Origin of the sequence: Paenibacillus sp. FSL W8-0187 (genome assembly GCF_037969755.1) — a bacterium.
In the GTDB taxonomy this organism is placed as follows: domain Bacteria; phylum Bacillota; class Bacilli; order Paenibacillales; family Paenibacillaceae; genus Paenibacillus_AQ.
On the sequence record NZ_CP150206.1, the window covers coordinates 5,238,072 to 5,295,742 of the forward strand.

General features: G+C 49.7%; 44 protein-coding genes and 1 tRNA gene (2 of these 45 cut by a window edge). 21 read left to right on the forward strand and 24 right to left on the reverse strand.

Translation table 11 applies throughout. The features are described from left to right. Nucleotides 1-307, forward strand: partial view of a hypothetical protein gene (locus MKY48_RS23660; protein WP_339291202.1) — the end only. The gene continues 515 nt to the left of window position 1, outside the view; only the last 307 of its 822 coding nucleotides appear in the window; its start codon lies beyond the left edge, outside the window; the stop codon is at nt 305-307. Between the two features lie 176 nt (nt 308-483). On the opposite strand, the gene MKY48_RS23665 is transcribed toward MKY48_RS23660, so the two are convergent. Beyond that, nucleotides 484-1,689, reverse strand: a complete 1,206-nt coding sequence (locus MKY48_RS23665) for a macrolide family glycosyltransferase (RefSeq protein ID WP_339291203.1) — start codon at nt 1,687-1,689, stop codon at nt 484-486. A gap of 794 nt (nt 1,690-2,483) precedes the next feature. On the opposite strand from MKY48_RS23665, the gene MKY48_RS23670 reads away from it, so the two are divergent. Genes MKY48_RS23670 through MKY48_RS23685 form a run of 4 tightly spaced genes read left to right on the forward strand, consistent with a single transcriptional unit; the run spans nt 2,484 to nt 5,978 of the window. Continuing rightward, on the forward strand, nt 2,484-3,647 hold the full coding sequence (locus MKY48_RS23670; RefSeq protein WP_339291205.1) for a betaine/proline/choline family ABC transporter ATP-binding protein: 1,164 nt from the start codon (nt 2,484-2,486) through the stop codon (nt 3,645-3,647). Between the two features lies 1 nt (nt 3,648). Further along, a complete protein-coding gene (locus MKY48_RS23675; RefSeq protein WP_339266726.1) occupies nt 3,649-4,314 on the forward strand; it encodes an ABC transporter permease in 666 nt (221 codons plus the stop codon). Further along, the gene (locus MKY48_RS23680; RefSeq protein ID WP_339291207.1) at nt 4,311-5,264 is read left to right on the forward strand and encodes a glycine betaine ABC transporter substrate-binding protein; all 954 of its coding nucleotides are present in this window, start codon (nt 4,311-4,313) and stop codon (nt 5,262-5,264) included. Before MKY48_RS23675 ends, MKY48_RS23680 begins: the two co-directional genes overlap by 4 nt. A 12-nt stretch (nt 5,265-5,276) precedes the next feature. After that, entirely contained in the window at nt 5,277-5,978 is a 702-nt protein-coding gene (locus tag MKY48_RS23685; RefSeq protein ID WP_339266730.1) for an ABC transporter permease, read from the forward strand. A gap of 161 nt (nt 5,979-6,139) precedes the next feature. Here the strand turns inward: MKY48_RS23685 and MKY48_RS23690 are convergent, their stop codons facing one another. Further along, complete coding sequence (locus MKY48_RS23690; protein WP_339266732.1) at nt 6,140-6,757, reverse strand: alpha/beta hydrolase; 618 nt, start codon at nt 6,755-6,757, stop codon at nt 6,140-6,142. A 658-nt stretch (nt 6,758-7,415) separates the two neighbouring features. Here MKY48_RS23690 and MKY48_RS23695 point away from each other — a divergent pair. From MKY48_RS23695 to MKY48_RS23710, 4 genes are all read left to right on the forward strand, one after another. After that, entirely contained in the window at nt 7,416-9,011 is a 1,596-nt protein-coding gene (locus tag MKY48_RS23695; protein WP_339291208.1) for an extracellular solute-binding protein, read from the forward strand. A 70-nt stretch (nt 9,012-9,081) separates the two neighbouring features. Further along, entirely contained in the window at nt 9,082-10,044 is a 963-nt protein-coding gene (locus MKY48_RS23700) for an ABC transporter permease subunit (protein ID WP_076325791.1), read from the forward strand. Between the two features lie 12 nt (nt 10,045-10,056). After that, a complete protein-coding gene (locus MKY48_RS23705) occupies nt 10,057-10,938 on the forward strand; it encodes a carbohydrate ABC transporter permease (RefSeq protein WP_076325790.1) in 882 nt (293 codons plus the stop codon). Between the two features lie 94 nt (nt 10,939-11,032). Next, the gene (locus tag MKY48_RS23710) at nt 11,033-13,405 is read left to right on the forward strand and encodes an AraC family transcriptional regulator (protein ID WP_339291209.1); all 2,373 of its coding nucleotides are present in this window, start codon (nt 11,033-11,035) and stop codon (nt 13,403-13,405) included. A gap of 287 nt (nt 13,406-13,692) precedes the next feature. Here the strand turns inward: MKY48_RS23710 and MKY48_RS23715 are convergent, their stop codons facing one another. From MKY48_RS23715 to MKY48_RS23725, 3 genes are all read right to left on the reverse strand, one after another. Next, the gene (locus tag MKY48_RS23715) at nt 13,693-14,046 is read right to left on the reverse strand and encodes a hypothetical protein (RefSeq protein WP_339266741.1); all 354 of its coding nucleotides are present in this window, start codon (nt 14,044-14,046) and stop codon (nt 13,693-13,695) included. 342 nt (nt 14,047-14,388) lie between these two features. Continuing rightward, on the reverse strand, nt 14,389-15,987 hold the full coding sequence (locus tag MKY48_RS23720) for a hypothetical protein (protein ID WP_339291210.1): 1,599 nt from the start codon (nt 15,985-15,987) through the stop codon (nt 14,389-14,391). 21 nt (nt 15,988-16,008) lie between these two features. Further along, nucleotides 16,009-16,326, reverse strand: a complete 318-nt coding sequence (locus tag MKY48_RS23725) for a hypothetical protein (RefSeq protein ID WP_339291212.1) — start codon at nt 16,324-16,326, stop codon at nt 16,009-16,011. A gap of 163 nt (nt 16,327-16,489) precedes the next feature. Here MKY48_RS23725 and MKY48_RS23730 point away from each other — a divergent pair, with 163 nt between their 5' ends. Next, nucleotides 16,490-16,996 (forward strand): MarR family winged helix-turn-helix transcriptional regulator, encoded by a 507-nt coding sequence (locus tag MKY48_RS23730; RefSeq protein ID WP_076325786.1) that lies wholly within the window; start codon nt 16,490-16,492, stop codon nt 16,994-16,996. Between the two features lie 356 nt (nt 16,997-17,352). On the opposite strand, the gene MKY48_RS23735 is transcribed toward MKY48_RS23730, so the two are convergent. After that, nucleotides 17,353-20,007 carry an adenosylcobalamin-dependent ribonucleoside-diphosphate reductase gene (locus MKY48_RS23735; RefSeq protein WP_339291213.1) on the reverse strand — a complete coding sequence of 885 codons (2,655 nt, stop codon included), beginning with the start codon at nt 20,005-20,007 and terminating at the stop codon, nt 17,353-17,355. 412 nt (nt 20,008-20,419) lie between these two features. Between MKY48_RS23735 and MKY48_RS23740 the strand changes: the two genes are divergently transcribed. The 3 genes from MKY48_RS23740 (at nt 20,420) to MKY48_RS23750 (ending at nt 24,428) form a co-directional block, all read left to right on the forward strand. Beyond that, complete coding sequence (locus MKY48_RS23740; RefSeq protein ID WP_339266747.1) at nt 20,420-22,177, forward strand: SNF2-related protein; 1,758 nt, start codon at nt 20,420-20,422, stop codon at nt 22,175-22,177. A 1-nt stretch (nt 22,178) separates the two neighbouring features. Next, entirely contained in the window at nt 22,179-23,141 is a 963-nt protein-coding gene (locus MKY48_RS23745) for a YqhG family protein (protein WP_339291215.1), read from the forward strand. A gap of 144 nt (nt 23,142-23,285) precedes the next feature. Further along, nucleotides 23,286-24,428, forward strand: coding sequence for a hypothetical protein (locus MKY48_RS23750; RefSeq protein WP_339291216.1), 1,143 nt, complete (start codon nt 23,286-23,288; stop codon nt 24,426-24,428). A gap of 235 nt (nt 24,429-24,663) precedes the next feature. On the opposite strand, the gene MKY48_RS23755 is transcribed toward MKY48_RS23750, so the two are convergent. Beyond that, a complete protein-coding gene (locus MKY48_RS23755; protein WP_076325781.1) occupies nt 24,664-24,855 on the reverse strand; it encodes a YqzE family protein in 192 nt (63 codons plus the stop codon). Between the two features lie 150 nt (nt 24,856-25,005). On the opposite strand from MKY48_RS23755, the gene MKY48_RS23760 reads away from it, so the two are divergent. Next, nucleotides 25,006-25,809 carry an N-acetylmuramoyl-L-alanine amidase gene (locus MKY48_RS23760; RefSeq protein WP_339291218.1) on the forward strand — a complete coding sequence of 268 codons (804 nt, stop codon included), beginning with the start codon at nt 25,006-25,008 and terminating at the stop codon, nt 25,807-25,809. A gap of 328 nt (nt 25,810-26,137) precedes the next feature. Here MKY48_RS23760 and MKY48_RS23765 read toward each other — a convergent pair whose 3' ends face one another. Together MKY48_RS23765 and MKY48_RS23770 are read right to left on the reverse strand one after the other, a co-directional pair. Beyond that, entirely contained in the window at nt 26,138-27,019 is an 882-nt protein-coding gene (locus MKY48_RS23765; protein WP_339291219.1) for a divergent polysaccharide deacetylase family protein, read from the reverse strand. Between the two features lie 168 nt (nt 27,020-27,187). Continuing rightward, nucleotides 27,188-27,271, reverse strand: a tRNA-Leu gene (locus MKY48_RS23770). Nucleotides 27,272-27,452: 181 nt separating this feature from the next. Here MKY48_RS23770 and MKY48_RS23775 point away from each other — a divergent pair. Then, complete coding sequence (locus tag MKY48_RS23775; protein ID WP_339291220.1) at nt 27,453-27,872, forward strand: hypothetical protein; 420 nt, start codon at nt 27,453-27,455, stop codon at nt 27,870-27,872. An 84-nt stretch (nt 27,873-27,956) separates the two neighbouring features. On the opposite strand, the gene MKY48_RS23780 is transcribed toward MKY48_RS23775, so the two are convergent. From MKY48_RS23780 to MKY48_RS23795, 4 genes are all read right to left on the reverse strand, one after another. Continuing rightward, nucleotides 27,957-28,286: a carboxymuconolactone decarboxylase family protein gene (locus MKY48_RS23780; RefSeq protein ID WP_071221734.1), complete on the reverse strand. Its 330-nt coding sequence runs from the start codon at nt 28,284-28,286 to the stop codon at nt 27,957-27,959. A gap of 75 nt (nt 28,287-28,361) precedes the next feature. Further along, the gene (locus MKY48_RS23785; protein ID WP_076325776.1) at nt 28,362-28,580 is read right to left on the reverse strand and encodes a hypothetical protein; all 219 of its coding nucleotides are present in this window, start codon (nt 28,578-28,580) and stop codon (nt 28,362-28,364) included. A gap of 119 nt (nt 28,581-28,699) precedes the next feature. Further along, the gene (locus MKY48_RS23790; RefSeq protein ID WP_071221736.1) at nt 28,700-29,029 is read right to left on the reverse strand and encodes a hypothetical protein; all 330 of its coding nucleotides are present in this window, start codon (nt 29,027-29,029) and stop codon (nt 28,700-28,702) included. 211 nt (nt 29,030-29,240) lie between these two features. Then, nucleotides 29,241-29,810 (reverse strand): xanthine phosphoribosyltransferase, encoded by a 570-nt coding sequence (locus MKY48_RS23795; RefSeq protein ID WP_076325774.1) that lies wholly within the window; start codon nt 29,808-29,810, stop codon nt 29,241-29,243. A gap of 250 nt (nt 29,811-30,060) precedes the next feature. Here MKY48_RS23795 and MKY48_RS23800 point away from each other — a divergent pair, with 250 nt between their 5' ends. Next, nucleotides 30,061-31,107 (forward strand): hypothetical protein, encoded by a 1,047-nt coding sequence (locus MKY48_RS23800; protein WP_339266762.1) that lies wholly within the window; start codon nt 30,061-30,063, stop codon nt 31,105-31,107. A 55-nt stretch (nt 31,108-31,162) separates the two neighbouring features. On the opposite strand, the gene MKY48_RS23805 is transcribed toward MKY48_RS23800, so the two are convergent. Genes MKY48_RS23805 through MKY48_RS23815 form a run of 3 tightly spaced genes read right to left on the reverse strand, consistent with a single transcriptional unit; the run spans nt 31,163 to nt 36,819 of the window. Then, the gene (locus MKY48_RS23805; RefSeq protein WP_339291223.1) at nt 31,163-34,369 is read right to left on the reverse strand and encodes an AAA family ATPase; all 3,207 of its coding nucleotides are present in this window, start codon (nt 34,367-34,369) and stop codon (nt 31,163-31,165) included. Beyond that, nucleotides 34,366-35,673 (reverse strand): DNA repair exonuclease, encoded by a 1,308-nt coding sequence (locus tag MKY48_RS23810; RefSeq protein ID WP_339291224.1) that lies wholly within the window; start codon nt 35,671-35,673, stop codon nt 34,366-34,368. Before MKY48_RS23810 ends, MKY48_RS23805 begins: the two co-directional genes overlap by 4 nt. A gap of 9 nt (nt 35,674-35,682) precedes the next feature. After that, complete coding sequence (locus MKY48_RS23815) at nt 35,683-36,819, reverse strand: glycosyltransferase family 4 protein (RefSeq protein ID WP_339291226.1); 1,137 nt, start codon at nt 36,817-36,819, stop codon at nt 35,683-35,685. A gap of 112 nt (nt 36,820-36,931) precedes the next feature. Here MKY48_RS23815 and MKY48_RS23820 point away from each other — a divergent pair, with 112 nt between their 5' ends. Together MKY48_RS23820 and MKY48_RS23825 are read left to right on the forward strand one after the other, a co-directional pair. Then, entirely contained in the window at nt 36,932-38,095 is a 1,164-nt protein-coding gene (locus tag MKY48_RS23820) for a GGDEF domain-containing protein (protein WP_339291228.1), read from the forward strand. Between the two features lie 193 nt (nt 38,096-38,288). Next, entirely contained in the window at nt 38,289-39,677 is a 1,389-nt protein-coding gene (locus tag MKY48_RS23825; RefSeq protein ID WP_339291230.1) for an RsmB/NOP family class I SAM-dependent RNA methyltransferase, read from the forward strand. An 887-nt stretch (nt 39,678-40,564) separates the two neighbouring features. On the opposite strand, the gene MKY48_RS23830 is transcribed toward MKY48_RS23825, so the two are convergent. Then, nucleotides 40,565-41,368: a substrate-binding domain-containing protein gene (locus tag MKY48_RS23830; RefSeq protein WP_339291232.1), complete on the reverse strand. Its 804-nt coding sequence runs from the start codon at nt 41,366-41,368 to the stop codon at nt 40,565-40,567. A gap of 332 nt (nt 41,369-41,700) precedes the next feature. On the opposite strand from MKY48_RS23830, the gene MKY48_RS23835 reads away from it, so the two are divergent. The 3 genes from MKY48_RS23835 (at nt 41,701) to MKY48_RS23845 (ending at nt 44,662) form a co-directional block, all read left to right on the forward strand. Continuing rightward, nucleotides 41,701-43,077, forward strand: coding sequence for a hypothetical protein (locus MKY48_RS23835; protein ID WP_339291234.1), 1,377 nt, complete (start codon nt 41,701-41,703; stop codon nt 43,075-43,077). Nucleotides 43,078-43,318: 241 nt separating this feature from the next. Next, nucleotides 43,319-43,888 carry a sigma-70 family RNA polymerase sigma factor gene (locus MKY48_RS23840; RefSeq protein ID WP_339291236.1) on the forward strand — a complete coding sequence of 190 codons (570 nt, stop codon included), beginning with the start codon at nt 43,319-43,321 and terminating at the stop codon, nt 43,886-43,888. A gap of 3 nt (nt 43,889-43,891) precedes the next feature. Next, nucleotides 43,892-44,662 carry an anti-sigma factor gene (locus tag MKY48_RS23845; protein ID WP_339291238.1) on the forward strand — a complete coding sequence of 257 codons (771 nt, stop codon included), beginning with the start codon at nt 43,892-43,894 and terminating at the stop codon, nt 44,660-44,662. Between the two features lie 131 nt (nt 44,663-44,793). On the opposite strand, the gene MKY48_RS23850 is transcribed toward MKY48_RS23845, so the two are convergent. The 7 genes from MKY48_RS23850 to MKY48_RS23880 form a co-directional block, all read right to left on the reverse strand. Then, nucleotides 44,794-45,018 carry an MbtH family protein gene (locus tag MKY48_RS23850; RefSeq protein ID WP_339291240.1) on the reverse strand — a complete coding sequence of 75 codons (225 nt, stop codon included), beginning with the start codon at nt 45,016-45,018 and terminating at the stop codon, nt 44,794-44,796. Continuing rightward, a complete protein-coding gene (locus MKY48_RS23855) occupies nt 45,002-52,243 on the reverse strand; it encodes an amino acid adenylation domain-containing protein (RefSeq protein ID WP_339291242.1) in 7,242 nt (2,413 codons plus the stop codon). The genes MKY48_RS23850 and MKY48_RS23855 overlap by 17 nt, the downstream gene beginning before the upstream one ends. Nucleotides 52,244-52,255: 12 nt before the next feature. Next, entirely contained in the window at nt 52,256-53,227 is a 972-nt protein-coding gene (locus tag MKY48_RS23860) for an isochorismatase family protein (RefSeq protein ID WP_339291244.1), read from the reverse strand. A gap of 45 nt (nt 53,228-53,272) precedes the next feature. Next, nucleotides 53,273-54,913: a (2,3-dihydroxybenzoyl)adenylate synthase gene (locus tag MKY48_RS23865; RefSeq protein WP_339291246.1), complete on the reverse strand. Its 1,641-nt coding sequence runs from the start codon at nt 54,911-54,913 to the stop codon at nt 53,273-53,275. Beyond that, nucleotides 54,910-56,154, reverse strand: a complete 1,245-nt coding sequence (gene dhbC, locus MKY48_RS23870; RefSeq protein WP_339291248.1) for an isochorismate synthase DhbC — start codon at nt 56,152-56,154, stop codon at nt 54,910-54,912. Before dhbC ends, MKY48_RS23865 begins: the two co-directional genes overlap by 4 nt. A gap of 69 nt (nt 56,155-56,223) precedes the next feature. After that, nucleotides 56,224-57,009 carry a 2,3-dihydro-2,3-dihydroxybenzoate dehydrogenase gene (locus MKY48_RS23875; protein WP_339291249.1) on the reverse strand — a complete coding sequence of 262 codons (786 nt, stop codon included), beginning with the start codon at nt 57,007-57,009 and terminating at the stop codon, nt 56,224-56,226. Nucleotides 57,010-57,022: 13 nt separating this feature from the next. After that, nucleotides 57,023-57,671: the 3' portion of an alpha/beta hydrolase-fold protein gene (locus tag MKY48_RS23880; protein ID WP_339291251.1), read on the reverse strand. 194 nt of this gene lie beyond the right edge of the window; 649 of the gene's 843 nt are visible here — the last part of the coding sequence; its start codon lies beyond the right edge, outside the window; the stop codon is at nt 57,023-57,025.

A 57,671-nucleotide genomic window follows, 5' to 3' on the forward strand; every position in this document is an offset into this window, starting at 1 on the left:
GGAAATGAGGAAGAATCTAGAATTGACAGTTAATAAATCAAAAACCGATGAAGCGCTAAACATCGAGATGAAAATTACTGAATTGGATCGTAAAATGAGTGAAAAGATCGAAGCCACTAAAGAAGAGATTCAAAGCGATAACAAGAAGATCGTCACCAGAGAGGTTGATCATAAGGAAGATGTATCCGTATCTGCACAAACTGTAAATGCTGCTGATACGCTAAGGCAGAATCAGGATGCCGCCGATAAGAATAAGCATAATAACCTTGAAACACAACGGAATATTGGTATTGACATTCGCGTTTAGAAGAGAACTAAACTTCAAAATATACATATATTTATCATAAGATAGAACCCGTCGGGTCAAGGATTGACTTGAAAATGAATAGCACCGTATGAACAGTTATTGACTGTTTGTAACGGTGCTATAGTTATATGCTCATGATCTTGTCGGTCCCGTGTTTTTTTTCCAGTGCACACTCATTATTCAGATCTATATTGACTTTTATATTCAAAAATCTCATCAACAGCTTGATGGTAACCACCCGATTGTCGAAAAGATCCACTAATATTAGCAGCTGCTTTCTTGAAAGATGAGAGGCTTAACACATGATCTGCAGCTTCACGCAATTGATTTGCAGTCAAGCTTTGCATTTGTAATGTTATGCCTGCTCCGATATTGGCGACTTGCCCCGCTATGATTGGCTGATCTGCGCTTTGTGGGATTACAATGAGCGGAACCCCATAATAAAGACCTTCATGGGTACTGTTCATTCCACCATGTGTAATAAATAATTTAGCATGTTGCAGTACATCGGTTTGTGGAACGTAATTCTTTACGATGAAGTTTGTAGGAATTTCACCTAAATCAGAAATTTGGACTTTACTTCCACTCGACATGACAATCGTATGATCGGTGTTCCCAAATGCCTCAATACAAAGCTTATAAAAATCCATCACATGATTAAACACGGTACCCAGTGATATATAAATGGGGTTTTTCCCCTGGATTGCAGTAAAGTCGAAGCTTTCTTGGGTTAATCGTGAAGAGATGGATGGACCTACAAATTTATACGTTTGGTCGAATGCTTCTTCTTCAGGTTGAAACTCCCTTGTTGTATAAACAATCGTAAGCGGCGCAGGATTGCACAGCACTTCATAAGGCGAATCGATCTCCACATTATATTTTTCCTGCACCATTGCCGTCAGGCTTTGGAATTTATCGTGTATAGGTTTAACGATGTCTGCAGGGACATTATTAAAAAATGGTTCAAGCACCTTATCGAACGATTCTTTTGTCTGCGCAAAAGTAGTACAAGAGTTGATTGCAGGAAGCTTAAGAATTTGAGCAAGTAAACGACCGCAACCAAACATGGAATCATGAATGATATAATCAAAATGCTCTCCATTGATCTGTTCAAGAACGCTTGGTATGACGATATCTGCCGTAAGTAAAAGACCGTTGGCTCTTTCGAGCAAATAATCTCTCCCACCTGAGATAAAGGCTTTAATAAATTTTTGATCGTCAAATGTTCGAACGGTTGCCCCCGCCTTCTCGATACGCTCCCGAAAAGCTTCTATACAAAAGTACACGACCTCTTCTCCACGCGAAATAAGCTCTTGCACAACGCCAATCGTTGGATTGATATGTCCTTCAGATCCACCATTAATAAATAACACACGCGCCATATCTACCACTCCTTAAAAGGGACTGTCTCCTACCATCGTTCAATCAATGGAATCAAGTTTATCATAGTACAATATTCAAAAATCTCAAAACTTGGATCGCCCATACTTTCCGGTTGAGCAATGTCCTTACAGAGCGGGTCTGCTTCATGGACAGTTCTGGACCCGAAGTACTAAAAATTCAAAATCGTTCTGTATACATGTTTCAAACTAATGCTAACTGGGTAATAGTATTAAACATATTAATGCATTAGGCAGTTATACGGTCCTTCTCGAAGGGGACTCGTTGCCTGCTTACGCATTTTGCATATATCCATTTGGGCCGAGGGAAGCAGTGGCACCATGACATAGCTGCTTGATTCTCGCAGGTATAACTGGGATTCATGTATGAGATCGCATATTTTCCCGAATACGAACAGGGGCATACAGGCTTGGAATACTTCTTCGGATGGATGTAACAAGGGATTGCACAGTTTGGAAAGCTACAATGCATATAAAGGTGGAATTTTGGGTATGTAAGTCAATACCATAACGATGATTTTTAACTTAAATTGTTAGTACCCTCAGGGCTTCCTCTTAGATCTTTCTCCACCCCTTAATCATGCGCTTAATCCTATTCCATTTTGATTTCTTTTAAAGCTAACTTGCTTAGCTTCATTTTCCATTTCTACATAACAAGGCTGAAGCCTTCCCTTATCTCTGGCACCACACTTTTCCTTCAACAATTTTTGGGTCCCGATGGATGATATGCCAAATGCTCCGCATAATATGGATACTGCTTGCAAAGGGGCGATTGAATGATAGTACTGGAGCATGTGAACAAGGTTTACGATAATGGCTTTCACGCGCTGAAAGACATTAATCTGGAATTCAAAAAAGGGGAAATTACCGTCCTCATCGGACCGAGTGGCTGTGGCAAATCGACTACCATGAAGCTGATCAACGCGCTTAATACGCCATCATCGGGTAAAATTCTGATTGATGGTAAAGATATCTCGAGATTGAATCCGGTTGAACTGCGGCGCAATATCGGCTATGTCATTCAAAGCGTTGGTTTATTTCCACATATGAATATCTCCAAGAACGCGGGCGTGGTTCCACGTCTGAAGAAGTGGGATAAAGACAAAACAGAACAAAAAGTAAATGAATTGTTGGACATGGTCGGACTGGACCACACCATTTATGGTACGCGCTATCCATCCGAGCTTAGCGGCGGACAACAGCAGCGTGTAGGCGTAGTGCGAGCGCTTGCCGCTGAACCCGATATCATCCTGATGGACGAGCCGTTCTCCGCACTGGATCCGATCAGCCGTGAGCAGCTTCAGGATGAGCTGATCCGGCTTCAGCAGGAACTCAATAAAACCATTATTTTTGTGACGCATGATATGGATGAAGCTATTAAAATCGCGGATACCATCGTTCTGATGAAAGATGGGGAAGTGGTTCAAACGGGTAGACCGGACAGTATTTTACGGCATCCCGCAAACGATTTTGTACGTGACTTTATCGGTTCGAAACGTCTGCAAAATGAAAATGAAAGCGCCTATGAAATTCCGCTTGTTGATGAAGTGATGATTACGAATCCGGTCACGGCATTCCCGAGCCGGGGATTAGCTGAAGCCATCAAGATGATGGAAATGAAGCGGGTCGATTCACTGCTGATCGTGGACCGTAACCGTCAGCTTCAAGGAGCGGTTTCAATCTACCGGGTTCTCGACCAATACGGCGAGGAAGGCAAAACGGTGGCTGACGTTATGCATCCAGTCCGTTTTTCTGTGGCTTCGGGAAGCACGCTTCCACAGGCCATCGAGATCATGGACAGCCATCAGCTCAGTAATCTTCCTGTCATAGACAGTAATAACCGGTTCCTCGGATTAATCACAAGAGGCAGTGTGGTTAAACATTTGGCCGAAGTCTATCCAACGATGGTTCCTCCGGTGCTGAACGGAGAGGGTGAGTGATATGAACGCATTCTGGAGTTTTATCACGGAACGTTATCCGGATATTCTAAATGCATTGCAGGAGCATCTGGTCCTCTCATTCTCTGCCGTGCTTTTGGGGACTGTTGTTGCCGTACCGATCGGAATCCTGTTGGTATACAACCGGATAGGCTGGATCAACAGCATCGTATTTTTCATTACGAACCTGTTTCAGACGGTTCCAAGCCTGGCGCTTCTGGCTATTCTGATTCCGCTGCTCGGCATCGGCATGAAGCCGGCCATACTCGCGCTATTTTTATACTCCCTCATGCCCATCCTGCGGAATACCTATGACGGTTTTCACTCCGTGGATAAAGGGGTGCTCAATTCGGCCAGGGGGATGGGATACAGCACCGCCCAAACGATTTTGAGGATTCAGCTTCCCTTATCGCTTCCTTACATCATGTCCGGTATCCGCATTACGACCGTGTACATCATCAGCTGGGCAACACTGGCTTCCCTGATTGGTGCTGGCGGTTTAGGCCAGCTTATTGTATCTGGACTTGGTGTCAACAAGCCCGAGATGATCTTCATCGGTGGCATTGGTGCCATTCTCCTGGCACTTGTAGCTGACGGTCTGCTTGGGCTGCTTGAGGGCTGGCTAAGCAAACACTACCATCAGACTCACACCCGGGACGCTGCGATATGAGTCACATCAACCGTAGACAGCGAGGCGGACGGAACAAGGAAGGCGTGATGAAACTGAAAAAGCTTAAATGGGCTCCGTTGTTAATCTGCATGATGGCTCTTGCCGCTTTAACCTCCGCATGCGGAATTCAAAGCGAGATTACGATCGGGACTCAAACCTATACCGAAACCAAGATTATAGCTGAAATGTATAAAGCTCTGATTGAAGACCAAACCGATCTGAAGGTGGATATTATCCCGGATCTGGCATCGAGTTCATTGGTCATCAATGCGATGAAAAGAAACGACGTTCAGATGGCAACATTATATACCGGTGAGATTTTCAACAACCATTTTCCGATCAGCGGTACCAAAGACCGCGCCAAAGTCTTGAAGGAAGCTCAAGATGGATTTCAGGAACACTTCGGGTTCACCTGGATGAACCCTTTGGGTTTTGAGAACACCTACGCGTTCACGGTAAGAAAGGATCTGGCCGAAGCCAATGGATATACCAAAATTTCCGATGTCAAAAAAGACATGGATCGTATGAAACTTGGGGTAGATACCACATGGCTGGAGAGAAACACGGATGGATATCCGGCGTTCTCCAAAGCATATGACATTAAATTCGGTCAGGTGTTCCCCATGGAAATCAGCCTGGTATACAGTGCGGTAGCCAATGAGCAGGTGGATATCGTGTTGGCCTATTCTACGGATTCCCGGCTGAAAGCCTACCAATTGCAGACGCTTCAGGATGACCAGCAATTCTTCCCTCCATATGATGCAAGTCCGGTATTGCGTTCGGACCTTTTAAAGAAGCATCCTGAAATCCAGGATACGATAGCGCCTTTAATCGGTCATTTGGATGCAGATACGATGATATCGCTTAATTATCAGGTGGACATTGAGAAGAAAAGCGAACGAGAGGTGGCAATCGCGTACTTGAAAGAGCAGGGCCTCTTGAAAAGCTAAAGGAGGGTAAGCATGGAAAATGAACATTTAACATTTGCCGACTTTTTGTCGTATATATCACGAAATCAGGGGTTGCTCTGGGAGTATTTCATCCAGCATATTACGATGGTGGTTATCGGTCTGGGACTGGCATTCATCGTCGGAGTACCGCTTGGCATTCTCTGCTCTAAGAGCAAATGGGCTGCCAAGATCATTTTGTTTATCACCAACATCTTGCAGGTGGTACCGAGCTTGGCCATGCTCGTGGTTCTCATGTTATGGATGGGACTCGGAACGAAAACGGTCATGGTGGGACTCTTCCTGTATTCACTGAATCCAATTGCACGTAATACGTACGTTGGATTAAAACAGGTGGATCCGAGCTATCTAGAATCCGGAAAAGGAATCGGGATGAGCCCCTTCCAAATGCTCGTTAAAGTGCGTTTTCCGCTTGCGCTGACTTACATCTTGTCAGGTTTGCGCATTGCCGCCGTCATCGCCATCGGCGTGGTAACGATTGCTCCACTCGTAGGAGGAGGAGGGTTGGGACGGGAAATCTATGCCGGACTCAACAGCAATAACTCCCTTCGGATCTTTGCAGGCGCCATTCCTGCCGCGGTGCTGGCAATCGTTGCGGATCTTGTGCTTGGCATGCTGCAGCGTAAAATGGATCTGGCTAAACGAAAGTCAGCCAGTGCGGCTCCATCGCCTGTGAAAATGCAAAATATCAACTGACGCTTGTAAAGCGTATATTTGACTCAAACGGGGCATCCCAAAAGATCTAAGATCTTGCGGATGCCCCTTTTCTATGAGTTGTTAGCACCAGCGACTTAAGGTGCGTACGCCTATGTGTGATAAGGCGTTAGACGAAGTCACTTTGTTTAACCTACAACTGATTACTTGCTTAGATATTCCATATATATCCTTACGAGTTTACTTAGAATCTCAATACTTTCCTCAACATTTTCGGTCTCTAAAGAATGATTGGCATTAGGAATTTCAATGACCTCTCTAACTTTGTCTATGTTAATTTGATTTGCAAGTTCATTATTAAACACTTCATCCTTTGTTCCATAAACCACAAGTCCGTTAAACTTGTTGATATAGTGAATTGTATCTTTGATTGGTGTCAAAAATAAGTGTTTGATTGGAATTTCAAGTTTCCCATGAACTTCACCAGCAACTATTGTCCCTATGCTCTTACTAATAAAAACAACTTGCTTGTACTTGCCAATGATTCGTTGAACCGATTCGTGGCTATCTTCTATGACTCTTTGCAGTTCATTAACATCCAAATTCGTTCTCGCAGCTTGATATCCATATTCCAGTACCAATAAATCAAAACCACTTTGAAGTGCGGAGGTTCCAGCAAAATGTAGAATTGGTTTATCACAAGGATAGTTTTTTCCGGGAAACAAAACAACCAACTTGCTGTTTTCCTCATAAAGTTGAATATATTTTTGTTTCATTTCAGTTTTCCAATACGAGGGAACACTTAAAACCTCTAATTTCATTGTCTCCCATCCTTCCCTGTTTCAAATGATTTCGTCTAACGTTTGGATACTCGCGAACCCGAGAACCTTAAAGTCCAAACAAATAATAATTCCATTATTGTTTAAATGCCCCCATTTCGCTAGTAAATAATTATTTTCTTCGTTGGCCAGCTTTAGCGTCCTTATTTCAAATGATTTGCACCCCGATGCAATAAATGGGTCAGAATTTAATAAACAAATGTCATCTATTTCCCCTCCTCACACATTCTTATCTATCCCCATTCGCTTCCCCATTTCAACAGATTCTCCTCTTCCGTCCAAACATCTAACACGAGATCGCGTGGAGCATCAAACACGGCTGTTCACAATCTAGCGTCCACTCTTTTTGTTTGTTGCAGTTCATGCACGTCTCCGACTTTAACTTGTTGAAACTATGCGAAGATTTTTTCGCAGCTTGCAGCTTGCGGCTTGCGGCTCGCTGCTTAACCCCAATGATTTGCAATCTCTCCCCACTTATAAGGGCCAATCTTTAATATGGTCGATTCAGTTTTATATTCGCCAGTGCTTGATCTTAATAATGGCAACCCTTTCCTGATTTTATATGATTCCGGAAAAAACAACCATCCTTTATGCTGAATATGTCAAAAGCACATCAAATATGGAGGAGGAACTACGGTTTATGCAGATGAGCAGGAACATCATCAAAAAGCTTATACCTGTTATAACATCTCTGGGACTGGTTGCCACAGCGATGGCCGGCTGCAGTAGTGAGAAGATGCCAAAGGGGCGTACGGAATCCACAAAGTCAACCCAACCTTTGAGCAACTTATCGTATTGGAAACAGATGCATCCCGACGCAGCCGCTATTATGAAAAGCTATGGTGAGATTACCGCTATTCAAGAAATCGAAAATAAAACCGGTGTCAAAATCGATTACCAACACCCGGCCCAAGGCCAAGCTGGCGAACAATTCAACTTGATGATGGCCTCGAAATCGCTGCCCGATGTCGTTGAATATTCGTGGAATAATTATCCGGGAGGCGCTCAAAAAGCGATTAAGGATGGAAAGATCATTCCATTAAATGACTATTTGGACCAAGCGCCTAACTTCAAAAAGCTGCTGGACGAAAACCCGGAATGGAGAAGACAGGCGTCAACGGACGATGGCGATCTTATCGGTTTTCCGTTCATCCGCCCCGTGAGAAAACTGCAAACCCACTCCGGCCCGGTTATACGTAAAGATTGGTTGGACAAGTTGGATTTGCCTATTCCCAGAACCATCGACGAATGGTATACCGTTTTGAAAGCGTTTAAGGAACAAGATCCCAACGGCAACGGAAAGGCGGATGAAATTCCGATCATGATGGGAGCAGGCGAACTTGCCTTTACTGGCGCTTTTGGCATCCCGAACGGCTTCTATCACGAAGGAAATACGGTTAAATATGGCCCCGTTCAACCCGAATATAAGCAATACCTGGAGGCTATGAACCGTTGGTACAATGAAGGCTTGCTGGACAAAGACTTTGCAGCCAATGACAGCAAAATGTACGATGCCAAAATAACCGGCAATCAGGTCGGTGCGGCTGTTATGGCTGTAGGCGGAGGCATGGGCAGGTTTATGGATTTAATGGAGTCCAAGGAACCGCAATTCAAGCTTATTGCCACACCCTATCCGACGTCACAATCTGGCGGTAAACCGATATTCGGTCAAATGGACAATCAGATTGTCGGCATATTCACTGCTATAACTGAAAGCAACAAGCACATCGCTGAAACCGTAAAATTCTTCGATTATTTCTATAGTGAAGAAGGACGAATGATCATGAACTTCGGTAAAGAAGGCACATCCTATACGATGGTTGACGGTTATCCGAAATATATGGATTCCGTCATGAACAATCCGGAAGGATTGCCGCTTGCCCAATCCCTGAAACAGCATGTCTTGTCCGCTGATGCGGGTCCTTTCTTGCAGGATGTACGCTATATGGAGCAATATGCGGCCAGACCGGAGCAGCAAGAGGCTTTGACGGTCTGGGCAGAACCTTCGAATGAAAAAAGAATGCCTCCGATCACCATCGCCCGGGAAAATAATAGCCGATATGCCTCGATCATGAACGATATCGATACGTATAAAAATGAAATGATCGTTAAATTCATTATGGGCGCAGAATCGCTGGATAAGTTCGATGAGTATGTCGCTACCATGAAAAGCATGGGTATCGACGAGGCAATTCAAATGCAGCAATCCGGATTGGAACGCTATAACAACCGATAACATGCCTACTACACTGGAGACGGAAAGCTTGCGGCTTGCCGTTCTCCGGTATTCAAAGAAGGAGTAAACCATGCCTAATGTACAGAGAAACATTGTGAAGACGGCAACGGGGAACCGGGCAGAGAAGAAATGGAGCATGATAAAAAAGGACATAATACGGAACCGCTACATTTATCTTATCCTGCTGCCCGTCGTTGCCTACTACATCGTTTTTCATTACGGACCCATGTATGGTCTGCAAATTGCTTTTAAAGATTACGGACTTGCCGACGGAATTTGGGGAAGTCCATGGATGGGTTTCGATCATTTTGAAAGTTTTTTTGGAAACTACTATTTTTGGAGACTGATTCGGAACACCTTGCTGATCAATATCTATGAATTGCTGTTCGCGTTCCCCGCTTCGATCATACTTGCCTTATTGCTTAATGAGATTCGCAGGAGTTTTTTTAAACGGATCGTCCAGACGATAAGCTATCTCCCGCACTTTATCTCCATCGTCGTTGTGGTCGGGATGATGATCGATTTCTTTGCCCGCGACGGTCTGGTGAATCAACTTCTTGGCATGATCGGACTTGAACCGATTGCCTTCATGCAGGAGCCGGGGTGGTTTCGGTTCATGTACGTCTCTTCCGGCGTCTGGCAGGGAATCGGATGGGGCTCTATTATCTATCTCGCCGCCATAGCCAACATTGATCCGACTCTCTATGATGCGGCCCGGATTGACGGAGCAGGACGATGGAAACAGACCTTGCATATTACCCTGCCCGGGATCATGCCGACCATTGTGATATTGCTCATTCTCAACATGGGATCCATGCTTTCCGTCGGGAGCGAGAAAATTATTTTGATGTACAATCCGATGACCTATGAGACGGCCGATGTCATCTCTACCTATGTATTCAGGAAAGGTATCCTGGGAGCCGATTTCGGTTATACCGCTGCCGTTGGGTTATTCAATTCGGTCATCAGCTTCATTCTGATCGTACTCGCCAATTCCATTAGCAAACGAGTGAGCGAACATAAATTGTGGTAAGGGAGGACCGGTATGTTTCACAAACGCAGCCTGGGCGAATCGATATTTTCCGTCGTCAATACATGTTTCATGCTCCTGCTTTGCTTCGTCACGCTTTATCCGTTCCTATACGTATTATTCGCATCTTTAAGCGATCCTGCAGAAATCGCCCGATTTCGCGGCATGCTGTTTTTCCCGACCGGGTTTAATCTGGATGCGTATAAAGCCGTTATAGATAATCCCATGATTCTGACCGGCTACCGGAACACCCTCTTCTATGTTGCTGGCGGCACAATCATTAACCTATTCATGACAACGCTCGGTGCCTATGCCCTTTCTCGCCGCAACGTCTATTTCAACAATTCCATCATGCTCATCATCGTGATTACGATGGTGTTCAATGGGGGGCTGATTCCAACCTTTCTGCTGGTGAACAGTCTCGGCATGCTGGATACGCCTTGGGCTCTTCTCTTGCCCGGGGCTATCAGTTCATTTAACTTGATCATTATGCGAACCGCCTTTCAAGCGGTACCCGTTAGTTTGGAGGAATCCGCGCGGATCGACGGGGCCAATGATTGGATTATTATGAGCAGAATCATTGTGCCTCTTTCGATGCCCGTTATTGCCGTCATGGTGCTGTGGTATGCAGTGGGACATTGGAATTCATACTTTAGCGCATTGATTTATTTGCGTGATCGGGAGTTATTTCCTCTACAGCTAGTGCTCCGTGAAATTCTGATCTCGAATAGTACGGACAGTATGACGACCGATGCAGCAGCCACAGATCGGTTGGACATCGGGATCACGATCAAATATGCGACGATTATCATATCTACACTTCCAATATTATGCCTGTACCCGTTTCTGCAAAAGTATTTTGTGCACGGTGTCCTGATTGGTGCGTTAAAAGAATGATCATCACACGAATCGGTCATCCAACGAAGGGAGCAAGCTTGCTCTTCCCGAATTATAGGGATTGAGCAAGCTTTTCTATACTAGGAGGATCGCCATGTTTTCAATCATTCGAAGAAAGAATGCCGGAAGCAAAAGAAGGAGCCTATTCATCAGGATGCTCGTATCCAATTGTCTTCTGCTCCTGGTTCCCATCCTGATTTGGTTTGTGTTCTATACCAATATTGAACATATCATGAAATCCAATGCGGAACGGTCCAATCTCGGCATGCTGGAGCAGATGCGTCTCAATATAGACAGCAATTTTAAAGAAATTGAACAATTATCCCATCAAATTATACTCAATCCGAAGCTGCGTTATTTATTGGATACGGAACACAAAGACTTGTCAGAACGGTATCATTTGGTCCAGTTTACAAGAGATTATTTAAACATGCATTCGAGAATTACCAAGGATTTTGTGTACGATTTCTATATTTTTTTGGACCGAAGCGATTCTGTAATCAAACCGAATCTCGTAACCGATTCTCACAACTTTTATGATAAATATTATCGCTTTGAACATCTGACCCATGAAGAATGGCGTAAGCAGATGACTAGCTATCATAGTCAAACATACCTGCCGTCCTCCACCTTACAACGAAACGGCTACCTGAAGGATGACCCCATGCAAGTGATTACCTTTATGCAATCGTTGCCGGTCGAAGACACATCCAATATTAAAGGGAATCTTACGGTTCTGATCGATGAAACCAAGATTCACGAAATGACACGACAAATCGAGTCCGCAAACGGGAGTTCCGTTTATATCGTGAACCAAAATCATGAACTCATCAGCAGTACCCCTGGTGCAAGTCCGTTATCACACTCGATATTGAATGAACTGAAGTCGAACTCCGGTTTACGCAATTACAATCTGAACGGTCAAGATGTAACGGTATCATTCACAACCTCGGGACAAGTCGGATGGTACTATATTGCTGTGATGCCTTTGAATATATATCTACAGAAAGTGAAACAAATGGAGCATCTTGCGCTGTGGCTTCTCTTGCTATGTATCCTTGCGGGGAGTGCAGCTGCATATGGAATCGCGTACAGAAACTATTTTCCAATCAAGAGAATGATAGAGGCGATTCAGGCCGGAAAGTCTCATCCACGTAAACCTGCTGTGAATGAATTTGACTACATCCTGGAAATGATGAAGATTTCCTGGGATGAAGAAAGGCATATTAAAAACAAACTGACTCAACAACTGCCCATTCTTCGTTCTAACTATTTGCATCGTGTGCTTCAAGGCTACTTTGAACCTCCAGAGCAAATGAAACAGTCGCTGGAATTTATGGGCATCCATTTTCCATTTCCTCATTTTGCCGTCATTCTCGTTCAAGTGGACGACATGTCCCGGTTCGCACCGAACCAAAGTGAAAAACAATGGGCATTGGTGCGATTTATCATCTCCAATCTGGCTGAAGATTCAATCTACGAAGGCCATACGATACATACGATCGACTTGGAGAAAGACCGGCTGGCCCTGCTCGCTAATCTAATGCCGGATCAGATGGATCATCCGGCTTGCCGGGTGAAGGACATCGTATCCGAATTGCATCGCATGCTGGAGACTAGGTTCAAGCTGGAGATCAGCATAGCCGTAAGCGGCGTTCATAAGGGCCAGCATCAGATTGGGGAAGCCTATTTGGAAGCGGCTGCCGCCTTAGAGTACAGGATGGTCAATGGGCAGCTGTCGACCTTTTACTATCATGATATTCGCCAGAAAAAGCTGCAATATTATTACCCCGTCGAAACCGAGCTGCAGTTAATTAACTGTATTCGAAGCGGCGATACAGAGCAAGTTATCCAACTGCTCACACAGCTGTTCGATCGAAATTTTCGCGACGAATCCATCACTCCGGAGCTTGGGAGGTGCTTATTATTCAGTCTTGCCGGTACCCTGTTGCGTATCATGGCATCGGATTCGGATACGCTGGCCTACCGGAAGCTTACAGAAGGTGACATCCACCCTGTGCGATTCCTGGTTTCCTGTAAAACAACCGACGAAATGTTTGAAAAAGCGAAGGACCTGTATGTATCGGCCGCCGAATCGTTCAAACTGGAACGAAGCGATCACAATGAACAGCTCCTTCTGCAAATTCAAACCTTCATTCAAGCGAATTACGCCGATCCAAACATGAGCTTGAATATAGTGTCTGAGCATTTGCAGATCACGCCGCAATATATTTCACAATTTTTTAAAAGAGTGAGTGGACAGAACTTCAACGACTATCTGACTGTCGTACGCATGGATCACGCTAAGAAACTGATGTCGGATCCTGGGCTGACCAACGCACAGATTGCCAAGATGGTCGGTTATACAAGCGATACTGTTTTCATTCGGGTTTTTAAGAAGATCGAAGGCATTACTCCCGGTAAATATAGAGAAAGTATTACGAAATGTGCCGGATTAAATCAATAGGAATATATACCGCATTATTTTATATCGGCAGCACATCTCTCATTAAAAGACAGGATGTGCTGCATGATTACGGTCGCTTTTCTTGACGCGCTATCCGCCATTTTTCAATCCATGGGAGGGTTACTGCCAGGGATAGGCTACTTGATTAGTCCCCTCGCTACAGCCCCCATTGTGTTATAATTCTTCTAAAACTCCATTGTCAATTTTTTTGAACCGAGCCTTTTTCAATTAAAAAAATAAAACGGCCATACGATTGAGCTTGGCCGTTTTAATCTCTATGTCTTTTATTAATTGGCTTGATTCAAACTAACAGGTCCTAAACTACCATAAGACCCTTGGAATTGTCCTTTGAGGACATAAGTTCCAGGGCTAAGATAACCTACTGAATACTCGACAGGACTTGAAGAAGTTGGCCCAATATTCACGGTAGTCGTGAAGACTGTACTAAGTTGACCAGATGGTCCTTTCGAATAAAGCGTTAGATCAACGGTTTCATTCGTAGAACTCCATAGGCCAACACTTAATTTATATTGAGCTGGTTGGCTAACTGTCAAATCATGAGATGTTGCAGTATAGGCAGCAAATGCACTAGTAGAGAAAGAGAAGCACGCTAATAATAAGATTAGTACTACTTTTTTCATTTATTCACCTCCTTTCTTTTCTTCTTGATATAGAATGTCAGTAGAGAAAATATATGTAATGGTTAGATCATAAAGTAATATTTTAACTATTATACTAAAATAAATATTATATGCATATATATCGAAATTCTGAACAAAAAACGTTTGGTGTTGGTGGTACGGTTAATATATTGCAAAAAAAAAGCACCGATTCCATCTGCAGTGCAGAGGAACTGGTACTTTCCCCCCTGAATTTCATCGGATAAATTAAGGTTTATTCCAAAGTCCATTCTAAGGGGTGCACTTCAGGTACACCTGATCTATTTCGAGATTTGATTGGGGGTGTATTGCTTTTTAGATCTTTTAAGTTTGAAAAGGAACCAAGGTAGCCGTGTTAGCAACTCCAATCATCGTTATGATCAATGTATTCACCATTGCACCGAGCCAAATGTTTCCTGTCAGTTTGTATAGGCTTCGACTAATCATTGCCGCTGCAAATAATAAGAAAATAAAGGGAAGTAAAACCATGGGATAAAGTCTCGTCTCTTGCCAGAATGAGTTGCCCGTCATAAATAAAACAGCATACTGGATTCCATTGATCATCATGATTCCAAGCACATTTCCGAATCCAGCGACAATCATGTTTACTTTTTCAGACTTGATATTGCTGAAACTCAATTTGTTTATAAACAACGAGTTCGTCAGATAAAAAATGAAGAAGAATGGCAGGTAGTTCATCCACACCAAGAACTTATCTGAATGGAATGTAAATACCCCCAGTATCCATAATTTAAAATCAGCATTTAAGATGTATTCTGCCAAAAATACAACCGTAAAAAAGATTCCAAAGATACATAGAGCAAGAATAAAAGTCTTCATCAAGGGGTTCAGACCGATTTTTAATCCTAGATGTTGAATAGAAAGCTCAGCACTATTTCTTTTCTTCTGTCTATATTTCCAAATAACCAGGGCCAATCCAACAAGGCTATTAAAGATCGCCCATATCATAATATAGTTTGTAATCGGCTGGGGAAACCATTTTACAGACATGAAACTGGACGTGCTCTTAAAAATAAACCGGTCTAGTTTTAAGGCTACAATGACTCCAACTGCAGAAAACAGCCAACTAAGCAGCCAGCTTATCCAAAAAAGTCTGGTTTTCATTGTACTCTTTTCCGTTTGCATCGTACCCGTTAACGAACTTTTTTGTTCTTTTGTTAATTTTAACTGTCGGAAGTACGGAATTTTTAATAAGTAATAGGATGCCGGGTAAATCAATAGAAAGATGCCCAATAATCCGATAAAACTAAAAAGCTCTTTCCAGATCCATAGCTGATCGGTATTTTTTATTTTTGGCGAGAGCCCGAACGAATGGTTGAAAAAATCGACCGTTTCAGCAACTGTTTTTTGGGAAAAATGTGCCCACTCATGCGTTTGCTTAGGATTATGAACGACTCTCAGCGTCTGGCTTTCCGCATCCCCATAATATTGACCTACCTCAAAGCTTGACTGCTGTTCCTCTTTTGGAAAAATCGAGTTAATTGCGACTAAACCTTCAAGAGCATTGTTGGATAGATCACCATTTCCTTGGGACAAATCATAATTCCCCTCATCCAATTGACCATAAATAATTCCTAAGTTAGCGTGAATTTGGCTAAAAGCTTCTTCACTTGATAAACGGATATTTCCTATTGGCAGTCCTGCTGATACTTTATTCAAAGAATTTGCATATTCCAGTTCACGATCCGTAATGTCTTCTCCGCCTTCCGATTCCGGTGTTTTCGCTTTTTCCATTGCAGTATAATACTGTGAACCATAATGCATTAACGTCATCCATGTTGACATCCCCCCCATAGAATGTCCCATAACACCGATCCGATGGTTATCGATGTAATTCAGATTATGGTAGGCAAATTCCACTAGAGGTATCATTCCCTCCCCATTTGCAACAACTGCCTCCATTACCGGTTCACTCGCCGAGCTTTATTTTCCATGATAGTATGCATCGAATGTCATGACAGCAATTCCTCTTCGTGATAATTCAATGGCATTTACATTTTGCATATGTTTATTGTTTAGATAACCATGCTCGGTAATAACCAAAGGAACCTTGTTCTCTGCGCTCGATTGTTTAGGTTTATATATTTGTCCAGACAACCACTGTCCATGTTCAGTTGGAACCTTAAAATTAATAATTTCTGTCTTTCCAAAGGAAGTTTGCAAAAAACCAGATAAACAAACGCTTACAATAATCATAACGACAGACACAACAAATAACCTTCGTGTGCTCTTCTTCTCCATAAAACTCCTCCTCAAAATTAAAACAATATAGTTTCCTAAGTAAACTATATTGTTTTTATACTACACATAATAAGTGAAAGCAATATAGAATATATCCCTTTGTTGAATTTATTTTTTTTGATATAATTTTAAGAGCTAAATGAACAGGAAAAGAGTGATGTCTATGTCACTAGAATGGATGGGGAGAAATAGAATATTTGTCGAGAGGCTTGTAAAATTTGGTAATGCTTATGCGGACTCTTACAAAAAAGAGTATCCGTATAATACTCCTTTTTTATTTTCTGCTGCTCAAATTCAAGTACTAGAATATATATTGGAGAATGAAGATAAAAACCAAAATATGCTTGAAATTTCTAATCGGTTGGGAATATCTAAAAGCGCATTCTCAAAAAATGTTACAAAAATGGTGGAGAAAGGGTTTCTCGAAAAATACCATACCTCTGACAATAAGAAAAACATTATTATAAAGGCTACCCAAACAGGCAAAGAAGTATATGATCAATACGTACAATACGCTTATGAAAAATCCTTCAAGAAAATCTTTTCCCTGCTAGATGAAATCCCGGAGCAGTATATTCAGAAAATGGAAGCTATCTTAGATATCGCAGCTACGGCTACATCAGAAAAAACAAAGCAAAAGAAAGAGGTTAAACTCATTCGAATAGAGTAATAAGCGAAAACTTGGGATACAGCATATTAATTAATAGAAAGACATAAAAGTCAGCCTTTATTGGCTGACTTTTTTAATGAATGATATAGCATTCACTAATTGAGATATCATGTGTTCCAAGTCTAGGCAAATGACCGGTCTGTTCCACCATCATACAGAGCAACATAGGGGAGCTCCAACTGCTCCTCTCCCCTCCTATAACAACCGAGTAGGTAGGGCAGCTCCCCCTTCCACTCACACCACCGTACATGCTGGCCGTACGAAAAAAAGGAGATCCCCGCCTTCGCGGAAATCTCCAATGCCTTTAAAATGATCATTCATTATCTAATGTTTTCTAAACAAAGAGTTCAACTTCCTCACGAACACTTACTATACCCGCAATTCCCGCAAGTCTTGCATCCTTCGATGTTAATCAGAGACGCCCCGCCACAAGATGGGCATAGATCCAGCGACATGGAACTGCCGCCTGCGTGCGAACCATGTCCACCATATCCCGCGGCTATGGTCTCACTCCCGGCATCTGCATCAGCAGGCGCCATCGTGGCTGCGACCGGTGCCGGATCATGGTCATGATCCGCCTCGGCGTTGTTGGCCACATGCGTTTCGAGCGCCTTCGCCACGGCGTCGGCGATAGATTCCACGCGGTTGGCGCCGAAGCCGATCGCGCCGGTGCCGCCGATGCCCTTGAGGTGCTTGATCAGCAGCTCTACCTTATTACCGTGGTCCCCGTAACGGAGGAACAAGGAGCAGACGCGGCCCAAGGCTTCCGCCATCGCGAACACATCCGATCCGGCCTTGCCGACGTTCAGGAAGATTTCGCTTGGAATGCCGTCCAGATCGTTGATCGTAATGTACGCCATGCCAAACGGCGTGTTCATTTTATAGGTTGCGCCGCGCAGCACTTGCGGACGCTTCTTGTATTGTTTATCCAGCCCGCTCTTGCTCGGTGAGGCTGTCACTGCCACGCTTGCAGCCGCCGGCTCAACGCTCGCCGCATCCTCTGCCGCTTGGCCTGTCGCGCTTTGCTCCAGCGCCGTGCCCGCAGTAGAAGCTGTTGTCGCTTCGGCGGCCTTATCTTCTTTTTTCTCCGTCTGCAGCACCTGCACGTCACGGCTGCCGTCGCGGTAGATCGTTACACCTTTGCATCCAAGGTCGAATGCCAGCTCATACAAACGCTTTGTATCTTCAACCGTGAAGTCCGACGGGCAGTTTGCCGTCTTCGAGATGGAGCTGTCTACCCAGCGCTGAATCGCCGCCTGCACGCGGATGTGATCCTCGGCAGAGAGGCTCATCGCCGTGACGTAATAATCCGGAAGCTCTTCGCCCGGATGGCTGTCCAGCCAATCCTGGGCAATCGGCACGAACTGCTCGTCGAAGCCGAGTCGGCTTTGACGGAAGTATTTGAAGGCAAAGTACGGCTCGATCCCCGTCGACGTTCCGACCATGGTACCCGTGCTGCCCGTTGGCGCTTGGGTAATGACGGTTACGTTGCGCGCACCTTTTTTGCGTACCGCTTCAGCAACCTCAGGATATACCTCAGTCATATTTTTCATGAAACCGCTTTGCAGGTACAGTTCGGCATCGAATGCTTGGAACGAACCCTTCTCCTCGGCAATATCCGCGGAAGCGAGGTACGCTTCGCGAGCAATGAAGCCATACAGCTTATCCAGAAACTCCAGCGATTCCGGGCTGCCGTAACGGATGTTCAGCTTGATCATCAGCTCGGCCAGGCCCATCGTTCCGAGACCCACGCGGCGCTCTTTTTTCTGGTTCAATTCGTTTTCTTCAAAATGGTACGGCGTCCGGTCAATGACATTATCCAGGAAACGCACAGAGTAACGCGTCGTTGTCGCCAGCTCATCCCAGGCAACGTCATGATTCGCTTCATCATAGAACTTCGACAGGTTCATCGCGGACAGATTACATACGCCCCAGCCCGGAAGTCCCTGCTCACCGCAAGGGTTCGTACAGATAATTGGATTGAAATACCAGCTGTTGGACATCTGGTTATAGTATTCCATGAATACGACGCCCGGCTCTGCCGATTTCCATGCGGATTCGATAATCGTGTGCCAGACCTCGCGTGCTTTTACGGTTTTATATGGAATGATACGGTGTCCGGCTTTCTTCCATTTATCCAGATCCCCGTCCCACAGCTCATCATAATCAGGATCAGTAGTATCCGGGAACACCAGCTCCCAGTCCAGATCTTCCTTCACGGCCTTCATGAAATCATTGCTGACGCATACCGACAGGTTCGCATTCGTAACTTGTCCCATCGTCTGCTTCACGGTAATGAAATCCTCCACGTCCGGATGCCAATCGTTAATCATCAGCATGAGCGCACCCCGGCGGCTTCCTCCCTGCTCGATCAATCCCGTTGTATAACTGAACAATCCGCCCCACGATACCGCGCCGCTGGAAGAACCATTCACGCCTCTTACGATCGCACGCCGAGGACGCAGGGAAGACAAGTTAATGCCGACACCGCCGCCGCGAGCCATGATCTCGGTCATCTCGCTCAGGGTTTCCATGATGCCGCCCCGGCTGTCCTTCGGCGAAGGAATCACGTAACAGTTGAACAGCGTCAATTCATCGCTCGCACCAGCTCCAGCTGCAATCCGTCCGCCCGGTACCAGCTTCCAATCATCCAGAATCTCGCGGAACTTTCCGCGCCACTCTTCCTGCAGTTCCGGCGTTGCCTCAACCGATGACATGGCAGCCGCGAGTCGATCCCACATTTCTTCCGGCGTTTTCTCGATGGTTAACGTCAGTTTCTCCACATCCGATTCCACAAGCTCGCCCTTCCGTGTCTTCACCGTGACCTTGCGGCCTTCGCGATTCACGATTTCGCCAACTTCCTTGGTCGGAAATTTAGGATCATCCTTCGTCAAAACGAGCACCACATCGCCTACCTTCGCGTTGTTGGTGTCCGCATCCTTCCAGGCATACCGGTCCAAAAAGATCTTCTCGCTTAAACCTTCCAGCCGCTGATTCTGCATCGTACTCAAGAGCAACTACCTCCTATATAAGATATAAAATTAAAAAGTTCCGCAGTTATGCGCTCACCAACAACATAACCTGTTATGTAGTCGGTCAAACATCTAAAACCACTATATACACCATATATAGTGCTACCAATTCATTATACTACACTATATATAGGTTAACTATGCCGATAATGTGAAAATTAAGCCAACAGATCCAAGCTCCCGCTCGCAAGCTTCCGCTTTCTTCCTCTCGCTCTCTTTTTCACCCTTCCCTATGAAAAAAAAGGATGAAAATATCCAATTCCAGCAGCCGTGCGCCCTATAGAGTATTCCACGCCTCCCGAATTCGTGCAAGGTTATGAAGACTTCTTTTTTCGTCCATACTACATATACACCGCTGGCCCGGAATCTTTCACAACAGGAGGAGATCGACATGAACCATCAGCCATCTGCCGAATCAGGCATGATTACCGACCCACGCCTTCCCGTTCCACTGCAGATCGACCGTTCCTGGTTTGACGATCTCGCCGGTCGACTGGACAAGGGTGGACCTTGGGGTGACTATCGTCTGGCCCAACTTGCCGTTGAGGGCGAGAAATCCCGCTTGGTTACAAGCTTTGAAGAATTACAATGCCTTAAGCATCTTGGCGCCTTATCCCCGCTCCCCCATCAGACTGATACCGCCAGACGCGTATTGTTCGAGATGTCGGGCAGAGCGATTCTCGCCGATGAGGTGGGACTAGGAAAGACGATTGAAGCCGGTCTTATTTTAAAAGAATACATCGTGCGCGGTCTGGTATCCAAAGTGTTGATTCTCGTTCCGGCTTCCCTTGTGCTGCAATGGGTTCGCGAGCTGAACTCCAAGTTTGGCATTCCCGCGATTGCGCAGAAAAAAGCGTACTCTTGGGGGAATGATATCGTCGTCGCCTCCATGGACACGGCCAAACGCGATCCGCATCAGGAGATTCTGCTGAACGAGGAATACGATATGCTCATCATCGATGAGGCGCACAAACTCAAGAACAAGAAAACATCCAATTATCAATTCATTCAAAAGCTGCGCAAAAAATACTGCCTCTTGCTGACGGCCACGCCGGTGCAGAACGATCTCAGCGAGCTCTTCAATCTGATCACTCTGCTGAAGCCGGGCCAGCTCGGAGGCCAAGGGCAGTTTGCCGCTAATTTTGTTGTCGATAAACGAAGACCCAAGAACCAGGATCAGCTCAAGGATGAGCTGTCCAAGGTCATGATCCGTAACCGCCGCGGCGAGGGCGAAGTGAAATTCACCAAGCGATCCGTCCGCAATGTAGGGCTTAGCCTTTCGCCCGAAGAACAGTCATTATACGACGGCGTTACGTCCTTCGTCAAAGATCAGTATCAGGCAGCAGGGGGAAATTTAAGCAGTATGCTGTCACTCGTTACGCTCCAGCGTGAAGTGTGCAGCAGTCGCGATGCCGTCTTCGTGACTCTTGTTAATCTGTCCAAGAAGCTGCCCGAGGACTCTCCGCTGCGCGATAAAATCTGGGAGCTCGTCTATCTCATCAAGGCCATCAAAGCCAACACCAAGGCGGAAAAAACCATCGAGCTCATCCAGCAAATGAACGAGAAGGTCATCGTATTTACGGAGTACCGCGCCACGCAGGAATACTTGCTGAATTACTTCCGCGATCACGGACTGATCTCCGTACCGTACCGAGGCGGAATGAACCGCGGCAAGAAGGACTGGATGATGGATCTCTTCCGTGGCAAGGCGCAGGTCATGATCGCGACGGAAGCTGGCGGCGAAGGCATCAATCTGCAATTCTGCCACCATATGATCAACTTTGATCTGCCCTGGAATCCCATGCGGGTTGAGCAGCGGATTGGACGCGTGCATCGTCTCGGCCAGACCAATGACGTGAAGATCTACAACCTGTCCACGTCGGGAACCATTGAAGAGCACATCCTGAACCTGCTGCACGAGAAGATCAACATGTTTGAGATGGTTATCGGCGGACTGGATGTCATTCTGGAGCGGTTCGAGAAGAAGGAATCCATCGAGAAGAGTCTGTACAAAATCATGCTGGAGTCCGGCAACGACGATGAGCTCCGCCAGCGCATCAGCACATTGGGCGACTCGATTCACCATATTAAACAGGATATCGAGCAGGGAAGCACCGTCGAAGAAAATCTAAGAGAGGAAGAAGCCTAATATGACCATGACGCCGCAGGAGGTGCAGCAGCACTTCATGGCCTATTTGGAAGCCACCGAATGCACCGTCATTGAAAAATCGCCTGAGCATGTCACCGTGAAACTGTCACCGCAAGCCGACAAAATGCTCACCAACCGCCCGTATTACTGGGGCTTCGTGGAACGTACCGGCGCTCCCGCCGAAACGTTGTCCTTCAATTTCGTGTTTGATCCGGAGAAATACGACGAACGGCTTGCAAAGACCCAAGCAGCCGAGGCCAAAGCGCAGCTCGCGGCACCCGCGCAGGATCCCCTCCTGGCCCGCTTTTATGGGAATGCCCCAGTTCTGCCTATCCTCGGTCCCGGCCGCATTCAGCGGGAGAACATTGGCTACGGAAGCAGCCGGCTGGCCCAAATCTGGAATGCTTCCCGGGAGGAAGGCAAATGCGTCTACCTGTTCCAGCAGCGCGATACCGAGCCGCGTCCGAGAGCCCGTTCCACTCCGTATGAGCAGTGGCTGGGCGTCTGCTTCAAGGTGGAGTTCAGCTGTGATCTGAAGCGGGAGGAATTGTTTTTTCTCGGAATCTCATTATCTAGTCGTACGATTGCCCAAGACTTCCCGGCGATCCTGATTGGACGCGAACTGACGCCCCGCTTGCCCGAGAGCGTTCACGTCCGACCGGCGGCTCTTACGCTCGAACAGGCCGTAGATGCGCTGGAGAACCATCTTATCGACAAGATAAGCAAGCTGGACTATGACTGGGCCACCAAAGCAAGAGAACGTCTTGAAGAAGAACTGCTGGTGATCGACAGCTATTACGAGGACCTGCTCAAGGAGCAGGATGAAGAGAAAAAAGCGCTCATTGAGGAGCAATATAAGAACCGTCGGTCGGAAATGCAGTGGCAGTACGAGCCGAAAGTGAGCTTGTCCGTCATAACCTGCGGTCTATTTCATCTGTGTTCGCCTGTGGGTGCGTCATCATGACGCCCCTCTACAAAAGCAGGCAAAAAAAGAACCATTCTCCCTTCTCCTACCGCGACAGCTTGCAACAGCCTTTGCAGAGCTTGTCCGATATGATGATTTCAATACATCCACGGCGCGTAGGGCCAAGGAAAGGCGGTTAATGATTTGAAACAGTGGAACATGAAACTTCATAACCATGATGACAAGGATTGCAAGAATTCCCAGCCAAAATCACCCGATAACAAACAGACCAGCCGATATCGAGTGCTGTCTGTCTCTATGATCGTAACAACTATCCTGTGGTTCAGCTCGTTCCAGCCGCAGGCAAGCTTGGCTGCTTCTAGCCAAGCCGACGTTTCCAATTCTGCGAACAGCCCTAGTCTGACCAGCACCAGCACTCAGCTTACAGCGGATCATCATAGATCAGGCGTTTCAGATGTTAATCAGAACAAAGCCGTGGCTCAGGTACCCGGGAGTTTGATGGACTTTGCGGAGGAGACTGTCGCTCAATTATCGGCCCATGCGCCATTTACGACCTGGGATGAAGCCAAGCTCGAATTCACCCCGCTTGGTCCGGGAACGCACGGCTGGTTGGTCACGATTTCCGATGAAGGACTGCCGCAAGGATACATGATTATCAGTGCAGAAGAAGACGGTGGATATATCCTGAGTGAATACGGAATCGGCTCGACTCTTCCCTACAGCCAAGCGCCGTTGAAAGAACGGCTCTCTGCGGAAGGACTTGTGAAGGCCGGAGGATCATTGCCTCAAGGAAGCATCGTGCGCAAGCTGTATGACGTGTCCCCCGTCTGGCAGGTCCAGCTGCCCGGCAAGAAGCCGATTTATTTTAATGCACTAAATAGTGAAGCTCTCCCGGATGAGCCCCAGCAGACCCATTCAACGACGAAGCTGGTATCCGTATCTCTGCCTGCAACAGCCAAAGGACTCGTGGCTTCATCCACGTCCAATCATTGGTTTGCCGGCACTCCCTCCATCGCAACCGGCGACTCCATGGATCCTTACAATAATCTGCTGTGGCTGACCTCAAGCGAACTAACGACCCGAAGCAGCGCCGATCTGCGGAATTTACTACAAGAGCACTCCACCCTGATATTCAAGTCCAAAAAAGGCAATGCTGCTTACGGTGCACCTTTTAACTTAACCGGCTGGCATCGCTGGTCCCCGGCGAATCAGGAGAACCCGGCTGCGCTTTATGTGTCGGTTCCCTTACGGAATACAGACACTCTCCGTTTCTTGCCGGCATCCCGGTTAATCGGACAAGGTCAATTTTATGCTCAGCCGAAATGACACGGGTTAAAGCAAGCAGCCCTCATCCATGCAATATGCCATGACTGACAAAAGGACGCGGCCCTTTAACGGGCAGCGTCCTTTATATTTTCAAAACGGTTTATGGTTGTGCACTCAGCACTCACAAGGGTCTACTAGCCATTCAAAGCATGTTTCGAACCTGACATCGTGCGTAACAGGGAGCAATACGCACGATGTACAAAATGCGACTTCATGAAGGAACGTGCAGCAGCTGCTACTTTGCCCTTTTTTTGCGCTTGGTGGTTACATCTTCTTTCCATAGCGACATGGAGAACGGAATCATGCCGAACCACCTTGTGGTCCAGGATTCCTTCACCTTCGCCTTGCGCCGAACGTCCTTGGGTGTATCTATATAATGAACTACGCGCTCGGTAATGTACTTGATTAAATCATCGCCGCTAGCCATATGAATCAACTCCTTATGGTTTATCCACATCCCAATATCAGTTTGCTCCATTTCGATCGATTCTAGACGCACGTATTTGAACGGCATGATTTTTCCGCTAAATGCACATTCTAATAAAGCCGAAATTTTACGTGAAAGAAGGAATCCATCATGGTTAAGGCAGCAGGGGTGTGGATGCTTCTCTTTACGCTGGCATTCCCGGGTTCTGTCACCGAAGCCTGTCCAGTGAGGAAGCATGCCATGACGCATCCCGCAAGAACCGTTCATCAGACATCGATACAGACAGTCCGGCTTACGTCCGAAACGCCGGAATCCACCCACTCCTCAGGTCAGGAAATCGACCAGTCCGGGCTCCGGCACCTGCACCCTTTTGCACATGATGTCGTTCTGATCGATGTGGGTCATGGCGGTATTGACGGCGGTACGTCGTATGGGGACATTCTTGAAAAAGATATTAACCTGGCCATTTCACGCAGACTGTTCATGCTGCTTCGCAAGGAGGGTTATCATGCCGTGATGAATCGTGATGCCGATTACGCCCTTAGCGACGACAACCGCTGGCACCGAAGCTCCTCCAGACACCGCCGGGATCTGTCGCATCGTAAACAACTCAGCAGCGAGATTCCGACCAAGCTTGTAGTCAGCATTCATGTGAATTGGGGAAAGAACTCCTCCAAGCGCGGAGGCATCGTCCTGCATCAATCCGAGGGACGGAGCACCTTACTTGCGGACACCATCCAAGAGCAGTTGAATCTGGTTTACCGCAACAACAATGGCATCATGATAGGCAAGCCGTATTATCTGCTGAATCAAACCCAAGTACCCGCCGTCATCGTTGAAACGGGTTTCCTCAGCAACATGGAGGACCGGAACTTATTGACCAGCCGCAATGGTCAAATGCAGATTGCCGAGGCCATTGCCGACGGGATTATCGGTTATTTAACGGCCCTGTAGATTGGGGCTGTTTTTTGTTTTCTTCCTACCCGGCTCAGTAGCCAACACGATTCGGAACGGAAATCATCTGTTCGGGACCTTTTAGGGATATTCCGATTACGCACAGCGCGTCAGCAGCAACATTAGCGAGATCATTCACAGCATGCGTGGCCGCTGCCTCAACATAAGTACAGCCTTCCATACAGGGAACGGAATCACCGGGTCCTTGTCTGGAAGGCTATTTATTTTTTATGTCTATACAAGATATGGGCTGACCTTTGTCGGATAACCTTTTATCGTCCAGTTACTCACAACATGGCAAAAAATTGCTATCGGTGCTGCTATTGCACTAATACGCAGGCAGCGGATTCGGTCGCCAGCTTGATCGTTCCCTTACCAGATCGCTGATACCTACAAACTCCACCTTCGCCTGCAGTTTAGGAATGCTTCCTTTTAGCGCTTCTGCCGTGCGGATTCCATACACTCCAACGTGGCCTATTGCAATGCAGGAAGTTCTCTCTTCCGCATGCTGTGCTGCGGTCTGCAGCTGCTTGCTCACGTGCTGAACGGTATGAACGTCATCCAGGAAGATATCGTTGGCGATGGATGGCATCCCCTTCTCCGCTGCCAGTTTGCCAACCACACTGTAGTAATTCGTCTTGCTGTCGATAAAAAACAGCCCTCTCTGCCTGCATACGTCGAGTACGATGGACATGACTCGTTCATCCCCTGTAACCTTGGAACCCATATGATTATTAATCCCTACAGCGTAAGGAATTGAATCAATGGCCTCTTCCATGCGTTTACGAATCTCCTCATCGGTAAGCGAGGTTAAGATGGCACCCGGTCCAAGCCAGGAAGCTCGCCCCTGCTTAGGCTCCATGGGCATATGGATAATCACGTCATGGCCTTGCCGATGCGCGGCCTCGGCCTCCTTCACGCTTGTGGGCAAAAAAGGCATCACAGCGACCGTGATTTTGACAGGCAGACTGAGCATTTCCTGAGTCCCTTTCTGATCATTGCCAAAATCATCGATGATAACGGCTAGCTTATTCGTTTTCTTTTCCTGGCCGGGTCTGTTGCGCCCGGATTCTTCGTGCACTTGGTTTGGCTCCTGACGTGACAGATCAGTCCAAGCAACCATCCCTGCACCATAGCCTATCTGTGGTCCGTTCACGATCCCCCATACCATACACAGCAGGATCACCGAATTTTTATATACCTTCCGCATCTTGACGCCCCTTTCCATCCTATTCATACATACCTAACCGTATTGTTTGAGTAAAGTTGATCAAATATGTAAGTCAGAAAGTAAATGTTGCCGGTTTGCCGTCCAAATTTCAACACAAAAAAGCTCGTAAACTGCTAAAAAGCAAGTTTACGAGCTTCTTCATAAGGATGCGGTCGAGAGGACTCGAACCTCCACGGGGGTTAGCCCACACGGACCTGAACCGTGCGCGTCTGCCAATTCCGCCACGACCGCGTATCATCTTCATCGCTTATAGGAGACAAGCTCTTATCAGCGGCGACAAGATATATAATATCACGCCAGGTAAATCGAGTCAACACTTTTTTTGAACTTGATTAAAAACCTGTTTTCCGGTTAAAATAAGAACATAAGTTCCTACCCGATAACCACTTTCTGTATAAAGGCGGTGATGTTGATGGCCATACCGGCTGTTACGACAGAAGAACGAGCATTGATCAAGAGTTACCTGCTGCTGATGTTCATCCATAAGGTGTTTGAAAGGGATTGCCGAATCATTCAGGAGAGCGGTGTCTTCAAGAGCCCGCAATTGTATGTAGAGGTTGTGGGGAACGGAGCCAAGCGTGCTGCTGTGCTTCTTCGTGAGGTGAAACAGGAATTCACCAAGCGGGCGATCAAGGTGTATGATATTGGGCAAAACCAGGATGGAATCCAGGCGCGATATGCATGCCGGGGTTACATTGGTTCGATGAACATTCTATGGCCATCCTTCCGTGAGGAGATGATGGACCGCATGCGAGCCTATCTTGGGCTGGTCTCGCCTGAGACCGAGTCCTCCGAGCAAGCCCATCCTCCTGCCGCTGTTTCTGTCCGCTAAATCGCCGCCCTTTAAACAGAGAATAACCGTCTCCCCCACTGAACAAGAATGCTCCGGTTGAGACGGTTATTGGTAACACGTGAATCAATGAAGATTATGCTGCACGCGGGTCAGTCCCTGCGAGAGAGCATGTCCCGCACTGGCGGCAGACGCCACGGCTACAGCCTCCATTATCTGTGCATCCGAGGCTCCCTTCGCACGGGCTTCCTCCATATGATAGAAGGTGCACAGCTCGTTATTGGCAAACAGTCCGATCCCGAGCGCGATCAGCTGCTTCGTTCGCTCATCCAGCTCGCCATCCTGAAAGCAAACGCCGGTGAACTGATGATACGCCTCTGCCATCTCCGGCATGCTCTGCTTCAAATTCAGAATTTCATTCTTATAAGCCGAGACCTTGTCATTGGACATTTCCATAACCCAAAGCAACTCCTCCACAAAAATTTGATGCGAGGTTAAGTTGTCCGACAAGTTCGAGATCTATGCCTACTCCTACTCTTCGATCGGGCTTACTCTTGGATCTTTTTTAAGCTGGTAGCTGTAGCGGCGATCCAGTTTAACGACCCGCCGGTTTCTACGGCGTATTATGACCTGCTCCGGGTCCCAGGCGACGACAAAGCCTATAATATCATTGGTCTCCAAGCCATCTCGCACAACCCGAACCAATTCGCCGGAGAGCCGCAGCTCATCGAGTCTTTCATCGCTAATCATCACCATACCTCCTCCATAAACCTACTCTGCAAAAAAAGACCTAAATGAGATCATTTAGGTCTTTTGAATGCGTTGCGATATCGATAAACATCCCGACTAAGAGATGTTCTATATACCCATTAACGCTGTGCCGGCTCGATGCTGTCATTCTTCTCGTACCAAAAATCCAGAACGGTTGAAGACATGACACGCTTCTCGATATATTCTACCTGCTGAGGCGTAAACTGTTCCTTCCATTCGAAGGAAACCTCCTCACACAATCCGGCAATCGTCAGCAGTTCTGACCAGGCAACATAGCGTTTGTACCAGAAAAACTGAGGATGTTCAATCATATAGGGATATAGATCATCAAACTCCGTATGTTTACAATCCAAAGCACGTTCAAAATGTACCTTTGCTTCATTCAGCTTCTCGATCAAAAACGGCTCGGTTACAGGTTGTTTCCCCATGGTGCTGCCTCCTCTCTCTTGCCTACCTCTTTATTATAAGCGAAAATCACGGAGGCGAAAAGATTTTGTTGTGATTTTAGGCAGAAATCCGATGAACATTGACTACGAATTGCCATTTTTCCACTTCCCCAAAGCTAGGTGGAATCGTTCATGACTTAAGGCCTAATCCGTCGTTGCTCTATCGCTAACATGCCAAAGAAGATGCTAAGTTTTAGCTGAACGTAATCTTGCCGTCCTCAAGCGACGAGATGGTAACAAGCGATTCCACATGAACATTCTGTTCGCGCAGCGTTCGCGCTCCGGCCTGGAAGCTCTTTTCAATCACAACGCCAAGCCCGATTAATTCCGCCCCTGCTCGTTCAATAATTTTGATCAGGCCTCTTGCAGCGTCCCCGTTCGCGATAATGTCATCAATGAAGAGTAACTTATCCTCTTCACCGATAAACTGGCGCGATACCATAATGTCCGTGACAATGCCCTTGGTAAAAGACGGAACACGCTCACATAAGGCGTCTGGATCGGCGAGCAGCGTTTTTTTGCGCCGGGCGAATACCATTGGAACTCCCAATTCCAGCGCCGCGGCAAAAGCAACAGAAATGCCGGAGGATTCCAGCGTTACGACCTTGGTCACACCGCTTTCTTTAAATCTCACCGCGAATTCCCGACCCATATCCATAATTAATGCCGGATCTACTTGATGCGTCAGCAAAGCATCCAGCTTCAGCACCTGATCCGACAACACGACACCTTCTTTGATGATCCGCTCCTTCAACCAATCCATCCAAAAGACCTCCCACGATTCCTTTGTCGTAAAAGTACCATATTCCACTCTATACGGCAAGTACAAACGGGGACTCCGTCATTTAACTGTACGATTCTCGTCACAATTCCTGACATGGATCTCCGCTACCTGGCACTAACCCTTGTCACGCCTCTGGCAAAGGACCTGGACAGGTAGGAGTCATGTCCCAGCTGAGCCAAGCATACCTTGTACTATGCAGAACGATTAACTTTCAAGGGGGATGCGGGGCTTGCGTAAATCTATTCGTGTTTTACAGATCGCCTTTACATATATCGGAACCATCGTCGGCGCTGGCTTTGCGACCGGACGGGAAATCCTTCAATTCTTTACCCAATATGGACACTGGGCTACACTGACCATTCTGCTTACGACAGGATTATTTATTTGGCTCGGCACGAAAATCATGACGATATCCAGGCAGATCGGGGCCAAATCCTTTGAGGACTTGAATAAATTTCTGTTTGGAGAGAAAGCCGGCGTCTGGATCAGCCTCTTTATGTTTGTCATTCTGCTCGGGGTGAACAGCATCATGCTTGCCGGCGCTGGCTCTGTTTTTGTGGAGCATCTGAACATGAGCTATCAGACCGGGCTGTTTGTCACGATGATCGGAACCTATTTCATTCTCAGAAAAGGCATCCAGTCTATCATGACGATGAACAGTCTTGTCGTGCCCATGATGCTGACCTTATCGCTTGCGATTATTTCTCAGACGATTCAGACGCCGGGGGCCACCCGTTTCTTAACCTTGACTACGGACCATAGCCTGCCTGCTGTTTGGCTGGCGCCCCTGCTCTACACCGCATTTAATCTGGTTATGGCGATGCCGGTGCTGGTCCCACTCGGCAGCCAGACCGAAAGTGCGCGCACCGTAACCTGGGGAGGTATCATTGGAGGTACGGGCGTAGGGTTTATGCTGATGGCAGCACATTTTGCGATGTCCGCCCACATGCCCGGCGTCGCCCAATTCGAAATCCCGATGGGCAGCATCGCCAACCAGCTGGGCTGGCTCGTGCAGATCATCTATCTCATTCTGATCTTCCTTGAAATTTTCAGCACCTTCGTGGCCAATATCTACGGTATTACCCTGCAGGTTCAGCAGCGAACCTCGCTCTCGCCCAGAGTGATTACCCTTGGCATTATGGTGTTCTGTTATTTCTTCAGCCAGTTCGGGTTCAGTTCCTTGCTCTCTCTCCTCTACCCGATGTTTGGGGGAATGTGTCTGCTCTGGGTGCTCCGGCTAACTTTGTTCGGAACCCCCGATATCAGGGGAAAATAAAGGGGCTTTCCCAAAGGTATGATAAACCTGCCCTTGGGAAGCCCCCTTCTTATGGCTACATCGTGATAAATTGTGCATTGGGTATGCGTTTCATGGTTTGATCTGCTACATGTCGATGACACGTCATCATCACGACTTGCCGGTCTTGCGACAATTCCGCGAGAAGCTCGAGCGCATGTCCGAGCCGTTCACCGTCAAAATTAACAAACAGATCATCAAGCAATAGCGGCAACCCCATCGCATGTGGCATCGATTGAATCAGACCGAGCCGCATCGCCAAATATAACTGTTCCGCCGTGCCGCGGCTTAGCCTGCTGCTCTCTACCAATTCACCAGTCGGGCGCTCTGCCAGCAGACTCTGATCTCCCATCCGCATGACCATCCGGCTGTACATGCCGCCGGTCAGTATGGAGAAGTAGCGGGAAGCCAACTGCAGCACCTGCGGCTGTTTCTCTTCCTCGTACATGCGGCGTGTACGTTTGATAAATTCGGTGGCCATCGAACGTACCGCATATTGCGAAACTAATTCCCTCAGGGCGGAGCGCTGCTCCTCCAACTGCTGCAGGGCGGAATCCTGGTTCCCCGCGGCTTCCAGTGACTCTCTCTCCTGAAGCAGCCGCCCCCGCCGTTCCTGAAGCTCGTCCCGAAGGTGGAGCACGGCGGATACGGCTTCCTCCTTCTTGAAACATTGAGCTTCAAGTTCCGCAGCATCCGTCAGCTCCAGCAACTGTTCAAGCTGCCGGCGACCCGCATCATCCCAGCCGCTGAACATGGTAATTTCGTGATGGCGGATCGTGCGTACAAGTTCCTCCCGGCGTTTCGCAGCAGCTCCCATACGAAGAAAGGTTTCTTCGTCTGCCGATTGAGACGATGCAATCAGAGCAGCTTTACGCAGCTGCAGCGCATCCCGCTCCTCTTCTATCGCAGCCCCCTCTTTGCGAAGCTCTTGAACACGCTCTGCAAGGACCTTCTTCTGTCTCGAATCCTCTTGATAGCTCTTCCATCTGGAATGTACGTTGCCGAGCTCAGCGACGGCTGGGATTCGGCTGCCGTTAGCGTCTCCCTGGGGATCCGCCGCAAAGATCTCATGGCATTGGATGATATAATCCTCCGCCTCTTTTAACAGCACATCCATTTTCAGGCCAAGTGATTTTTGCTGCCGGATCAGCTCCTGCCCCTGCTCAACCTTGACGAATACGTCCAGCATCACGTCAGGCGACAGACTCTGCGGGAGTGATATGGACATAAGCCAAGCCTCCCACTGCCGCTCCAGCTCCAAATATCGCTTCTCTTCCTGATCGATGGCGCCCTGAACTGTTTGTAATTCAACCTGTTGCAGCGCAGCCTTCTCCTCAGCCGCCGCACAATCGGACGTCAGTCGATCGAGCCGCTGCCGCCATGCTTGCCAGCCCTCCATCACGGATCGAAGCTCGCGCATCTGCGCCTCCACCATGAAGGGGTCGCGAGCCAGGACAACGTTTTTGTCCCTTCGACTGCCCGGGATCGTACTCACTGCTGCTGCCGCGTAAGGGGCAGAGACCAGCCTGGAATAGAGATGATCTATATGTTCCGTTCCCTGCCCGTCTAGATTATTGATCTCATTCGAAACCGTACCATGATCTTCCCGGTCACGTAGACCGCTCCAGAATACATAACTCATGCCGAGCAGCATCACGATGCCTGAGACCACGGCAGCTTCCGTGGTTGATGTCCATAGCAATACGGCTACCAACAGGAATGTCATAACAGCCATTCCCGCCAACAGAGCCGCGTACATCCGAGGCAATCGGCCCCTCCCCGACTGGCGTGTGGAAGCAGGTTCCGGCTGTGTCCGGGTCAATCTCCGTTCGCGCCAACGCTCGATCTCCAGCTGCAGCTGATTCCACAGGGCAGCGGTCTCCTGGGGCGCTGCCGGCTGAATCATGGCAAATGCCTCTTGTCCCCGATCCATTTCCTCGCGCAGCTGCCGCCTGGCTTCCCGCAGCGCCGATTCGGCTGCTGCCGCCGAACGCTGGGCCCCGCGCTGTTCAATGAACAGTGCCTCCATCCGGCGATCATACCCGGCAAAGGCCGCACTGATTCGCCGGACCTCCTCGCGCTCCGAAGCGGATACCGATAGAGTCAGCAGCTCTTGCCGGGTCCATGCCGGATCGATATCTCGGAGCAGCTGTTCCAGCCGGATCTCCTGAGACTTGTATTCAGCCGTAAGCTCGGCAAGCTCCCGGTTTGCGGTTTCATGCAGACTTCGTTTCGCCCACAGCTCCTCAATCTGTTCGCCATACTGTTCCATGAACGCATTAAGGGGGAGGGCTCTCAGCTTATCCTCCACGTCCTCGATCGCCCGCTCGACGCGGATTAACTGGGCGAGGAGAAGACGCTCTTCCTCCTGCATCTTTTCGTATCGGGTGATTCCATCCGGAGGAAAGTTGTCACTGTCCATCAGATCCTTGAGTTCCAACCTGGCCTCACGCCATTCCAGCCAGGCCGGACGAATGTCCTGCGCTTTTCGAAGCAGCGACAAATCCTCGGCGTCCCTGTTGCGATCCTGTTCCAGAAGATTCAACCGTTCCTGTATTTCCAGAATGGATGTAACGGTCTCGTTATAGCGGGAAACGTACATCTTGCTCTCCGAAACCTGGGTTCTTAAATGCTCGATGGATTGCAGCAGCTTGGCGGTATGCTGAACCTTTCCGCGCGGCTTATACAGCTTGTCCATCTCCTGGGACAACTTGCGTTCGGCTTCCAGTATATTAGCCCCGCCGCCGATTCCGGCATGAAACAGGTAACCGCTCATTTCGGCAGATTGCAGGCTGCTGATTTCCTGCAGCTCGCTTAACGAGATGGCAAACAGCTGACGAAACATATCCCTGGACACGCCGCCCAAGGCATATTGCTCCAGTTCCTGCTGTCCAAGCTCGATCACGATCCCGTTATCCGCTAGTTTATGAATATGTACGCGCTCGCCTCTGCCGGTGGCTGAATGTCCTTCTCTGGAACGGCTGTAGCGCCGGATCACCCAAGGCACTCCCTCCTTATCCAGAAAACGCAGCTCGCCGCCGTGTACGCCTTCCCCCGAAGGCTCGCCGCGTTCTGCCGGCGAGCCCTTCCCCGGGAATCCGTACAGCATGGCTCGGATAAAATACAGGACACTGCTCTTTCCCGCTTCATTCGGCCCATACAGCACGGTTACAGGGGCATCGATATCAAGGCTCTTGTCCCGGACAGCTCCGAAGCCTTGAATGTTCATCCGCTCTAGTCTCATGTTCCGACACCTTCCTCTTGCGAACGGTCGCGCAGCAATAAGCCTAAGGTCAGTTCCTCGGCTCTGCGAACCCATTCCAGCAGTTCCTCCGGATTAATCTCGTCCAGCAAGGAGCGGAGCTCCGCATGCTCCAGCAGAGGCTCCAAGCTCTTGGCAACAACCCCATCAGGATCTTGAACCCGTCCCTGCTCGCCTCGAACAAGACGAAGCAAGTCCCCTGCAAAGCTGTCTTCCGCAAGCAGCCTCTCTGTATCAATCGCGTCCCCGGATTGAAGGGAGAAACTCTCGATCCAGACGCATCCCCGATAGCCGCATGTCTGCCCCTTCGCAGCTTCTCTTCTCCGCAGATCGGTCAGCAGCTCATCGAGTACATATCCGCCTTCAAGCTGACGATGAACCGGACCTCGTCCCGTAATCCGAACGCGGATCATGCTAAGCCTATCCGCGTTCTCTCTGGCTATTTCGGTGAGAATGGATTCCAGTGAGCGTCTCCATTCATCGACATCCTGATAAGAATCAAGTGGCGCTTCAACGATGTGCCAGCGCATGGAATCGAACTCATGGAAGCTCAGCTTCGTGTTGAAGCTCCCATCCACATCAACGATATAACATCCCTTGGGTCCCGTCTCCCGGACATGACGTCCCTGGATATTGCCCGGATACACAATAAAAGGAGATTCCTGCAAAGTTCGACGGGAGTGAATATGCCCAAGCGCCCAGTAATGATATCCGGCCTGGATTAGATCCCTTTTCGTACAGGGTGCATAGGTTTCGTGATGGGGATCCCCATCCACGTTCGCGTGCAGAAGTCCGATATGGTAGAGACCGGATGACGGAGAAGGATAACGTATCGCAATATTATCGGTTACCTTCGAGGTCGGATACGACATCCCGGTAATGACCGCCACTTCTTGATGATCCGAGCGGCGAACGGCTGTTACGCTTGCAGGCTCCGCCCCAAACACATGGACATGGGGAGGCAGCGTCATAGTAAGCTTGGTGCTGTCCAGCGGATCATGATTTCCATGGATCACATATACCGCAATCCCTTCCGTTCCCAGACGGTTAAGGGACTCCAGGAATCGAAGCTGTGCGCGCAGCGAGATGTTGGAGCTATCATATATGTCCCCGCTGATGACGATAAAATCAACATGTTGGTCGATGGCGAGCTGCACGAGCCGCTCCAGCGCACGAAAGGTCGATTCCTGAACGAAAGACCGCAGGTTGTCATCGAGCCCGCTGATCCCGATAAACGGACTGTCCAGATGTAAATCCGCAGCATGCATAAATCGAAAAGAAGCCATAACCGACCCCTAACTCTCTATCGTAGGTTGAAATTTCAAATACATTTTTTTCAGTTCATTTACGGATCTGGACAGGGAGTATTGACTCTTCGCCTTATCCGAAGCGGTCCGGGCAAGCTCATAACGATAGAGCGGATCACTGATAACCTTCTCGAGCGCAACACTGAGTGCTATCGGATCCTCCGGCGGTACTAGCAAGCCGTTTACCCCATCCTCGATCTGCTCAGCGATGCCGCCGACATCGGTGCCTACCAGCGCAAGGCAACTAAGCGCCGCTTCAGCGAACACCGAGCCGAACGCCTCCGCTCTCGAAGGCAGGACAAAGATATCAAAGAACGGCATAAACTCCTCGGGATGCAGCGTATATCCGTAAAAAATCGTCTCCTGGTAGATGCCGAGTGTTTTGGCCATCTCCTCGAGCTCCTGTCGGGAAGGTCCGTCGCCGATAATATGAAGAACGTAATCATATCCTTTGCGTTTCAGTTCCGCGCAGGCTTGAAGCAGAATGTCCAATCCTTTTGCAGGTACCAGACGGCATACCGTAATCAACTGCGGCACCGCATTTTCATGAGGCACCGGTTTAAATCTTTTATCATCAAATCCGTTATGAATAACCCCGATTGATTCGGGCGTATTCACGTAGGGAGCCATATAATCCTTGAAGGAGTTCGACACCGTCAACAGACGGTCGCTGATATACTCAAGCTCCTTATATAAAGAGACCAGGAATCTGTGCTCCAGCCCTCCTTCTTTGATTCTTCCGTTCAGGATGAGCTCGCGCTCGTAACTGGAATGCACGGTTTGGATGAGCGGAACCTCAGGGAATACGGCTTTCATCGACATGCCTGCAATCGGATGATGACTATGGATAAGATCATAAGGCTTTTGAAGACGCAGACGTGTCCACCACAGGTAATCCCGGTAGGTTTGAAGGTATTTCGCTACAATCGCACTCCCTTCAAACTCTTTCCAATCAAAGGTATGGAATACCGGATCCTCCTGGCCTTTGTTGCGGATCCGCTTGGGCAGCCAGAACATCTCCATCTCCCAACGGGATGAATGAAAACGCTCCTGCAAATAAGGAATCATGGACGAGACGCCGCCTGGCTGTTCAGGAGGGAAGAATAATGCTTGAAGAAGTTTCATGGGGATCCCCCTTTCTCTAAATCTCTTTTCAGATTCATTGTTTTTCGCTATGATATATTAGAACATATGTTTCATACAAAGGAAACCTATCCCTACTCAGGAGTGAATCGATTTGTCCTATGAATTGAGTTACTGGTCCACTTCTCCACTACCTACCATATTTGCTGTATGCGGAGCTTATATCGCGCTTATGATGCTGATCATGTGTCTCTTTATGTACAGCAAGCAACGCAAGAATGCTTACATATATATGGCGGCAGCCTTCTTCTTCATTATGACATACGAGGGTCTGAACATCCATTCGGCTTGGAGTGGAAAATCTGTTTTTTCACCGGAATCGGACGTCCTTCGTTTCATTCAGCTTTTTTCGTTTGTCCTGCTGAACGTCTCGATTGTCATGCTGTACCGTAGAGTCAAGACCATGCATTATTGGCTTCCCTTGTTGTCAGCCCTACTTCTTATGCTTCCGCTCATTCTTCCCTCATTTCTTCCTAACACCTTGGACCCGATATGGCAAAGCATATATTTTGATGGTTTTCAGCTTGTTGCGCTCTATCTGGCTTATACCAAAGTCACGCCGCGGATCGGACAACCGATCAAATATGCGATTGGACTTGCCGTCTACGCTCTCTCGGCTATCCTGCAATCCATACATACCTATTCTGGCAGTCTGTCTCCTGCGCTTCAGGGACTCGCACTCGCCCTGCCGGTGCTTTTCTATAGCATCGTGTTCTTCATCCTGTTTAGACGCATTGTCGAGCTGATGCAGTCCATCTACCGGTCCGCCATTACGGATGGATTAACAGGACTGTACAACCGCAGGCATTTTATGAAGTATCTGGACCATTACGCGTCCCAGGAATTGAAGATATCCGCTATCTTCTGCGACATCGACAATTTCAAGAAGCTGAATGATACCCAGGGCCATGCCAGAGCCGATGAAGTACTGAAGCAGGTTGCCGCCATTATGGAGGAAGAGCTTGATGGTATCGGGATTACCGGCCGGTATGGCGGCGAGGAGTTGGTCGCCGTGGTGGTTGACCGCAAAGTCAAACCCGCGCAGGTCGCCGAGAACATCCGAGCCAGAGTGGCAAGCGAGAGCATCGTCACCATCAGTATCGGCTACAGCGTACTGCGCAAAGGCGTTCGCGGCGATGAACTCATGAAACAAGCCGATAAAGCGATGTATCATTCCAAAACAACCGGCAAAAACAAGGTATCCGATTACCGGTCCTTAAAAACCTCTTCAACCGAATCAACGGAATCCGCCGGATAACACTGGCGCAGGCTGCCCACTATATGAAGTGGGCGGTCTTTTTTTTGCTTGACATTTCTTTACTACGCCCTCGGCAACATGATAAACTAATGACCGATTCCTTAAAGCCAGAGAAGAAATGAACTCCGAACTGGGATTTCTTTTCCATACACTGCAGCATGTACCTTATTCTAAAGAAGGAGCAATATAACGAATGAGAAAGGAACTATTGCCTGTTGGCTTTGTCGCCAGCGTGAATGATATTCTTGGGGATGCCTCGTGCGATTTTTGGGACAGCTATGATTTCCCCCGCACCCACGGGCTGCGTCTTAACCGGCTGAAAGCGGTTCATGCCGCAGACAGCGTAAAAAAACTCATCCGGCAATTCGAGCTGACGCCAGTGCCCTGGTGTGATACCGGATACTATTATGATGAAAGCTTGCGTCCAGGCAAACACCCCTATCATGCCGCTGGACTATATTATATTCAGGAGCCCTCGGCAATGTCCGCAGTCGAGCTGTTGAATCCTCAGCCCGGAGAGACCATCCTGGATCTTGCGGCAGCTCCCGGCGGCAAGACAAGCCATATTGCCTCCAAGATGATGGGCCAGGGACTGCTTGTCTCCAATGAGATCCACCCCGAACGGGCGCGGATTCTTGCCGAGAACGTGGAACGTATGGGAATCATGAATACAGTCGTTACGAGTGCGGCACCGGATCAGCTATCCCGCCGTTTCGTTGCCTGCTTTGACCGGATCATGCTCGATGCGCCATGCTCCGGTGAAGGCATGTTTCGAAAGGATGCCACAGCGATTGAGGAATGGTCGCCTGAGCATGTGGATCTGTGCGTCGCCCGGCAGTGGGACATTGTCCAGGAGGCGTACCGGATGCTCAAACCGGGAGGAACTCTGGCTTATTCCACCTGTACATTCAACACGGCCGAGAATGAAGAGATGATTGAGCACATTCTTTCACAGTATCCCGATATGGAGCTGCATGAAATGAAGCGCTTGTGGCCCCACTTGGAACGGGGGGAGGGGCATTTTGTTGCTATCTTGGTCAAATCGGCGGCTGCCGGAGCTTTACATGAAGACCTCGGTTACTCTGAGGGCAGCAGTAAATCTCCCACAAAATCAAATCGAGGCAGCAAACAAACGCCTGCGCCTTCCGCTCTGGCTGAATATCAGGCTTGGGCGAAGCAGGACATCCCTGGATTTGAGCTTAACGGTGGCACTCCGATATTGTTCGGTGAGGAGCTGTACTGGCTTCCGGTCAGCGAGAGTTTGACATGGAATGACAAACAGCTAAAGGGATTGAAGATGCCGCGCGCAGGTCTGCATCTGGCTCATCTGAAGAAGAACCGCATCGAACCGGCGCATGCCCTTGCTATGTCCTTGCATCCTGGCCAAGCTGTCCGCAGCTGGGATCTGCCTTCAGATTCTGCCGAGGCAGCTGCTTATTTGCTGGGAGAAGTAATCTCCATTCCTTCCGAATTCCGGGGATGGACGTTGGTAACCACGGATGGATTATCTCTGGGTTGGGGCAAAGCCAGCGGCGGACAGCTCAAGAATCACCTGCCCAAAGGCTTGCGCAAACCCAAGTGACGCCCATTTCTAAAACCCATACAGAACCGTACAGATCGAAACCATCGTTAAAACGGATAAGCTTCCGAATCCAGCAGTCTGATTAAATATGTACAAAGGGGCCATCTCTCTGCAACAACATGCAGGGAGTATAGCCCCTTTATCATTTATAAAACTTTATCTGGCCATCCAATCTAATCAAAAATCATAAGCTGCGTCTTTGGTCTCCTGGATCGCGGACACCACATTCAAAAGCATTACCGTGTCTTCGACCAGACGCTCAATCATGAGGGCATCTGCCGCCATGTCTCAGCTACATAGCGGGTATCCCCCTCATATTCCCGATAATCCCGGCCATCGCCAAGAACAAGGTTGTATTCAGCTAAATCCAGCAAGATCATCTCGGCATCCGGATATTTATCGCGAGCCAGCTAACAGCGTATAATTCATCGCCGTTGGTACTGGAAATGGAAAAGGTCAGGGGATCAGCGGCGAAGGCGATACTGCTGACGGAGAACATATAGAGGCAGAGGCTGAAGATACATTTTAATTAAGTGAACCCCGTTAAGGTAGATATTGTTGGAAACCCATATGGGAAACCAATGATACTTTAGGGGGGATTTTATGAGGAACAAGCCATTAGACCAACGCCGTGTGGACCGTGATTCCGCTATTTGTAAGCAAAGGTGCTAAACATAATGTTAAGCGGACACGGGTTCCACTATGGCCGGCATATCACAGCAAAAACAGGGAGAAGCCAAGAATAACGGATTCTGTGTCCGCGAATCCTTGAATTTGGTACAGTTGTTGGGAAATAGCGGATCTCCTGTCCGCATACATCAGTGCACACTGCCCATCAATTGTCCGACGTTTACATTATTGAATCGGTATTATCTTAAGGCTCATCCTTACTTCCAGCCCCATTTTTGAAAGATTTGATGAGATTCTTCCGTTCTTAAATAATCAATAAATTGCTGTGCTTCTTTTTTCTGATCGGTGATTTTCGTCAGGGAGATCGGCGTTCCACGATAGAGCTTTTCTTCTTCGGGTAGTTCGACCAGGCAGGTCACATCCTGGAGCCGGTAATGCCACGATTCATAGGTAATCCAGGCGTCCAGGCTGGAATCCGATTTCCATCGTTCAATGGCTTCGACACTCGACTTTACAGAAAGGTTAATATTTTGGGAAATGCCTTCGATCAGCCCTTTTCTGCCTGCCAGGTCTTCCCACAGGCCAAGCTGGCCAGCCCCATTCACATCGAGTATTTTCACTCCCTTTTTCGTTAAATCTTCAAGGTTTGCAATCTTCTTAGGATTTCCTTTCCTCACCAATATTCCTGCAGCACGCGGGTAAAGCTCCGTTCTTGATTTAGTGTCAATGATTTCGGGGTGGTTGAAGATGAAGTCCTGCAGCATATACTCGGAGCCACCGAAAATAATATCTGCATCTTGCTTTGCCTGGCCGATCCAATTGCCCTCTGGTCCGGCTGTTACTTCTACCTCGATTCCCGTTTCAGCTGAAAAATGTTCAGCAGCTTCCTTGATCGGTCCAAGTGGTCCGCCCGGTCCGTACACCCGGATGACATGATCACTTTGGCTGGAATTTGGTGTCGCCTGGGACGCCGGCTTAGGATCCATTTCTGCATAGGCTGACAATCCCGCAGCCGTAATGACAAAGAGCAGTAGAGCTGATAGGAGCACGGTCTTCTTCATGATTCTTCCTCCATTTCATACATGATATTTACCGGTATTATTAAAGGAAACGAAGGGAGGCTGTATACGGTTTGATTATAGTTGCAAAACAGTTCGAAAGTTTCATAAATCTATTGAAAATTAGTCTGGTGAAGAATAAATAAAGGAACCTTCGCTGAATTAACAAATTATCCACAAATAGGGGTCCTGTCATTTAAACATAAATAAAGAAGAAGCTCATCACTTGCTCACATTTATTAGACAAAATCATTTATATATTTTTTTCGAACCGCTAAGACATTTCGTTCGTTAGCTGATATGAGATGTATTTTTATCCTATGGGAGGTTGTTTGATGATAATCAAAAATCGATTTGTCACCGTGCTATTCAGTCTGGTTATTTGCGCAGGATTTGTTCTGCCAGTAACCAGTGCATCCGCCGCAGAAGGGAAGTTCACAGTGAAATCCGATGTGGATACAGCAAGAGAGCTCGGTCTGCTCCAAGCAGACGGAAACAGTGTCAATGCCGACTTTTTAGCTAAAAAATCAACGAGACTGCAGGCTGCAATCACTTCACTCCTTCTTCAGGGCTACTTGGAGGAAGCCCTTTCTTACAAAGGAAACGGCAATTTTAAAGATGCTGCCCTTGTCGACACTGAAAACCAGGCTATCCTGTCTTACCTCAAAAACCACCCGGAGCGTGGATGGGCAGGCACAACGGGAAACATGTTCGACCCATTAGCCGAAATCAGCGCCCAGCAATTTTATAAAGTACTACTGGAGGTCCTTGGATACGGGGTTGGGAAAGATTTTAATTATGCGGATACTCTATCGTTTGCAGCCTCTAAAGGCCTTATGCAAATTGCCAACGCAGCCACTCTGACGAACACCGATATTGCAACGGCGCTTGTGGAAGGATTGTCAGCGACGTCAGCCAGAAACAATACGCTGTTTTCTGAGCTTCAGGAGCGTAAAGTGCTCCCAGCCGACGCCAAGCTCCCTTCGGGCGAGCGGATTACGCTGCGTAGTGACGCCAAGCTGGGTACATATTTTGCCGATAAGACAGGACGCACGCTTTATTTCTTCACCAAAGACGCCGAAAATACGAATGCCTGCCAAGGTAAATGCATCGAAAACTGGCCGCTTTTCTACTCAGAGGATCTGCAGATTCCCGCAGAGCTGAATGCCGCTGACTTCTCCGTATTGACCCGTACGGACGGCACCAAACAGCTGACATACAAAGGCTGGCCCCTCTATTATTTTGCAAAAGATATGGCAGGTGGCGATATAAAAGGAGAAGCATTTGAAGGCGTCTGGTTCGTCGCCAAGCCTGATTATACCGTTATGCTCGGGACTTCTTCCAAGCTGGGCAACTATTTGACTGACGACCATGGGCGTACACTATATTACTTCGATAAGGACGTACCGCAAACAAGTACATGCGAAGGCAAGTGCATCGACAATTGGCCTGCTTATATGGCTGCCGGAAACAGTGTGCCTACAGGAATCGCTAGCTCCGACTTCAGCACGATCACCCGTTCGGACAGTCGCAAGCAGTTGACGTACAAAGGGTATCCGTTATACTACTTCGCCAAGGATCAAGAGCACGGCGCAACCTCCGGACATGATTTCAACCAGCTTTGGTTCGTAATCGATCCGGCCAAATTCGACGGGACAACGGCCGCAAAAGCTTCCGGAGCGCCAGCAGCACCGGGATCAAGTAATTTGTAAAAAAAATTTGAACTTTCCATTAACGGGAATGGAAATTTTCTTGTTAACGCAACGATAGGCCCCATTCAGGATTGAAAACAGTGATGGGTCTCGGTAAGGCGGGCTGACAACCTGGTCAGGCACAGTAACGCACAGCTCGAGGCTGGATCATAATTGTCTCAAATGGCAATCGGTTCCTGGTTGCCATTTTTTTTGATAGGATAAAAATAGAGCTTTGAATGAACTCACCTGGAGGCACGGTATGCAGAATCTTTCCGATTATGAACTCATGCTTCTAATAAAATGCAGGCAACACAATGCTTTATCCATCTTGTACGACCGGTATTCAGCGCTCGTCTATTCCTTTGCGCAGAAAGCGATCGGGGACGAATCGGCTGTGAGGGAAATCGTGCAGGCCGTCTTCCTTCGTCTGTGGACCACCCAATCCGCTTACGATCCGGATAAAGGCCGATTTACTAGCTGGCTGTTAACCATTACGCGCAATATAACGATAGATTATCTTCGTAAGAGAAGAAGAGGTGAGGCAGAAGTCGTTTTTTTCGATTTGGAAAAGTTGAAGCGGATTCCCGACGAAGTTGCGGCCTCACCGGAAGACAATGCGATTCGTGAATCGGAGAAGGAGCAACTCCTCGCCGCTTACCGGCATTTGTCGGAGCAGCAAATTCAACTGCTTGAGCATTTTTACTGGCAGGGCTACAGCTTAAGCGAGTTGGCCGCAATCTATAACCAGCCGCTTGGAACAATCAAGAGCCGTCTACATCAAACATTGAAAGTATTGCGCAGGTATTTGGCCTCGGAAAGGGAGGAATGATGTATGCATGAGGAAGAACAGCCAACAACCATTTGCGGCCTGATTCTGGACTATGTTGCCGGGAGTTGTAAATATGGGGAAAAACTGGTCTTCGAGCGTCATCTGCCCTACTGTGACAGCTGCCGTTCGGAAATTGCTGAACTTCGTACGGTTTGGGAGGCGCTTCCGTCCGATATGGAACGATTGGAGCCCCCAAGTGATTTAAAACAACAAGTGATGGATGCCGTATTGGCGGCAGAGCCTTCACAGAACCATGATAACGTATCCGCCCGCAAAAGACGCATAGCGATTCATCGGATTCCAGCGAGTGTTATCGTTGCTGTCTTACTGGCCATTGTCCTCACCAGCTCCGTCTGGAACTACCTTCTGTATCAAAAACGAATCACGACAAGTCCCGCTTCCCTGGAGCAGGCACTGACTGTTCCAGCGGCCACAATCGAACGACTGATTCCGCTTAATCCGCAAACCGCCGCCCCTAGTGATGCTTACGGAATCGCTGGCGTGGTCGAAAACGGGCAATCCAAGCAATTCGTCGTCTATGTTTTCAAGGCAAAGGCCACAATCGGCAACGAAGCATATCAGGTCTGGCTTATCCGGGATAACAAGCGTAAGAGCGCGGGTACGTTTCGCGTCGACGACAAGGGGGTAGGCATTCTGTCAATGCCGGTTGCTTCCGAGGAGAGCCTCGCCTTCGACGGTATTGGCATCACGCTCGAGCCTGATGACCGCGGCAATCTGCCTCGCGGCACTAAAATGTTCAGCTCAACCCTGTAACAGCAACGCGGGTATTCAGGAATATAAAAGGAGCTAAACTCTTCAGCTTAGCTCCTTTTTTTCTATATTGGTTTGCAGATACATATGAATTATATCTTGTTCGGGTTAGAGTTCAGCCAGGTGCTCCTAGCCTATGTTCTGCTGACTGACGGCTCGGTGTTAGCATACAAGCTTCGTTGCCGCAGATCAACCCAGTTCTCGTTGATAAAGGCCACGCATTCCTCCCGCGTGCTAAGTCCAAAAGCCGGTGTCCAGCCGTTTGGAACAGCCGCGAAATCCGGCCAGAGCGAATATTGCCCCTCATGGTTCACCAGTACAAGAAACTTGCCGTCGACTTGCTCAAAAGGATTGGTCATGGATAAGTTCCCTCCTCTCCAATGTGGTCTGCCCTCGGGGTACAGCTGCCTCCAGCTTGCTTAGAATACACTTGCCGATATAGTCCAGAGGACCCGGCTGGCATAGATCCTTATGTCGGCATGCGATATCATGCCGTTCAATTCGCCCTCCAACATAAGGGCTCCACATCTCCGGTTCGATGGGCTCGAACCAATCGGGGATGATGGTCGAGTGGAAAAATATTATATCCCCCTCAAACTTCTTCGGAACGAACGCCTTCAACAGCTGAACCGAGTTCTCATAAGTCGCCTTCAGATTCATCATCGTCTCTTCCTCCAAGGACGCCAGCGCACTGCTCTCATTACGCAGCAATTCCAGCGCTGTCGCTATAGTTAGCGGTGTGTCTCCAAGCCCCTCTTCAATGCTTTCCCTGTCAAAGCCGCCAAGCGCCAGCAGCGCGGTCAAAGCCTCATCTTCGTCGGGGTTTTCCTTGATCGGCAAATAATGACTTGGGTAAGCATCCAGTATGGCTAGCAATTCAATGTCTTCACCCGCCTCCTGCAGCTGTACCGCAATCGACTGAGCGACATTGCCGCCCAGAGACCATCCGAGCAGCCGGTATGGCCCTCTTGGTTGAAGGGAACGTATATGGTCGATATAGTCTGTCGTCATCTCTTCCAGTGATTTCGGCAGCTCCTCTACTTGCGCTATCCCCCTCGCCTGTAAGCCGTAAATCGGATAATCCATGCCGAGATGCTTCATCAAGCCGGCATAACACCAGCTTAGTCCTCCAGCCGGATGTACGCAGAACAGCGGGATTTGACTTCCGTGCGCCCGAAGCGGAAGCACAACCTGCAGCGCACTGGTACCACCACCCATTTCAAGCTTGTCGACAAGGCCCGCTACCGTAGGGGACTCGAATAAAGCCGCTATGCTTAACTCTTTTCCAAGCGCTTCGCGAACCCGGCTGATAAGCCGGACAGCCAATAACGAATGGCCGCCGAGCTCGAAGAAGCCGTCATCGATACCCACCCGTTTGACTCCCAATATCTCGGCAAACAACTCGCATAACACTTCTTCCTGCGGGGTTCGTGGATGGCGTCCATCTGCATCGAACGCCATATCGGGAGCCGGCAGCGCTTTGCGATCGAGCTTTCCGTTAGGCGTAAGCGGCAGCTTGTCCATAAATACGAACGCCCCGGGAACCATGTAATCAGGAAGCATCGAGGCGGCATAACGGCGCAACTCTGCACCTGAAGACAGCTCACAACTGGGCTTGCTCACAACATAAGCCACAATCCGCCGATCTCCTGGCTGGTCCTCACGCACAATGACAGCCGCCTGCGCGAGTGCCTCATGGCGAATGAGGACCGATTCGATTTCACCAAGCTCGATCCGGAAACCCCGTATTTTCACCTGATGATCGGACCGTCCCAAATAATCCAGCGTACCGTCAGCCTGCCGTTTCGCCAAATCGCCGGTTCGGTACATTCTTGTCCCAGGCGGACCATACGGATCTGCCACAAACCGGTCGGCCGTCAGGTCGGGTCGTCCCCAATACCCCCGCGCAAGTCCTGCGCCGGCGACATACATCTCTCCGGTTACGCCATACGGAACGGGCCGAAGCTTGGCATCCAGGACATATACTCTGAGATCCGGTATGGCTTCTCCGATCATGCTGCCGGCTCCCGGCAACGCAAGGTTCCGGTTCAATTCCATATAGCTGACATGTACGGTTGTTTCCGTAATGCCGTACATGTTGATCAGGCGCGGGGCATCGTCGGCATGACGCTCATACCAATCCGCAAGCCGTCCGAGCTCCAAGGCTTCACCGCCAAATACAACGTACCTGAGCGACAGTTTCTGCCCCATCCCCGCCTGATCTCGATCCGCCTGAATCAACGGATAGAACGCCGAAGGCGTCTGATTCAGCACCGTCACACCTTCTCGGACCAGCAAGCTCAACATGTCATCCGGCGATCTGCTGATCGTATGCGGAACAACGACGAGTCGGCCACCGTACAAGAGCGGTCCCCATAATTCCCATACCGAGAAATCAAAGGCATACGAGTGGAATAATGTCCATACATCTGTCTCATCAAATTGAAACCAATTCGCGGTAGAATCAAACAACCGGATGACATTCTGGTGCGGTACAAGCACGCCCTTCGGTTTGCCGGTAGACCCGGAGGTATAAATGATATACGCGGCACTCTGCGGGGTAAGCGGCCTGTGACGCTCATGGTCGCTTGGATTTTCTTTAGAATAACGCTGCAACCGTAAAGCTTGCTCGGACTCATCGATCACGATGCATCTGATGTTTGCCGATCCCGGCAGCCGATCCAGCACATGAACACTCGTAATGAGACATACCGGACAAGCGTTCTCCATCATGTAAGCCAGTCGATCCTCCGGGTACTCCGGATCCAGCGGCAGGTAAGCGGCCCCCGCCTTAAGTACAGCCAATATGCCGATAACCATGTCCATCGAACGCGGCAAGGCGAGTGCTACGATCTGATCCGTACCGACGCCTGCTGCAATCAACCAGTGAGCAAGCCGATTAGCACGCTCATTCAGCTCCTCATAACTCAGAGACAATCCATCATGGACAATCGCGACCGATTGAGGCGAGCGGCTGACCTGCTCCTCAAACTGCTGGGGCAAGGTTGCCTGCTTAGTGACAGGCAGCGGAGCGCTCCACTGTCGACGGATTTCCTCACGCTCATGAACGGTTAATATATCAAGTTGACTGATGGTTTTACTTGGTTCAATGGCAGCACTCTCCAACACGCGCACATATCGCTCCGCCATCGCTTCTGCCGTTCTGCGCTCAAACAAATCTGTACTGAATTCGATTAAACCGTCCACTCCGTCAGGTTCGCCGTTCATATCCCGCCGCTCTGTCAGCTCGAAGGTTAGGTCAAACTTCGCCGTACCTACGCTTTGCAGCTGCAGCTTTGAGCTGACTCCCGGCAGCTCAAGCGAAGTTTCCGGCGTATTTTGCAGCACGAGCATCACTTGGAAAAGCGGATGTCTCGCCCGGGAACGCGGCGGGTTCAATGTCTCGACAAGCCGCTCGAACGGCACATCTTGGTGCTCGAAGGCGGCCAGGCTCCTCTCCCGTACCTGTTGCAGCAGCTCGTCGAATGGTGGGTCATCCGACGTGTCTACACGAAACACAAGCGTATTGATGAAGAAACCAATCAATTGATCCAAACTGTCGTCGTTCCGGCCCGAGACCGGACTGCCGATCGGAATGTCCGTACCTGCACCCAGATTCGTAAACAGCGCCGCCATCGCAGACTGAAACACCATAAATAATGTCGCTCGATTGCTCTGCGCGAGCGTATTCAGCTGCTGATGCAGTTCACGCGAAATCGGAAACGACACGCTTCCGCCCTGATAGCTGGCGACAGCTGGCCTCGAATAATCGGTGGGCAGCTCCAATTGCTCCGGTAAATCGCAAAGCGCCTCGGTCCAATAGTCCAGCTGACGGGCGATCAAACTGCTCTTATCGCCCGAGCTGCCAAGAAGCTTCTCCTGCCAAACGGCATAATCTGCATATTGGACCGGTAACGGAGACCATTCTGGTTCACTCCCTTGAAACCGTGCGGTATAGGCATCTGATAGATCTCGTGTCAGGGGAGTAAGCGACCAGCCGTCTCCCGCTATATGATGCAGCAGCAACAGCAGAACATACTCTTCGTTATCCAGCTTGAACAACTCTACCCGCAGCGAGGTTTCGGTGGCAAGCTCGAATGGGTGCCTGACGGCTTCGGCCAATCGATCAGGCAGCTCCGACTCGCTGATTTCGGTCACCATCAGTTCCGGTCGTGCCTCCTCGGCGTCCAGGATGTGTTGATAGGAAGTCCCCTCTTGATCCGGGTAAACTGTGCGCAGCGATTCATGACGAGCCGTCACATCCCCCAGCGCCATTCGCAATGCGTCCACATCAAGCTCACCTGACAAGCGAGCCACAAGCGGAATATTATAGGTCGGACTCGGACCCTCCAGACGATATAAAAACCATAACCGCTGCTGGGCAAAAGATAACGGCAGATGCTTGGTCCTCATCACGGGACGCACAGCCTGTCTGGCCGCTTGCGCATAATCAAGCCGCTTGACGAGACTCGCGACCGTCGCTGCTTCAAACAGACTTCCCATGCTAAGCTCCACGCCAAAGGCCTCCCTGACACGTACCATCACCCTGCCGGCAAGCAGGGAATGGCCACCGAGGGCGAAGAAATCATCATCAATGGTAACCCGCGGTAACCCGAGCACCTCGGCAAAAATCGTGCAGAGCATTTCTTCCTGGGGTGTCCGCGGCATGCGGCCGACTGTCAACGGATGCTCCGGCGCAGGCAGCGCCTTGCGATCCACCTTTTTGTTCGGCGTTAACGGCAGCGCGTCGAGTGCCACGATAACAGACGGCACCATGTACTCGGCCAGTTTCTCTGCGGCATAATCCCGTAACTCTGCCATATTGATGAGGCTTGAAGCAGATGGAGACGGTACGATATAAGCAACGAGGCGTCGATCACCAGCCCGATCCTCACGGATGATGACACAGGCCTGCTCCACCTGGTGATAAGCCACAAGCACGGACTCAATCTCTCCCGTCTCGATACGGAAGCCGCGCAGCTTGATCTGATGATCGGCACGCCCCAAATAATCAATCCAACCATTCTCCAGCCAGCGGGCAAGGTCGCCTGTTCGGTACATCCGGGATCCGGACGGACCAAAGGGATCCGCTACAAATCGTTCCGCCGTCAAGTCGGGTCTTCCCAGATACCCCCGGCCAAGCCCCGAACCTGCAATATACAGCTCACCTGTTACACCTGGCGGAACCGGCGAGAGTGAAGAATCCAGCACATACAGTCTCGTATTCCACACCGGTCCCCCAATGGATGGCTTGTCCCGTTCATGATCAAGCTTCGCCGCCGTCGAATAAATCGTTGTCTCCGTCGGTCCATATTGATTATTCACTTCACAGTTAAGATCTTGCAGCGCAAGCTTAAGACCGACAGGCAGCGCGTCGCCCCCTGTGATGACTTTCAGACGCTCAAAATTTTCTGGACGGCAAGCGACAATGGACTGCCATAACGTCGGGGTCGCCTGCATGATGGTCGCCCCTGTTTCCCGAATTCTGCCTATGAGCGCCTCTGCATCGAGAATGGTATCCCGCATCACGATGTCGAGCGTCGAACCGGATGCTAGCGGCAGCAGCACCTCCATTACCGAGATGTCGAATGACATCGTGGTAACCGACAACCAGCGATCCCGCTCCCCGATCTCCAATCGCTCGCGCATATCCGATAGCAGATTGGCAAGTCCTTCGAACGTGAGCAGGACGCCCTTGGGCCGTCCTGTGGATCCGGATGTATAGATAACATAGGACGGGTGAAGCGGCAGCAGCGGATGTATGCGATCAGCATCGACAGGATTATGAAACGCCTGCTGCTCCAATTGCTTGTGGGTAGCCGGCGCATCCAGCACAATCACGTCCTTGTTTTTCATGACAGCTGCGAAATTTCCAGCCAGCTCCTGTGTTGTGATCAAACACGCCGGCTTCGCATCTTCAAGCATATAGGCGATCCGTTCGTCCGGATAATCCGGATCTAACGGCAAGTAAGCCGCTCCAGCCTTATGCACGGCCAGGATCGCAACGATCATGTCCGCCGAACGGGGCAGGGAAAGGGCAACGATTCGTTCAGGACCTACTTCACGGGCAATAAGTAAGCGAGCCAGGCGGTTCGCTCGTCTGTTTAGCTCCTCGTAACGAAGGGTTAACCCTTCGCATACCACCGCCTCCGCCTGCGGGGTGCGTGTCACCTGCTCCTCGAATAATTCCGGTATGCTTAACTGTGGTAAGGGACGAGCCGTATCATTCCATTGAAAAAGCACCTTGTCGCGTTCTTCCGGCAAGATAAAGGCCACGCTTCCTACAGAATGGGCCGGCTCCGCTTCGGCCAAGTTGTCCAGCAAATACAAATAGCGTTGTAAATGGGACTCTAACTCCTCCAGGGTATAGATTAAGGGATTGGCGTCCATATCGACTCTCAGCCCGTTCCCATTCGAACTATCCAAACTTCCATATACGTTCAAGGTCAAGTCATCCACCGGTCCGGAAGCCAGGTTACGAACGCTGCCGCCGAAACCACCAAAGTTCAATTCCGAAGCAAAGGGCATCACATTCACGAGTGGTCCAAATAACCTGCGGTTATCGGCGGGCAGCTTGAGATCGCGCCGGATGTCCTGATGCCTGTAGCGCTGATGCCGCTTGATCTCGCGAACCTCCCGTGCGACCTGCTGCAGCAGGTTGATCAGACTCATATCGGGCCTTATGTGCGCCCGGAGCGGCAGCACATTCATGACCATCCCTGGTATACGGATGGAGGCCGAACCTAGGCGACCCATCACCGGCAATCCAAGCACAACATCCTCAGCACCTGTTATACGGTGTATATATAAGGCCATTGCAGCCGCAATTACATCTGGCCAGCTTGTCCCTGATGCTTGTGCAACCTCCTGTAAGCGATGGATCGAAGATTCGGGAAGCTGCACCGATCGGCGCAGGAAGCTGCGTGCCGAACGCTGTGCCTGACCGCCTAAGCTGACGACCTCCGGCTCATCGACAAAGCGCCGTAGCCAGAATTCACGATCCGAGTTGAGCTGCTGCGACATGCGGTATGACGTATCTTCTTCCAGGATCGTACGAAACCTGCCGAACGCTCCTATGCCGGAAGATACTCCGCCCGCCAATTCCGTGTAGACTTGGGAAACTTTTTGCAGCAGAAGCGATACGCCGAACCCATCGATTACGATATGATGAATGCGTTGGTACCAATAGTAGCGATCGGCAGCGATCTTGAACAGCGCCTCCGTAAACAAAGGCCCTCGGCTCAGATCGACCGCTTGGGCAAGATCATGTTCCATCCAGCTTTGGGCAGCATGATGGGGATCCTTCTCCCCGCTGACATCCAGCACATGGAGGACCCAGTCCGGAGATGGATCGATCGACTGCCAAGGCCCGTCCACATCTTCGCCGAAGCGAACATGCAATGCATCCGCCTCCACGACCACTTGACGTAAGGCCCTCTCGAACAGAACCGGGTCTATAGGTCCTCGTATTTCAATGCATTCCGCCGTGTTGAATATTGGATTGACCGGGTCAAGCTGCTGGGCGTACCAAATCCCCAGCTGCGCTCCGGACAGAGACCAGCGCTCCTTCTCCCGCTCAAGCATATCCATCCCTCCTTACACCGTATAGTAATCATAATTAGGCCGCGACAAGCACAGCTTATCCGACAACAATTCCCACCAACCCGCCAGTGTAGGCCGCTCGGCCAATTCCACAAAGCTGATATCGATGCCTCCACGCCGCAAACGCTCGGCCAAACTCATGATCCGAATGGAATCTAGCCCCCAGTACTCAATCAGATGGTCATCTTCGCCAATATTAGACGACTGCTCCTGCAGCAAATCTGCTACGTTCTCTCGCAACGTTTGCAGCGTCAACAGCGGTAGTGCGTCCGCAGAACTCTCCCCCTCTCCGCTTGGAGCTACAGAATGCTCCGAGACCGTATGCTGCCCTTGGGTTAACGAAGCAACCAAACGTTCCGTGGTCAGCGTAACAGCGCAGCGTTCGGCAGCATAAGTCAGTGCCAGACGATGCTTCTCTTCCGAGAAATCGGCAAGGGCATCCGCAATGAAGAATGGCTGGATGTCTTTCATAAAAGCTTCGGTTGCGGTCAGCAAACAACCGATATGGGCGTAAATCCCGCAGATCATCAGCTGGTCGCGGCCTTGCTCGCGCATCATTTCATGCAAATTGGTTTTCTGAAAGGCGCTGTATCTCCATTTGGTTAACAGCAGATCCCGCTCTGTTGGCGCCACCTCATCCACGAATCTCTTCTGGTAAGGACCGTCATTGATGCCGGACCCCCAGAAATCCTGCAGCAGACCACGCTGCTCCGGTGCTTGTCCGCCAGGTTGTGCCGAATAGATCACGGGAATGCCAAGCTCAGCACAACAAGAGCGAAGCTTCTGAATATGGGCGATCAGCTCAACGACAGGCGATTGATCCGGAGTGAACGCGTCGATGAAATATTGCTGCATATCGTGGATGAGCAGCACGGCTCGGCTGTGATCTGCCGTCCATGCCACCTTATTCTTGGGCAGATCCGCCTCCCCAGGCATGGGATAAGGTAAAATCTTAGGAAGTGCCATCATATCTCCTCATTTCTAAATGAATTGGATATATTCACCCGAGCGTCATGATGTTTGTATCGCTAGTTCGCGCAGACTCTTTTTGCTTACTTTACCGACACCCGTGTGCGGGAAGGAATCCATAAACTCCACCCGATCCGGGATTTTGTATGCAGCGAGCCCCCTATTTCTGAGAAAAGCCTTCAGTTCATTGCCGCTAACCGCAGCATCATGGACGATAACGAATGCACAGGTCCGCTCGCCCAGATACTCGTCCGGCATGGCGACCACGGCTGCATCGTGCACGCTCGGATGGGCAAGCAGATGATTCTCGACCTCCTCGGCCGCGATTTTGTCACCCCCGCGGTTAATCTGATCCTTGGAACGGCCTTCGATCACCAGGTATCCTGAGGGCGTCATGCTCGCCAGATCCCCCGTTCGATAGAAGCCGTCTGTGGTAAAAGCCTTTTCGTTAAACTTGTCCGCTTTATAGTAGCCGCGAATCGTGTAGGGTCCCCGTGTCAGCAGTTCCCCCACTTCACCGGGAGCAACCTCCACGTCATCCTCATCCACCAGCCGCACTTCATCATACGGGGACATCGGACGCCCCTGCGTATGCACCGTTATCTCTTCCGGGTCATCCAGCCTGGTATAGTTCACCAAGCCTTCCGCCATCCCGTATACTTGCTGCAGCGTACATCCCAGCACCGTTTTTACCCGCTTGGCTGCCTCTGCACTGAACTTGGCCCCGCCCACCTGCAGCACCTGTAGGTGGGATAGATCATCCGAGCGGGATTGTGCGGCCTCAAGCCAGATTAAGGCCAGAGGCGGGACGACCGCCGTTATTGTTACGGCCTCGGAGGCGATCAGCGGAAACGCCACCTCCGGACTCGCGGACCGGGCAAGGACAACTCTCCCTCCCGCATACAGCGTCCCCAGTACGCCCGGCGAGCTAAGCGGAAAGTTATGGGCAGCGGGCAGTACCGCCAAATAAACGCTATCCTTATCCAGCGAGCAGATTTCGGCGCTCATGCGCAAGCTGTAAATATAGTCGTCATGCGTGCGCGGAATGAGCTTCGGCAGTCCGGTCGTCCCGCCAGACAGCTGCAGGAACGCAACATCGCCGGGATCGGGGCCTTCCTCGTCCAATTCGCTTGAAGGACTGCCCAAATCATTGAGATACAGATCATCCAGGGATAGAAATGACCCCGAGCCCGGGTCGCCTGCAACGATGACATTTCGCAGCGAAGGAACCGATATCTGAACTTGAGCTGCCAAGTCCCGGTAATCATATCCCGAATCCTGATCCGGTATAATATAAGCGGCAGCTTCGCTGAATCCGCATAGATATACGATTTCGCTCCGGCGGTGGACGGGCAGGGCGAAGACAGGAATTGCACCGATGCGGAACAGCGCAAATATCGTATCGAAAAATGGCGCTATATTCGGCAGCTGAACGATAACCCGTTCCTGCGCTTTAATCCCGAGCTTAAGAAATCCAGCTGCTAGGCGGTCCACCCGGTTGTCCAGCTCGGCATAGCTTGTACGCTGATCGCCGCACACGATCGCAGTCCGCTCCCCATGCGCTGCCGCACGCTTCCGCAGCAGCGCTCCAAACGTTTCGCCCTGCCAGCATCCTTCCTCCCGATAACGGGCAGCAAACTCCTCCGGCCAAGCCTTACAACCTGCCAATTCCAATATCCTCATTCCTCCTCCAAAAGCGTTGTCTGTTGCTCATTCAAGCCCATGGCTGCAAGAATCGTGCGGAATTTGGCTGACGTCTCGGCCAGCTCGGCTTCCGCATTGGAGCCTGATACGATTCCGGCTCCCGCAAACACCCGCAGTAAGGTTCCTTCCGTTTCCGCGCAGCGAATCGTTACGGCCCACTCGCCGTCTCCGTTAGCATCCGACCAACCAACGGCCCCCGAATAGAATCCGCGATCAAACGGTTCGATCGCTCGTATGACATCCCTGGCCGCATCGGTCGGCGTGCCGCAGATCGCCGGTGTCGGGTGCATCGCCAGAGCAAGATCCAACGACGTTACGGAATCATCCTTCAGGACGCCGTTGATTTCGGTAGACAGATGCCACATGGCATTCGTGTGGATGAGGGTAGGTTCGGCGGGAACTTCCAACTTGCTGCAAAAAGGCTGCAAAGCCGACGCCACAGCATCAATTACGAGGGCATGCTCATATCGGTCCTTAGCGGATGACAACAGGGCTGTCGCCCGCCGCTTATCTTCAACGGGATCGGTACTCCGCGCGGCGGAACCGGCCAAAGGATTCCCCTTGATTCGAAGCCCCTTCTTCGTTACGAGCAGCTCTGGGCTTGCCCCAAACAGAGTCCTTGTAGATGCAACGGCATCCGGACTGGAAGCGTGGGGTAACTCGGGTGCCAACGGAACGGCAAACGTATAGCCATGGGAGTGATGATAAGCTAAGTGATTCAATATATGAGGAATGGACAAGGCATGAGGAAGCGTGATCTCCAGTGTTCGGGATAGCACCGCTTTATGGAGTGTTTCTTGACTAATCAGATCCAGCAACCGGTTCACGCCTTCCTTGAACGCCGCCGGTTCAGGAACGGACAGCACGTTATAACTGGAAATCAGGGGCCTTTCCGGGACTTGGCCTGTAGAGAATAGATGGGAATCATACCACTGAGCCGTAAGCGGAATAAACAGGTTCGCCGGCTTCAATATGTCAAAAGGGATGGCGCCTACAACAACGGCATCCGACCGTCCCGCTTGCTTGGCGAGGTCCAGCAGTTCCCAGGCGCGTTCCGGCAGTGAACTATGATCGTTTCCTGAGGGAATCGAAAGTCTTGAATACTCTCCATGCGTTAACAACGTCTTGCGCGGGGATGAGAAGAAGAAGGACGAACCGACCCGGTATTGTTCCATAAGTTGCACAGCCTCGGCTGCGGTTGGAGCATCATACTGTAACATTTCAGTCTCCTCTCTGCTTATGAGCCTACCATTTATCGAATTTGCAAAAAGAATAAAACACGAGAATCCTCAGCAGCCCAACGTCGCGCCGCCATCCACGCATACATCCTGCATGGTCATGTGCCGGGCCCGATCGGATACGAGAAATATGACGGCATCCGCAATATCGGAAGGGAGCGCGATTCGACCAAGCGGTATGCCGACACGGTAAGAGTCCAGCGCCCCCTCGATGATGGGCCCTGCGCCTTGATCATCCTTCCAGAGCAAACGCTGCATCCCTGTATCCGTAGAACCCGGGGAAACCACATTACAGCGGATGTGATGACGGGCATATTCCAGCCCCAAACACTTCGTGAACATCGTGGACGCTGCCTTCGAAGCAGCATAAGCCGACATCTGGGCCCGTGGAACTCTGGATGCATTCGAACTCACTGTCACGATAGCTCCGGAATTACGGCCCGCCATCCTTCGGACGACGGAGCGCGACGTGTAGAATACGCCGTTGGTGTTGACGTTGAAATGCGCCTGCCAATCCTCGTCGCCAAGCGACTCAACCCCTCCGATTCGCAGCACTCCGGCAACGTTAACGAGAATCTCGATCGGACCGAGTTCCTCCTCAATCCGCTCGATCATCGCTTCAACCTCGGCACTGCAGCTGACATCCGTCTTGTAAGCCGCAGCCTGCACACCTGAGCCGCATAGATCGGCCGTAAGGCTGATCAGCTCGGCCTCCTTCTGATCGCAAGCCGCGACGACAGCTCCTTCTCGGGCGAGGGCTCGTGCCACCGCTTCGCCTATCCCTTGGGCGGCACCGGTCACGAGGGCTACTTTCCCGTTAATACCTGTAATCTCCAAGGCGATCACCTCCTTAGTCGTGAGGATAAAGTGCATGCCGTAATGCTCTGCTGATGAGGACAGGTAGTACGGAAAGATGCCCCTCGTCCTCAAACTCTTTGAATTCGGCTGAGATGCCATACATAGACACAGCAGCCAGACGGTCGGCGAGTTCGGATGCGCTGATGCAATTGCCGGTGACATGGGACCTCTCGTGCTCTCCTGCACCAAGCAGCAGCCGAACATGGCAAGGCTCTTCCTTGATGCGTTCGACAAAGCGCTGCTCCAGCTCATGTAAATATTCTTGATTCCAGTGAATAGATGGGCTGCCCGCGATATAACACGAGAATGCCTGCGGTTTGCTGAACATGGCATAGAGCGTGAACAGCCCGCCAAGGGAATGACCGAAGATCGTCTGACGACGGCGGTCGATGTTAAATTCGCTCTCGATCTGCGGTTTCAGTTCCTCCTCGATGAATTGCAGGAACTCAGCCGCTCCTCCCTGTTCCGGTACGGAACCCCCATCCAGCTTGTTTTTGAACTTCATGTTGGGGTAGGGCGTGTAATCATAGAACCGATTCGGGGCATACTGCCCCTCCGTCTCGTAACCGATACCGACTATGACCGCCGGCAATATCCCTGTTTTGTCCGGCCTGTGGCACTGCAGGCGCAGCGTTTCGACC

What these genes read in the sequence shown, in the direction of transcription:
- MKY48_RS23665 (WP_339291203.1), bottom strand. Translation starts at nt 1,689, where the DNA reads ATGGCGCGTGTGTTATTTATTAATGGTGGATCTGAAGGACATATCAAT.
- MKY48_RS23670 (WP_339291205.1), top strand. Translation starts at nt 2,484, where the DNA reads ATGATAGTACTGGAGCATGTGAACAAGGTTTACGATAATGGCTTTCAC.
- MKY48_RS23675 (WP_339266726.1), top strand. Translation starts at nt 3,649, where the DNA reads ATGAACGCATTCTGGAGTTTTATCACGGAACGTTATCCGGATATTCTA.
- MKY48_RS23680 (WP_339291207.1), top strand. Translation starts at nt 4,311, where the DNA reads ATGAGTCACATCAACCGTAGACAGCGAGGCGGACGGAACAAGGAAGGC.
- MKY48_RS23685 (WP_339266730.1), top strand. Translation starts at nt 5,277, where the DNA reads ATGGAAAATGAACATTTAACATTTGCCGACTTTTTGTCGTATATATCA.
- MKY48_RS23690 (WP_339266732.1), bottom strand. Translation starts at nt 6,757, where the DNA reads ATGAAATTAGAGGTTTTAAGTGTTCCCTCGTATTGGAAAACTGAAATG.
- MKY48_RS23695 (WP_339291208.1), top strand. Translation starts at nt 7,416, where the DNA reads ATGCAGATGAGCAGGAACATCATCAAAAAGCTTATACCTGTTATAACA.
- MKY48_RS23700 (WP_076325791.1), top strand. Translation starts at nt 9,082, where the DNA reads ATGCCTAATGTACAGAGAAACATTGTGAAGACGGCAACGGGGAACCGG.
- MKY48_RS23705 (WP_076325790.1), top strand. Translation starts at nt 10,057, where the DNA reads ATGTTTCACAAACGCAGCCTGGGCGAATCGATATTTTCCGTCGTCAAT.
- MKY48_RS23710 (WP_339291209.1), top strand. Translation starts at nt 11,033, where the DNA reads ATGTTTTCAATCATTCGAAGAAAGAATGCCGGAAGCAAAAGAAGGAGC.
- MKY48_RS23715 (WP_339266741.1), bottom strand. Translation starts at nt 14,046, where the DNA reads ATGAAAAAAGTAGTACTAATCTTATTATTAGCGTGCTTCTCTTTCTCT.
- MKY48_RS23720 (WP_339291210.1), bottom strand. Translation starts at nt 15,987, where the DNA reads ATGGAGGCAGTTGTTGCAAATGGGGAGGGAATGATACCTCTAGTGGAA.
- MKY48_RS23725 (WP_339291212.1), bottom strand. Translation starts at nt 16,326, where the DNA reads ATGGAGAAGAAGAGCACACGAAGGTTATTTGTTGTGTCTGTCGTTATG.
- MKY48_RS23730 (WP_076325786.1), top strand. Translation starts at nt 16,490, where the DNA reads ATGTCACTAGAATGGATGGGGAGAAATAGAATATTTGTCGAGAGGCTT.
- MKY48_RS23740 (WP_339266747.1), top strand. Translation starts at nt 20,420, where the DNA reads ATGAACCATCAGCCATCTGCCGAATCAGGCATGATTACCGACCCACGC.
- MKY48_RS23745 (WP_339291215.1), top strand. Translation starts at nt 22,179, where the DNA reads ATGACCATGACGCCGCAGGAGGTGCAGCAGCACTTCATGGCCTATTTG.
- MKY48_RS23755 (WP_076325781.1), bottom strand. Translation starts at nt 24,855, where the DNA reads ATGGCTAGCGGCGATGATTTAATCAAGTACATTACCGAGCGCGTAGTT.
- MKY48_RS23760 (WP_339291218.1), top strand. Translation starts at nt 25,006, where the DNA reads ATGGTTAAGGCAGCAGGGGTGTGGATGCTTCTCTTTACGCTGGCATTC.
- MKY48_RS23765 (WP_339291219.1), bottom strand. Translation starts at nt 27,019, where the DNA reads ATGCGGAAGGTATATAAAAATTCGGTGATCCTGCTGTGTATGGTATGG.
- MKY48_RS23775 (WP_339291220.1), top strand. Translation starts at nt 27,453, where the DNA reads ATGGCCATACCGGCTGTTACGACAGAAGAACGAGCATTGATCAAGAGT.
- MKY48_RS23780 (WP_071221734.1), bottom strand. Translation starts at nt 28,286, where the DNA reads ATGGAAATGTCCAATGACAAGGTCTCGGCTTATAAGAATGAAATTCTG.
- MKY48_RS23785 (WP_076325776.1), bottom strand. Translation starts at nt 28,580, where the DNA reads ATGATTAGCGATGAAAGACTCGATGAGCTGCGGCTCTCCGGCGAATTG.
- MKY48_RS23790 (WP_071221736.1), bottom strand. Translation starts at nt 29,029, where the DNA reads ATGGGGAAACAACCTGTAACCGAGCCGTTTTTGATCGAGAAGCTGAAT.
- MKY48_RS23795 (WP_076325774.1), bottom strand. Translation starts at nt 29,810, where the DNA reads ATGGATTGGTTGAAGGAGCGGATCATCAAAGAAGGTGTCGTGTTGTCG.
- MKY48_RS23805 (WP_339291223.1), bottom strand. Translation starts at nt 34,369, where the DNA reads ATGAGACTAGAGCGGATGAACATTCAAGGCTTCGGAGCTGTCCGGGAC.
- MKY48_RS23810 (WP_339291224.1), bottom strand. Translation starts at nt 35,673, where the DNA reads ATGGCTTCTTTTCGATTTATGCATGCTGCGGATTTACATCTGGACAGT.
- MKY48_RS23815 (WP_339291226.1), bottom strand. Translation starts at nt 36,819, where the DNA reads ATGAAACTTCTTCAAGCATTATTCTTCCCTCCTGAACAGCCAGGCGGC.
- MKY48_RS23825 (WP_339291230.1), top strand. Translation starts at nt 38,289, where the DNA reads ATGAGAAAGGAACTATTGCCTGTTGGCTTTGTCGCCAGCGTGAATGAT.
- MKY48_RS23830 (WP_339291232.1), bottom strand. Translation starts at nt 41,368, where the DNA reads ATGAAGAAGACCGTGCTCCTATCAGCTCTACTGCTCTTTGTCATTACG.
- MKY48_RS23835 (WP_339291234.1), top strand. Translation starts at nt 41,701, where the DNA reads ATGATAATCAAAAATCGATTTGTCACCGTGCTATTCAGTCTGGTTATT.
- MKY48_RS23840 (WP_339291236.1), top strand. Translation starts at nt 43,319, where the DNA reads ATGCAGAATCTTTCCGATTATGAACTCATGCTTCTAATAAAATGCAGG.
- MKY48_RS23845 (WP_339291238.1), top strand. Translation starts at nt 43,892, where the DNA reads ATGCATGAGGAAGAACAGCCAACAACCATTTGCGGCCTGATTCTGGAC.
- MKY48_RS23850 (WP_339291240.1), bottom strand. Translation starts at nt 45,018, where the DNA reads ATGACCAATCCTTTTGAGCAAGTCGACGGCAAGTTTCTTGTACTGGTG.
- MKY48_RS23855 (WP_339291242.1), bottom strand. Translation starts at nt 52,243, where the DNA reads ATGCTTGAGCGGGAGAAGGAGCGCTGGTCTCTGTCCGGAGCGCAGCTG.
- MKY48_RS23860 (WP_339291244.1), bottom strand. Translation starts at nt 53,227, where the DNA reads ATGGCACTTCCTAAGATTTTACCTTATCCCATGCCTGGGGAGGCGGAT.
- MKY48_RS23865 (WP_339291246.1), bottom strand. Translation starts at nt 54,913, where the DNA reads ATGAGGATATTGGAATTGGCAGGTTGTAAGGCTTGGCCGGAGGAGTTT.
- dhbC (WP_339291248.1), bottom strand. Translation starts at nt 56,154, where the DNA reads ATGTTACAGTATGATGCTCCAACCGCAGCCGAGGCTGTGCAACTTATG.